Origin of the sequence: Burkholderia sp. Ac-20345, from assembly GCF_017104825.1 — a bacterium.
Lineage (GTDB): Bacteria > Pseudomonadota > Gammaproteobacteria > Burkholderiales > Burkholderiaceae > Burkholderia > Burkholderia lata_B.
Genome location: NZ_JAAGPO010000065.1, coordinates 1 through 51858, shown reverse-complemented (window position 1 = coordinate 51858; position 51858 = coordinate 1). Strand labels below are relative to the sequence as shown.

The window sequence follows — 51858 nt, the reverse complement described above, 5'->3', positions numbered from 1 at the left end:
CGTGCCGCGTCGGCTACCAAACGCAGGATCTCGGCGAAACGGGCGCACGCTTCGCGTATTCACATCGCTTTGGCCCTCGACCGGACTGCGACGCGTGGCACGGAATGCGCGTGAGCGCCGGTGAGGCACTCGGCTACGCGCCTGAGGGCATCGCCACATACGGCATCGTCCCGCCGCGGGACGTGAACCTGCCGGCGGCCGTAACCGACGACGCACCGTTCATGCTGCTGTTCCATGCAACGTCCAACCCCGACAAGAAATGGCCGGCCAACCATTGGGCCGCGCTCGCCACGCAAATGATGGCGCGTGGCATGCGCGTGCTGGTGCCGTGGGGCTCGGCGGCCGAACATGACGATGCACTGGACATTGCCGCGCGCGCGCCGGGCGCGATCGTGCTGCCGGCGATGACTGTGCGCGAGCTTGGCGCGGCGATCGGCCGGGCCGCGCTCGTGGTGGGGGTCGACACCGGATTCGTGCACATGGCGCACGCGCTGCAGCGGCCGACCGTGATGATTTTCGTCGCGACGTCGCGCCACCATTGCGGCATCGGCGGCGCACCGAATGCACTGTCGATCGGCGAACCGGGTGCGCCGCCGTCTGTTACAGAAACAATGGCCGCGCTTACCAACGTCGAAAGCGCCTACAAAGAATGCGAACCATTGAGTTCGTGGTAAGCGCACCGCCGCCACCTCACATCGGACAAAGCGAGCTTCGTGAACGGCGTCGAGGCATTCGTCGACGACGGCCAACTGCAAATTTGTCCATGGCACGGCAGAGGTAGTCTTCGACGTTCATCCAGGACCACTCAACCGTCACGCAGGGACAGTAGCTGGACGGCCTGACCATCAAGATGTCGATGGAACACACTGCAGTGGTGACGTGATTTACGGCTGGCGCTAACGTGACTGCCCAGAGATGAAGCGGAACGCTGGCAAGACACACACCGTAAAGTCCTAGCTTTGGTCTGCATAACCTGCAAACCATCAACACGGCGATACGCTTCCAACTTTTGCTTGTTTACGCATCGTCGACACCATGCGCCTCTCAGCACCTTGAGCCGACGGTCTCCCATTCCAGATCACTGACTGGGCGACGGCCGGAACTCGGCGTACTGGGTGACGGCCCCGTCGTCACTTCAGCATTGCCCTTGCGTTGGTTGCGGCACCACTTCCCCAACGTCGCCACCAGCACACCCAGCCCGCGAACAGCCTCATGCTGACCGCCGTGGAATCGAGACAGGGTCAGTCGATCGTTCGTCCCGCTTGATCCGCTGCCGCAGTACCTAGCTCGTGCCACCGCTCTTGGCAGAGATGCATTCGATTGCCGCCCACCGTGACTGATGTTCGTCGTAATGCTCGCGCACCAAGCGGACTTCACGCCCCCAGACTTCGACAGAAAACATGTTCCACTTGTTCGTGGCTGTATTCTCCATTCGGTTGGGCCCCAACAAACCCGGGGCGATTCAGCACTGGTCAGTCGCACTTTCAGCATCCTCCAGTTACCTTGAACACGCTAACGGCTTTCTGCAACCTGCCGCTCAACTCGTGCAGCGATTGCGAGGACGCCGCAGCCTCCTCGACCTGCGCGGCATTTTGCTGCGTTGTTGCGTCCATCTGCAAAACCGCCTGATTGACCTGCTCAATTCCCCGGCTTTGTTCCTCTGATGCAGCCGCGATGTCACCCACAATATCCGACACCCGTCTAATCGCTTGCTGCACCTGGCTCATCATCACGCCTGCGCCTTCGGCCTGGGCCGAGCCCTTTTCAACTAGTGCGACTGACGAGTCGATTAACTCCTTAATCTCCTTGGCCGCGCCCGCCGACCGCTGCGCGAGCGAACGCACCTCACCTGCCACAACGGCGAAGCCTCGGCCCTGCTCGCCAGCGCGCGCAGCTTCAACTGCCGCGTTCAGCGCGAGGATATTCGTCTGGAAAGCAATACCTTCGATTAGCCCGTTGATCTCCGAAATCTTGTACGAGCTATCACGAATCTTGCCGATAGTCTGCACCATTGACTGCACCGCGTCGTTGCCAGCACCAGCTTGCGCGTTGGCATTGGTAGCCAGTTGATTCGCCTGACTTGCGTTGTGGGCGTTCTGTTTAACGGTTTCAGTCAGCTCCGACATGCTAGAAGCAGTCCGTGCGAGTGATGCGGCCTGCTGCTCGGTGCGTGACGACAAATCAATGTTACCCGCCGCAATTTCCGATGCGCCACTAGCCACGTTTTCGGTACTGTTACGCACCTCGGAAACCACACTGCTCAGACTGTCGCGCATCGCCCGAAGCGCGGCCAACAACTCACCGGTTTCGTCTGTCGCCGCCGAGTTGACCTCCACGGTCAGATCGCCGGTCGATACTGCCTGCGCGATTTCCGATGCCCGCTGGATTGGTCGTACAATGCTGCGGGTGACGACCCAAGCAATCACCGCGCCAACGACGATCGCCAACGCACACAGCACCAGCATCAGCACCGTGAACGATCCGGCAACTGAGCGGGCATTCAGCGATTGCTCCTGGCTCATTTTCTCCTCGAGGTCGATGAATGCGTTGATACTGTCGAGCCAGTCAACGAAGGATGGCCGAGCTTCGTTCAGCAGAACAGTTGTCGCCTCCTGCACATTTCCTGCCTGCTTCAGATCAATCACTCTTTTCATCAGCGGTAACGTGCGTGCCTCGACCTCCTTGATTCTGCCAAGATCCTTCCGCTCTTCGTCAGAAATGCCAATACCAGCTGAAAACATCTGATCGAGCGGCTTAGCCGACTCAGTATAAGCTTCGGTCAGTTGGCTAATCAATGCCAGTTGGGCATTGACTCGATCGACCGTTGGTTCGAACACCACATCGCGCAACGCAATTGCCCGATTATGTACGCTACCCCGGAAGTTGATGGCGTAACGTTGCTTGACACCATTCATGTCGCTGATGGTTATCAGACTCCTGTTGATCTTACCAACCTGGATGACACCGACCGCCGTGAGTGCGACCAGAAAAAGCAGAACTAATGCGAACCCTGCGGCAAGTCTCGCACCAATCTTAATATTGGCAAACATGATTTCCCTTTGCGTAGGCGGTAAAATTAGCTCGACGCCCCTCGATTTACAGAACAATTTACGACCAATCGGCTTCCAATCCTATTTCCTTAACCGAAGTGCGACAAACTCTGCTGATCGCGTTCCTCTGAACGGTTTTTTGACCTTACTCTCACGACTGAATACCATCCACCAACGGGATCCAAAACGAATACCAATATGTGTTGCCGATCTGATAGGTCGGCTTTTCACGACTAAAACAAGAGTGAGGAATTGACAATCGAGTGACGACAGTTATTGCAGGCGCGGCACGGCGCCTGCGCACTAGTTACTGCAAGCACATTCCGGTCACCATAGAATCTGACCGACAAGGCTCTGCCACATATAAGCGAACAGGGCTCAATGTCGAGAACCCCCAAAGGCCGCTCTCAAATAATCTACAAGCAAACGCCATCAGTTCTATCATCGTCAGTGTTATCTGTTTTCCTATACGGTTGCAGCCACGAAGGCGAGGCCAATCTGCAAGCGCAACGAGAAAATCACACAGTACCTTGTTTCGCCATCAATATCCGATGATAGAAAATCGTTCACCTTATTTCCTGCAGCCTACCGGTGCATGCGAGAATGGTAACGGCGTTCTGTGAACCCGCCAAGACAAACAAACTTGGCGCAAGCCATCCTGAGGTTGTGAGACGAAGTTGCTTAAGAAAGTGCCGGCGCGGAAAGGGATATGACTGGATCGCACGGCCGAGGGATCCAAATCGTTATTAACCTGCGTAACACGGTAATCATTTCACGCAAGAATCAATACACTTGCAGTTTTCTTGAAAAATTACACATTAAATTCACAAATCAATCAATAACAAACTTATCGATATTCTCCGCTCCAGCCAACCACCTGGGTCGCCTGCCTCGACCGCACCAAGTGGCCCCCGTCTCTGGGTTCCGATATTTTGGAGGCAATTCTGTCTTGCCGCTTGGCGACCTCCCTCCATTTCGACGACGGCCCGGCCTCGGAAATATGTCCGCACTGGTGATTCCGTACAGCACAACTTTCTCACGTATATCCTCAACAACGACCTGGAGTTCGGCTAAACGCGCCACCTCAGCCTGAATTGCCACAACCTCAAGCTCAGACAATAGAGTTCTATATGAAGCCATCAACTTTACCAACCTCAAATCTATGTTTGCAATCAACCAAATCGATCGACACGCATTGACCAGACATTCGCCACCATACCACCCGATCCGCCTTAATGAAATCGACAGGCATCGATCTCTACTTCTTTTATACTCAAAATAAAAAATGGATCATTTTTTTTAGTTAATCCTTGCGAATCGGCAAGACGCATGCGGCGTGATTGAAAGAGCACTGTCGCTCAGTCGACACGCACTTTCCTCCGTGACTTCGAGGCTACCAGATCTGCTTACTCTCAAGTCGCCGGCAGTCCGAGTCAAGACGCTCCTTTCGCCTCTGTTTTTAGGCCCAAGCCAGAATCGCTAGGTGCAATCTCGGAGGGCGAACATCCTAAACAAAATAGTAAGCCAAGGCATGGAAATTTGACTCCGATGGCAGTAACAAAACCGCCCCACGGGTTGCTCGAAGCCACACACGAAAGCTCAGAGCAAGTCTTTGCTATTCGCATTCTGTTGTCCATTCGTATTTTTCAATTGTTACGATAGCCCAGACGCTCAATTCGTCAATGGTCGCATACCTCGAACCGACGAAAGCATATGCATCTTGCGCGCTAGGCAATGCACCTCGGAAGACTTCCGCGTCATGACCAGATAGCGTTGCCACTTCACTTGAAATTGCTGTGCAATCCATGCACTCCCTGAGCAAGGGTCTGCTGTCGCCACAGTGCTAAATGGGCCCGCAACCACGCAAATTTTTCGCACCGCGTCAGCGCTATTCATGCAATAAAGAAATACAATTTCCAAACATTAATTTGTTCGAGCTAACATCTTCTCGCGTTATTCAACGGCACATACAGCCGCAAGAAGAGACACCGCCCCATCCAAAACTATTTCCAATAAATTATCGATTTTCAGTCGATATAAATATACGCGCCCGGACAAAGAATTCTGGACATGGCACGCACAGCCATACTAAGCTCGAATTACTTTGCATATCAAAACTTTAAGTTTGAAGAGAATTTCGACTCCATGCGAGCCAATTATAGCTTCTTCGACAATCGAACCATGCCTCAGCGGTACAGCATCGGTCTTGTCATTTTATTTGATGACTTCGCCATTTTCCTTCGAACAGTTTTGAACATGACACATTTCCCGTCATGACCCAGCGCATCGCTGCATCGAGGAGTATTTCTTATTAGAAAGTCGGAACGTGCTCCCCTGACACCCTTTTCGCACAGAAAAGTTAATTCCGAATCACGATAACTCTGCACAACATCAAGTCAAATATCATTCCAGAAACAGATGACAGGTACGTGAATTTTCCGCCTACGTCATGCCCCCAAAAGAGGAAGCACATCACATGAGCGCATCTGAAGGCTTGATTCCCCCGCGAGGTTCGCGCAGCGATAACCACACATTACAGTTCATCGAGAGTATTCTTGCGAACGCCGACGTAAGAATCGGCGGCACCCGCCCTTGGGATATCCAATTGCATGACTCCAGTGTGCCTGCTCGCGTGCTCGCTCACGGCAGTCTCGGATTTGGCGAAGCCTATATGGATGGGCACTGGGATTGTGCCCGACTTGACCAACTTTTCGACCGCTTGTTGCGCTCACGTGTGGACCGTGAAGTACGCGGCACTCGGGCCGTCCTCCATCATTTGCGAGCTCGTTTTTTAATTTGCAAAATGTCCAGCGTGCGTGGCAAGTAGGCAAAAGCCACTACGATCTTGGGAATAGTTTCTACGCCACGATGCTCGATGAGCGTATGACCTATACTTGTGGGTTCTGGGAGAACTGCAGCACACTTGAGGCGGCCCAGGAACATAAGCTCGATCTCGTCTGCAACAAACTCGGATTGCGCCCCGGCATGCGAGTACTGGATATCGGATGTGGCTGAGGAAGTTTCATGCAATTCGCGTCAACTAAATATAGGGGCGAATGCACAGGCATTACCATTTCTGCAGAACAAGCAATCGCCGCGAAAGAACGTTGTTCGGGGCTTCCCGTTGAAGTGCTGCTTATGGATTACCGAGACCCGGAAGGTCAGTTTGACAGAGTTGTCAGTCTTGGCATGTTCGAGCATGTCGGCCGAAAGAATCATGCGGTGTATATGCGCGTTGTGAAACAATGCCTTCGCAGCGACGGACTTTTTCTCCTGCACACGATTGGGCGCAATGAGGGTGGTTATGGCGCTTGACCTTCCCCCTCTGAAGTATCCCACGGTAAAGTTAGTGGCAAGGCAGCAGGAGAAACCTTGTCATGAAGAAGTCGCGGTTCAGCGAAGAGCAGATTATCGGGGTGCTGAAGGAAGCCGATGCCGGCATGAAGGTCGCAGACTTGTGCCGCAAGCACGGCATATCGGATGCGACGTTCTATAACTGGCGTAGCCGCTACGGCGGCATGGATGTGTCGGAAGCACGGCGATTGCGGCAGTTGGGGGAGGAAAACCAGCGACTCAAGCGGTTGGTGGCGGACCAGGCGCTGGACATCCAGGTTCTGAAGGACGTTCTCGGAAAAAAGTGAGTTCGCCCGCGCAGCGCCGGGAAGTCGTGCAGCAGGTGATGGAGCAGCACGACTATTCGGAGCGCCGGGCGTGCGCGCTCGTTGGCCTGAATCGCCGGACGTTCCGACGGCCAGTGCCACCTGACGTCGACCACGAAGTGCGGCAGCGGCTGCGCGAGCTGGAGCAGCTACGTCAGCGGGGACGGCAGCCTAATCTGATTCAGGTCGACAACGGGCCAGAGTTCGTCAGCAAGGCGCTCGATGCATGGGCGCACGAACATGGCGTCAAGCTGCAGTTCATCCGTCCAGGTAAGCCGGTGGAAAACGCGCACATCGAGAGCTTCAACGGACGGTTGCGCGAAGAGTGTTTGAACCAGCATGCGTTCGTCAGTCTCGACGATGCACGCACGAGAATCGAAGCGTGGCGCACGGACTACAACTCGGTGCGCCCGCATAGTGCCTTGGGGCAACTGGCGCCGGACCAATTCCGGCAACTGCATCAACCTAAAAACGGCGAGCCCACTAACTTACGAATGGTGTACTCGGCGGGGTAAGGTCAAGTGTACGACAGATGATTTCGCGTCCACCTCTTGTACCCTCACGATGGAGAGGCAGGGACGTGCGGCCAAGGAGGCAGGCGGCACCGTGCGCTTGCGCCGATGCCCATGCGCGCGGATTGCTTATCGGGAATCATCGTTTCACGGCATCGGTTCGCAGCGCTAGCATCGCACGCTCGAATCCACCAGCCCGCGAGGCGGGCCTTCTTGCACGAGGGTATCGACGCATGCATCTGGCATTGTTTCTGGCACCGGCGGGCTGCCATCACGCGGGCTGGCGGGCGCTGGCCGAAAGCACTCCCGACCCGCTCGACGTCATGCAGCTCGTCGAGCTGACGCGCCGCGCGGAGGCGGCGAAATTCGACCTCGTGTTCATGGCCGACAAGCTGTCTATCGACGACATCTACGGCGGTAGCTTTGCCGATGCGCTCGCGGTGCGCGCACTCGAATGGCCGGACCCGTTCGCGGTTCTGTCGGCGCTGAGCGTGGTCACCACACATATCGGCCTGGCCGGCACGATTTCGAGCAGCTTTGCGCATCCGTTTCCGGTCGCGCGCACGCTCGCCACGCTCGACCACCTGAGCGCGGGCCGCGCCGGTTTTAATGTCGTGACCTCCACGAGCGGCGGCGAGGCGCGTAATTTTGGCGCAACGCTGCCCGCGCACGAGGAGCGCTACTGGCGCGCCGAGGCGTTCATCGATGCTTTGCGCACTCTCTGGGACACTTGGGGCGACGACGCGATTGTCGCCGATGCGGCCAGCGGCGTGTATGCGCGCGGCGAGCGCGTGCGCCGCGCCGATATCGACACGCCGTGGTTCGCCTCGCGCGGCCCGCTGACCGTGCGTCGGCCGCCGCAGGGCCACCCCGTGGCGATTCAGGCGGGCGGCTCGCGCGCGTTCTCCGACGCGGCCGCACGCCATGCTGACGTCATCTTCGCATCGGAGAAGCCGACGCTAGCCGCCGCCCTCGAACACGCGCACGATTTACGGCGACGCGTCACGGCCGAGGGCCGAGCACCCGGCAGCCTCAAAATCCTACCGGGGCTGCAACCGGTGATTGGCCGCACACGCGCCGACGCCGAGGAAAAGCTGCGGTTCCTGCAGGAGAGGCTCAATCCGCTCGCCACCCTCACGCATCTGTCGAATACGATGGATTACGACTGGTCGCAGCACGCGCTCGATGACCTCGTGCCCGACCTGCTGCCGAAAATCGAACGCAAAGAGCGCTTCGCTGACCTTATCGGCCACGCGCGCGCCGAGCGCATGACGGTGCGCGAATTCACGCAATGGATGGGGCGTGGCGGGTTCGGGCTCGTCGGCACGGCCGACGACGTCGCCACGCATATGGCCGACTGGTATCGTGCCGGCGCGGTGGATGGCTTCGTCGTGATGCCGCCAACCGTGCCCGGCGATTCGGGCCGCTTCTTCGACGAGGTCGTGCCGCGCCTGCAACGGCTCGGTGTGTTTCGCAGCGAATACCGCGAGCGCACGCTGCGCGAGCGACTCGGGCTGGCGCCGGTCGAACGTGTCTCAAGTTAAGGTTCGGTACGGCGTGCGCGCTCAAGGTGCATGACATTGCGCGCACTCCATGGTGTCAACGCTGGATTGAAACGTTGTCCGTGACGCCCGCCGCAAGCCAGATGCGGGTGCCGGCCGGCAATGTGATCATTTCAGGCATTCCTGAAGGAATGCTAGGGCGCGCTCGGCAGACAGCCCGCGAATCCGCACGAGCCGTTTGCCGACTTCCACTTCAATTTCGCACACGGGGATCGGTGCGGGAACACCGCTTGTCACTTTCGACGTCGTGTTTTCTGTCAGTTGCAGCGCCAGCAGCATCGACATAAAATCTATCACGCCTACGCTCAGCAACTCCGTGCCTGTCATGGCCGATGGCGCCAGTACTGGCAGTTCCAGCTTACCTTCCCGATATTGCTTGCGCCACCCGAACACGACGTTGGCGTTGATGTCGTGCCGACGCGCCACGACCGATACCAATGCTCCCGGCTCAAGTGTTTTCTGCACGATGGCGATTTTTTCCTGCACCGTGCACCGACGACGGCACGGTCGGAATTTCGATGCCTTCCACGTAATGGCTAGGCTTACTGATGGGCACAAGACTATTGCTTATTTTAAGAGAATCCTTGTGTCCTCAGATACATGGGGCCGCTCTAGGGCCAGCCCAACGACACCGTTCTCTTACGTAAAGCCCACTGCCGTTTCGTACTCTCGGTGCTCTCAAAGACCAGGCCGCAACCGGCACCGTACGTTCGACTATGAACTGCGTATCATCGAGCAAGGAGAAGACACGAACGCACGGCTCCACTCCCGGAACCCGGACGGTTCTTACTTGCCGATCCTGAGCGATGCGAAATTCGATTCGACGCCATTGTCGGGCGCGCGGAATGGTTTCGGAGACAACACGCCAAACTGCTGGCGCTGATCGCGGCAGGAAGGCTGGTGACGTAGGCACAGAAAAAAGAAAAGCCTCGTGGTTAGACGAGGCCCCTCCCGATGACATTGACAGTGAGTTCCCCAACCCCGCCAAGCCATCCTCTTCTCCCAAAGAGACTTTATTGTAGTGGAGAGGTGATGCATGTCAAGCGCCATCCGCTGTCACATTTTTGTCAAGTCATACAGATATTCGATTGAACCATTCGTACCGGATATTGCGCTGCAACTCGAGACAGCTGCCACGAGTAGCAGCGTTATGGGTGAGCTCCCGCGAAACGGTTGATGGGCTGCGCCCGATACGGCGAGCGATCTCGCGCCCCCAAAGCCTTTGGTCAAATGTAATGCTATCTCCTCTCGCGCTACAAACGACAAGTACCTACCAGATATCGGATTCGACATGAAGAGTGATATGCAGTCACAATGGCGGAACCAACGCGAGCCTACCGCTTGCGATACTTCGACCGCCCATGCTGCATTTTCGCATGTGATACCGGTGGCGATCCGCTTCCAAATTAGACGCTCGGGTTCATGCCGAAGCGACGGCCCCCCCGGCGAGTGCATCGATCCTCACCCTGCCAACTGATACACCTGTTTTACACTTCGACCCAAGCAACACCTCCTCGATTGAAGGTGTTGCGACGACCGGTTGAATCCGCCCAGATGGCGTCGGCCGGATCGCCGTTTCTCATCGCCGCACTCGCCTCCCGTAACGCTCTGCGTCGTTGCGTACTGATTCTGGCCGCGTTCAACGAGGTGTTGCAACTCGACGGTGCGGTATCGATCTACGTCTACATCCGCGACGTCGATCCTGACGAGTGCGATTTGCAGGCGCGTAGATCGTGCTACGGATCCCGAGGATCCGGCGACGAGCAGTGCAACGGTGACGATTGCTGCGTTGCTCACATCGATGCGAGGTTCGTCGCAAGCGTCTCCGTGAGTGCGACAGGGCGTGGGCATTGGGCGTCGAAGCTTGCTACTTACGCGTGTTGACCGTTCAACGGGCACGCCTGTAGTGGCGTCGGCGAACAATGCGTTGAGGTGTTATCCGGCGCGTTCGCTATCGATGGCGCATTATGACAATGGACTGGGCGAGAAGCCGACTGTCGCCGTGACATCTTGTAAAACATTGGGTGGCATCGGAGCTTTTCTCTCTCGGATCAGTTATGTTTTTCCAGCTGACGCATTTGCTTAGGCTATGCAGCAGCTTCCAAGACCAAATGGCGTACCCACTTCCAACCTACCAATCGGTAACTACTGGCGATCGGATATCACGTTTGCCGACCGCCAGGCGAGATAGATCAAATACCGGGCATAGACAGGAAGTGCGGCAGCGCTTTCACACGTGCAAGCCATTGGCAGATATGTGGGAAGTCCGACAGTGATACACCGCCTTCAGGCGCTAAGGCCACGTAGGGAAATACAGCGCAGTCGGCGATGGTAGGACGTTCCTGCGCCAGCCATTGGCGCTTAGCCAGGTAGGTGTCCAGCAATAGCAGAATGCGCGCAGAACGCTGCAGCGTGTCCTGTTTGTCGATCGGATAGCCGAACTTGTCTACCAGGCGTGCCGAAGCTGGACCGTTCTGCATCTCGTTGGCGGCTGTGGACAGCCATTGCATCACCTCCGCAAGTCCGGCGGCATCACGCGGCAGCCAGCGTTCATCTGCATATTTGGCGGCAAGATAGACCAAAATGGCCTGAGAGTCGCGGAGCACCATTTCATTGTCGACCAGGATAGGGATTTCGCTCCATGGGTTGAGGTCGATTAGCGGTGGGCGCTTGTGTGCGCCGCTGAGAAAATCGACCGCTTCGATCGTCAAATTGATCTGTGCCAAAGCGGCGAAGAGACGCACTTTGTAACAATTGCCGGATAGTTCTAGATCATACAGTTTCATGCTCGGTTCCTCTTGGCGTAATAGGCGGATTGGATTAAGTGTAAGCGTGGCAGCAACGACGTCTTGACTCGAAGTCGCGATCTCCAGACTGCGGCACTGAATTGCGATAAGCGTCTAAGCCTGGCGCGTCGGCAAGATCAGATGACTTGTCCTTGACGCGCTGATATTGCCAATTGGCGTCGGTAGATTTGCAAATTCGATGACGCAGTGCGTATTTCGATGAAAGTGACCGCCGACTTCGGGAGCGCGACCGATTCGGCCGGCTTGGGCGTTGCGCATGTCGGTTGTAGATTTCCTTGTCAGTTCTGGTCGAGTTCGGGCTCCAGGATGTTCGGGCTGAGGGATCCCCGCGGATGGTAGACAAGCCCGACGGGAAGGGGCCGTGCGAGTCTGCCACATTACGCTTTGTTGCGCATCCCACTCTGCAACCGCGCGTTCAGCTTCGCCTCGCTCATGGTTCCCTTCAGACCGAGCCGCAGGCGGTCGTTGACGTAAGCCACATCGTATGCGGAGTCTTCGTCAGAAATCAGCGTACGGGTCAGTGCCGCGAGTTCGATGAGCCGACGCCAATCAGCGTTGTTCCGCGCCAGATGAAGCACTCAAGTCCGAATACGACGCTGGCGTTGCCGATGGCGACTTCCGATACCAGTTGCTGAAACCCGTCCTGGTGTTCTGCGCTGGCGCCGGACAGGCCACGGTCAGTGTCGATACCTTGGGTGCGCTCTATGGGCCAGCCCAGCGACACCGCACGCTCACGTAAAGCGTACTGGCGCTTTGTACTCACGGTGTTCTCAAGGACCTGGTGTAGCAACGATTGCCGCACGTGAAGGACGGCGTCGCAGCCCCAGTGATCTGCGTATGCGGCGCACTGGCCTCCGTACGTCGCGATGACGGTTCTTCGGAGGGTAATGTAATCCCGACGTATCGTATCGGTCGTGTAGCGCGCGAAGCGCTATAAGGGCTCGTCTACTACCTGTCGAAGAGCGCGCAGCTGTCTGGCTTCGAGACGACGATCCTGAACAACAGTCGCTCGACACAAGGATTCGCGCTGCTGGACAACTTTGCGGCGACCGTGACGCGTGGGTTCGATCCATGGGCCGTGACGGCTGAGTGAGAACATCGTTCTGATCGATCGTGAACTCCATTGCCTCTGCATCATGTTTTAGAGACGGTTTCAAAAATGCCCTGAGGGGCTGCTAATTTTCGCGGCGAGCTGTTAACCTCAGGCATTGGAACAACCGAGGCCGAGGAGATGGTCAAGCCGATCATCGACGACAAATTGTGGATACTGATCGAGCCGTTACTGGCGCCACCCAAGCCGCGACGCGAGAAGAACCCGGGCTGTCAGCCGGTTTGGGATCGTGCCGCGCGGACCGGTATCTTGTTCGTGCTCAAGACTGGACTGCGCTGGCGCGACTTGCCCGCCGAGATGGTTTGCGGCTCGGGCGTGACACGTTGGCAACGGCTTGGCGAATGGCAATCTGGTGGCGTGTGGGACCGTCTGCACGAGTTGCTGCTCGCGAAGCTGCGTGCAGCAGACCAGATTGATTTCTCGCGAGCCGTTGTCGACTCTTCATCGATTCGTGCTGTTGGAGCGGGCCAAACCCCACTGATCGGGCACGCCCCGGTTCCAAGCACTATATCGTCACCGGTGCCAATGGCACGCCGCTCGCCGCAATCCTGACTGGCGCCAACGTCCATGACGTCACGCAATTGCTGCCGCTTATCGACGCGATTCCGTCGTTCGCGGATTGTATGGCCACCCACTGCAGAGACCGCGCGCTGTCTACCCCGATCGCGGTTACGACTCCGAGCGACATCGAAGAGCATTACGCAATCGCGGTATCAAGACAGTGATTGCCATGCGCCGTACCGGACACGGCAGCGGTCTTGGCAAACATTGCTGGGTCGTTGAACACACCCATGCCTGGTTGCATCACTTCCGGCGTCTCTGCGTTCGTTTCGAACGTCCTGCCGATATTCATCGCGCATTCCTCAAACTCGATTGCTGTCTGATCTGCTGGAATACCCTCCGGCGGGTCCAGCAGCCTTTATGAAATCGTCTCTTAGGTGATCAAGTGTGGCCTTCGCGATGCGCTTACGAATAATGGGCTACGCAGATCGCAGAGCCTTACATTGCGTAAGCCGATGAATAGTGTGACCACCGTCATCGAAGCAAGGCCGGCGCGTTTCCGCGCCGACTTTCACAACTCATCAACTGACTATCTGCTGGATGCCTGCCAACTGCCACGCCTGCTCGCTCCCCGTGCGCTTCACCAAGTGCCAGACTTCCTGGAACGGCTGGACGGTCAGTGCACCGTCCTCGCGCATTTCGCCGTGAAAGCGAACGCTGACTAGGATTTCATCCGCGTTGCGCTCGGTGCCGAGTATCTCGGCATCCAGTTGCGTTACATCCGTAAGGCTCGGCTCGGGCCTTCGTACTTCCAGATCCTTCTTGATTCGCATGAACATCTCCGACGTCGTGAGTTCATACAGATCGCCCTGATCGTTGCGGTCCCAAGCACCCTGGACGCGCATGAACATCGCCTTCGCAGAGACTAGAAATACTGCCTGATCCGGTCCCGATGAAAGTTCCGACACTGTCATCGGGCTCACTGTTGCAGTCGAACCCATCGCTGCGCGCGCCCAGCCGGGAAAGGTGGTTTGGGGCTGCGGCTGTCCGGTCTGATTCAGAAATTGCGGACCGTCCGTTTTATGCCGGTTGGCTACGCCGTGTTCATATGCAAGGCCACGCAGCGACACAGCGGCGGCCTCGGGAATTTTCTCGTCGATCTGAATGTGAGCTGCAAGCGGATACGCATCGGCCGAGCGACAGAAGCCGCCGAGCCCGTCGACCACCATCAGGCCGAGGTCGAGCGGTTGCAGCTCGACCGGCTAGCCGCCAACCAGGCTCGACACGCGTAGCGGACCGAGCCCGAACCGATCGGCGAGCACGTACGGGGGCTCACTCTGGGCCCGCAGACGCTGACGCAATGTCGCAGGCGCCGCGACATACGCGCGCACGCACGGTATTCGACTGCACGTGCGAGGGGAAGCGGCGACGCGCATGGTCCGCGATGTCGCGATTGAACGCGAGATAGACACCGCGGCGGCCCACCAGGCGATCGGCCACCAGTTGCAGTGTCGAGGTTTTGCCGGCGCCGGCGTAGGCCTTGACCTTCAGATCCGTGCCTAACGCTGTGGCATCAAGAATGGCCAACTGCTCGGCGGTCAGTTTCGAAAGACGGGGCATCGGCGTTGGATTCACCTACTGTTGGAGCTCGAACTTTATGCTAACAGTGCCCACAGATACTGCTTACGCGTAACCCCTCTGCAGAGCCGCAAGAAACAGCCGAGAGCGATGTTCTCGTCGCGTCGGCTGTGATGCGTTCGCGCAAAAAAGACGAATGCATGTTTGCTAATTCGTCCATCCTGAACAATGCTACGAATGAGCACGGTGCCATAACTCCCGGCGCGGAGACTGCCAAATCAATCGCCCTCAAGACAGATGGCAATGGTGAACAAAATTCCAGCGACAACCGCATCCGGTGCAACCCAAAGATCTTCTTGCAGCGACACGGTTTGAAGGTACTTGAGCACCTTGTCTACGGTTGACGGCAAGACCGAAGCCGCTATAGCCGCCTTCGCCGAAACGGGCCCCATCGTGGTGGAAATCACCATCGCCGCTGAGCCCAAAATGGCTCCGGCTGATCGTATCGATTTTTTGAACATATCAGTGACGTACAGGCTTGGGACCTCAGGTGGTCGAGTCGTTTTCCGGAGTTGCCGCAGAGGTGGAATTCGTACACGGCTACCGTCTTGGATGAAGCAAAGTTGTTTCCTTCTGAGCCAAGCATGAGCTCCACCAAAAGTTCGTGTCGCTTCAGCCCGCCCGACGGAGACGGAAATCCTCCCCGCGATCTGTATCTATGTTGCAGCGTCCGCACGGGCCCACTCCGAATATTGCGCTTAGGTAGGTCCATCCGCTCGTGTACCCGAAACTCCATTCGCCACGGTCGCGTTCTTCATCGGCTTCATCGTCTTCTTCCTGCTCGAAGGATCAGTGAAGACTGAGTAAGCCCGCTGCGGCCGCGCACCGGTTACCACGTGTTCACACCCGTCGGATACGTATCGACAATGCGCGTGCCGTTGACGAGCGTCACGCCCTCGTCGCGTAGCGCCGTCCAAAAGTCGAGCATGTTCGCGCGACATGCGGCCGCCGTTGTCGAACAGTAGGTTCAGCGCGATCACTTCGTCGCGTGTCGTCAGTTGCAACTGCTCCTTCAGCTTGCGCGACTGATGCGACGCAGTGCGAACGTCGCCGAGCAGGATCAGCTTCTCCTCGACAGTCGACGCCACCCGCACCGGCCGGCACGGCCGCAAACTCGCAGCGCATCCGCTCGTTCGCACGCCGGCCGACATCATGTCACCGACACGTGCGACAGCGCACGCTCCGGCCAGCCGGCCGCCATCGCGGTCGTCGACATCAGGCACGCCGCGAGCACGATTCCTTTCGCGAAATTGCGCATGGCACTCTCCTCTTCATGTGGGGGGCGGCCGACAGGCACCGCGCCGGTCGGCCGCGAATAAACGATCAACGCACCGCAAAACGGTTGTCGTGCGCATCGAGCATCGGCGCCGTCTCACCGCGATGCACCGTCGCGCGATGGATTTCCTGATTGCGCGCGACGGTGGCCGTGCTCGCCGGGTAGTCGTGATTCGGGCTCGGGATCACGCCGTCGTGGCGCGCGCGCACCAGTTCCTGACGGACTTCCTGCCGGGTCTTCTGCTGCGCGACCACCGCTTGCGAGAAGGCCGCAATCGACGGTACGGCAGCGGCGATGACAATCATCGGTCGCGGAATGTTCATGCTGTTCGCTCCTTGCTGGTAATCCGTGACAGGAGCCTTCACTTTGATCCGGCGGCGGTGCGGATTCGTGATTGCAGCATGACGGTTTCGTCACCGCCTCGACATGCTCTGCATCGCACTACGAATGAAAATTCATCATGCGTTTCCGCGCTGATGACGCGGCGATGATATTTTTCTCATTTGTCCCTCACCTTCACGATCCGAACGCTTTCCAGAATCGGCAGCGCCATTGCGATATTCCGCGCCCGCCGGCACGACACGCGGCGCCGAATCGACCGATGCACGAAACGATCATCTTGAAATTCAGGGGCTCACCATGAAAACTCCAGTTCGGCTCGCCATGATGTCCGGTGCGATATTCGCAACCGCTCACGCGGCACACGCGTCGGAAGTCACGTTATACGGCTTGTTCGATACGTCGCTGACGTACGTATGGAACGCCAACGCAGACGGCAAGAATCACGTCGGCCTCGGCAACGGCAACCTGCTCCGCAACCGCTTCGGCGTGAAGGGTGCCGAAGATCTGGGCGGCGGATTGAAAGCAATCTTCACGCTGGAAAACGGCTTCAATCCGAACACCGGCGCGCTCGGGCAAAGCACCGGATGTTCGGCCGGCAGGCCTTCGTCGGCCTCGAAAGCGCGCGCTGGGGCACGCTGACGCTCGGCCGCCAGTACGACGCGCTCGCGGATGTCGCCTGGCCGGTCACCGGCGACTTCTACTTCGGCAGCGTCTACGCGACACCCGGCGACGTTGACAACTACGACACGTCGTCGCGCACCGACAACGTGGTGAAATACACGTCGCCAACGATCAACGGATTCCAGTTCGTCGGCATGTACGCGCTCGGCGGCGTGGCCGGCAAGAGCGGCGCCAGGCAAACCTGGTCGGCCGGCCTGTCGTACAGCAACGGCCCGGTCGACGTGGCCGGCGGCTATTACTACGCGGCCAATCGTTCCTCGCTCGCCAACGGCATCCGGACCGGCTGGAACGGCACCTCCGACGGCACGTTCGACGGATCGCTGGTCAATGGCGGCTACATCTCCGCGAAATCGATCGGCATCGCACGCGGCGCGTTGCGCTACAACTTCGCGCCGTTCGCGGTCGGCATCGACTACAGCAACGCGCTGTACAAGGCCGATGCGTGAACTGAACCCCGAAGGTTGGACTCCGACCGGAAGGGACTATGGGAAAATATACGGACCGAGCCAAGCTGACGGCCGTCAAGGACTACTGCTCCGGCGAGTCCGGCCTAAAAGCTGTTGCTCAACGGCATGGCGTCAATGTTTCATCGCTGCGGCAATGGATTGCCGGCTATCGGGTTCACGGTGAGGAAGGCGTGCGGACGAAGAAGCGGGCTCCCACGAATTTCAGCGCTGAATTCAAACTTTCAGTCCTGAAGCGGATGCACGAGGAAGGCTTGTCGCAGCGACAAACTGCAGCCCTGTTCAATATCCGCCGCTTCAACGTGATCGGCGAGTGGGAAGATAAATTCAATCAAGGCGGTCCGAAAGCACTCGGCCGCGTGTCCGGCGAGCGCCGCAAGACGATGTCAACGACGCCTTCTGACCAAGCGAAACAACAGAATTCCGATCACGATCGCAGCCGCCAGGACTTAATCGAGGAGCTGAACAGCCTACGGATGGAGAATGCGTACCTAAAAAAGCTCGATGCCTTGGTTCAGGCGAACGGTCGGCAACCGCAAAAGAGCGAACGCTGATCGTGCTCGAGCTGAGGCAGCATTACCCGCTTGCCAGCCTGCTGCAACTTGCCGGGCTTGCTCGCAGCACGTTCTACTATCAGCAAAGGACGCTGCAGCGAGGGGACAAATATGCGGACTTGAATTGAAGATTCGGGAGCTGTTCGAGCGACACAAAGGGCGTTATGGCTATCGTCGCATCACTGCCGCTATCCGTCGCAGCGGCGACCTCGTGAACCACAAGACGGTCCGTCGACTGATGGTTCAGCTCCAGTTGTGCTGCCGAGTACGAGTGAAGAAATATCGCTCCTACAAAGGTCAACTCGGACACGTTGCCCCTAACGACCTGGCGCGACAGTTTCACGCCGATCGGCCAAATGAAAAGTGGGTGACGGACGTTACCGAGTTCAACGTGGACGGTCGGAAACTGTACTTGTCTCCGGTGCTGGATCTCTTCAATGGCGAAATCGTGTCGTATGAAATGTCCCCACGGCCACTGCTCGGCATGGTCGGCGCGATGCTTAAGAAGGCCTTTAGCAGATTGAAAGCCGGTGACCGGCCGATGCTGCATTCGGATCAGGGCTGGCAATACAGGATGCCTGAATACCGGCGGCTGCTTGACGCACATGCTGCGAAGCAAAGCATGTCGCGTAAAGGCAATTGCCTCGACAACGCCGCGATGGAGAGCTTCTTCGGCACGCTGAAGTCCAAGTTCTACTACCTGGAGAAATTCCGAAGCGTAGAGGAGCTGCAAACAGGCATTGATAGCTACATCCGGTACTACAATCACGATCGGATCAAGCTGAAGCTCAAGGGCCTGAGCCCCGTCGAGTACCGGATTCGATTCGCATGAAATTCGCTCGACCACCGTCCAACATCTGGGGTTCAGCTCACCGTATTGCGCACCCCATGCTTTGGTCTCGTTAGACATTTTCAGAGATGGTCGCGCAACCAAACGCGAAGAATGATCAACGATTGTCAGGCGCCATAAAATTCAGATTTTCCGCCAATGAAAACGCAGACAATTTTTCTTCGAAGCATCATCTATTAAATACGCATCACGCTTTAATGCAGTTAACTTATTAAAAATATTAAATTAATTAAAAAATATTCAACCATTTTCTCACATCACCAAGACACATAATCACCACCGTCAAGCGATTGACGTAAATAAAAATTGTGCCCCGGCCCCCCCCCTCCCCAAAACGACCAGGGGACGCAAGGCTTCCGCTTCCAAACTGCCGAAGAATATTGCTGACATCCCCAAATACCGCGATCCGACAACCGGCGCGATCTGGACCGGCAAAGGTAAACCCCCTGCCTAGATCAAAGATGCAGCGAATCGCGACGGCTTCCTGACCCGAAGCTAACGAACTGGCGAGGAGGAGCGTCCCTCCTCGTTATCCATTCGGTGCTTGATACCGCCCATATTCCGTGCTGCTGGACAGCGTCACGACTGTCATTTCTTCGACCAATTGACCACTTTCGCAGCCCAGTCTCACCGCCTTGGCCGGTGTCCAACCCGCCCCTCGACGAATCCGTGAAAGTGAAGGTCACCAATCACACTCGCCCAGGCATTTACCCAACATGTCGCGAGAGCCTGTTCCGCTGCCGTGTCCGCATGCACAAGACGGCCCATTGCTACTTGCAGACGAGCGAACGCGTATTCCCTACGCACACGTCTCTGACGCTGAAGGGTGTGTTCACGCATAGCTAACAAGTGAAAGAAAACAAGGTTGATCGGTTCGGCAGCCTCATCGTGTCGCAAGACCTTATACCTGTCGAGATAGGGTCTTTGCGAGCGGGCGGTAACGGTCTGACTGCTGTTGTCCGATTTCTCAGACGGGTTATTGCCCTTCTCCGCGATTCTTTGCCCGCACCCGCACAGTCAAGATCCGCCTCGGTGCGTGGGTTACAATTGCACCCTCGTCGGCATCGCACGCGCGTGACCGATATGCTCCGCTTGGAGTACCCAGCTTAGTTGACTCGCTCCGCGGCCACTCCGCTCGTGGCCGGGTCACACGTCAGCAATATCAAATACACCGCGAACTCGACTGCTGAATGTACCTCCAAGCAGTGATTCGCTCGAAACAAGGCACTATGAACAACCGTTCCATTCGCGAGTTGCAGAAGCAGCTCGGCCAACTGAACCTGCTAGTTGAAGACGCAAAGAAGCAGGAGAAGCAAGCCAAACTCAAACAGATCGCCGAAGACGTCAAGGAATACGGCATCTCCGAAATTGAACTGCTGCGCGCTGGCGGCTTCATCCAGGCCAAGCGACAGAAAGCACCTGCGATGTACTACGACCCGAATTCCGGAAACTCATGGTCGGGCAAAGGCCCTCGGCCAAAGTGGCTTGTCGACAAGAACCTCGACGACTACCTGATTCGGGAGGCGCCGAAACCGTGGTGGCCTGAGCGGAACTAAACACGTGTGAGCAAAGAAAAGCGCCGAACCAGTTCCAAGCGTCGGACCGCTCTGACCAAAGCTACGTTGCTGCCTCTCTCCGCGGCAGTTGTTCAACGAAAGTCGCTGGAGCATCACCATGCATTTACCACCCTGAAATCCGGACATGGCAATCTCGATGTCATCAGCCCTCTGTTCCTGGCGATCTATCTCGCGTATTTCGTGCGGGACATGACCTCGCGAACTGGCGACCTGATCGACTTCCGTACGGAGGCCGGATTCGAATCAAGCGGCATGAGCCTTTACCAGCAATCCATTGAGTTTTCGTCGCCGAACAGTGGCCCCTATAGTTGCCCCCAATGCACGATGCTGCGGCTGTTGAAGTCCTGTTCGTATACTTGGCAACACCCAACACTAGGCAGTTAAACTACCGCATCAAAGCAGAGCAATCTTGACGGATGCCCCCGACAGCGTTGTTAGCGTACAAGCCCTGAGCCGGGTGCCTTCGGCGCCCCGCCATGGGGTCCTCCCCGGCATCAAGCCAGGTCAGCCGTACAAGCTTTTCGCCGTAGCGCAATTTGCGCTCGAACAGCACACAATCTCGCCCCTCTCAGAATTGCTGCCCCGCGTCGTCCAGCTCGATAATCTGCAGGTGGGGATGCGGACAAAATCTTGGACTACCTGGAGGTAGTCCATGTACTCGTACGAAGACCGCGTTCAAGCGGTTCGGCTCTATCTGAAGTTGGGAAAGCGCATCAGGGCGACCATCAGGCAGTTGGGTTACCCGACAAAGAATTCCCTGAAGGCCTGGCATCGTGAATACGAACAGTGTCATGATTTACGAACTGGCTATGTTCGTGCCACGCCGAGGTATTCGGCCGAACAGAAGCAGGCTGCCGTCGATCATTATCTGAGCCATGACCGTTGTGCTGCTGTAACCTCGAGGGCTTTGGGCTATCCGAGTCGCGGGACGCTTGCAGCCTGGATTGAAGAACTGTGCCCCGAAATTGGGAAACGCCTTATCGGCAGAGTAACTGGCAGCGCTCCGAAATCGCTGGCAGTGAAACGGGCGGCAGTCATCGAATTGTGCGCCAGAGAAGAAAGCGCACGCGTGGTCGCCCAGAAAACAGGCGTGAGCATGCCGATGCTGTACAACTGGAAGAATCAGCTACTCGGTCGAGAGGTTCCAGCATCCATGAAACGCCAGAAGAAGCCAGCACCGGGCCATGAGCGTGCGGAACTGGAACGACAGATCGAATCGCTTCGACGCGACGTCCGGAAGTTGCAGCTCGAGCACGATATCCTCAAGAAGGCGAACGAACCGGTAAAAAATGGAATGGGCATCGACCCGCAGCTCCTGAGCAACCGGGAGAAGACGATGCTGGTTGATGTCCTGAAATACACCTATCCGTTGCCGGAGTTGTTAGCCATCCTGAGGCTCGCCCGCAGCTCCTACTTTTATCACCGTGCACGTCTGCTTGTCGCTGACAGGCATGCTGGCGCGCGTCGCGTCATCGCAGACATCTTCGAATGCAATCACCGCTGCTACGGCTATCGTCGAATCCGCGCGGCATTGAGCAGGCTGCAGGTCTTCATCTCGGAGAAGGTCGTGCGACGTTTGATGCGACAGGAGGGTCTGGCCGCTGCCACGACCAGACGACGTCGCTACGGCTCCTATCGTGGGGAAATAAGCCCCGCGCCGGAGAATCTCATCAATCGTGATTTCCGCGCCGCCGCCCCGAATCAGAAATGGCTCACCGACATTACCGAATTCCAGATCCCGGCCGGCAAGGTGTATCTGTCGCCGGTAATCGACTGCTTCGACGGTCTCGTAATGAGCTGGTCAATCGGCACGCGACCAGATGCTGAACTCGTAAATACCATGCTGGATTCGGCCATCGAGTCGGTGGCTGATAGTGATGAGCGGCCAGTGGTCCACTCCGATCGCGGTGCGCACTATCGTTGGCCGGGATGGCTATCCCGGATGCGCGATGCCAGGCTCGTTCGCTCGATGTCACGCAAAGGATGCTCGCCCGATAACGCAGCCTGTGAAGGCTTCTTCGGGCGACTCAAGATGGAACTGTTCTATCCTCGTGACTGGCGGGCTACGACCGTTGATCAATTCATCGAGGTCCTTGACTCTTACATCCGGTACGCGGATCAAGGTCTCGCTCGGTTCTCTCAGCCCCCTCGAATACCGGAAGAGTCTTGGAATTGCGGCATAAACCAGTCCAAGATTTTAGCCGCACCCCCGGTGGGTCAGTTTCTAATCGACTTTGACATGTACTTCTACGCCGCCCTCATGAAACTCCCTCAACATGAACTCGAGAAATCGAAAAACCGATCCCGATTGACACCGGGAGTCTATCAGCGGCTGCATACGCTTCCGCCTCACTCTTCAAGCAATATTAATGTCAGATCACATCACAGCCTCTACATACAATCACCTGCGAAGCGCATCGATTGAATCACCCAAAACATGTACCCCGAAGGCATAACCTCAAAATCAGCCCTGACTTATTCAACAATCTTCGCCATACCCCAATCACTCCGTATTTCATATTGATGCCAGCTCTCTAATGAAGCCATAGCATCTTTCATCTTCAACCAAAACAAATAGCTGAATTATGCACTTAATTGGGACCAGCTTTCTTGCCACGCCGACCAGCAGGACGACCAGTTATCCGCAGAACTTCCTGCTTCCCTTGCTCATAGGTATCACGCTCCCATCGTGCAAGGCCACCATGTTCGGAATACTCGCGAAATTGCTGCTCATACTGAACCGCCTCCGCATCGCGATTCAAACCAAACAACGTATTGGCCAGCGTTGCAACAACCCACTTTTGGTCCGACCTCTCTCCAAACTGCGGCGACTGGATGACTCCAATTAAAATATCGACGATTTCCTCACGAGCCTTACGTGCACCAATTTCGTAATAATTCCTATCCGCTTTATCTCCCTCAATTTCAGCACGATAATTCATACATAGCGCGTAATTTTCACCATTATAATAGTCCCTCCTGAATTCAAATCCACGTCCATAATATTTTATAGCCAAATTCAGTTCCGCCGGGTCCTTCGTGATGCCCCACAGGCGCTTGTGGATAGCTCCTGCTATCCCCAATGTCTCGGGATCATTCGAATCATCCGGCCCCAGATCATTAATAACCTTCAGTGCATTGACGAGCGAAGCAATCTCCGATGGCTCTTTGCTCTTGTACGTCGCCAACGCAAGCTGTTGCTTTAGATACACCTCATCCGGCTTCATCTCGACTGCGCTCGAGAAAAATCGCATCGCATCAGCATAGCGGTCCTCTCGTAACGCGTGCAAGCCCTGGCTCATCATTTCCGAAAATCGCTCTTCACTCGCCTCTGATCGTTGAATCAACGCCTCAAATTGTTCATCCGACAAGTGCGGCTGAATCAGCCTCGGAATAAAGGTATACACGGGACTATCCGGCAGCGGATTCTCCAAGATTCTCTCGATTAGCAAAGACAATTCACCGACCGCCCGCCTCGCCTCCTTGGCGCCGATATCCTCACCCAAGTGTTCGTACGAGAACGTACTCGTATGATTCAAATCGAAATAAAATTTCCCCTTACTCTCCCTCATGATGATCGTCGAATACGGCCTCAAGGCATGGCGAACACCGAGTTCGTAAAGTGCGTTTGCATTACCTGTTGAGATATCGGCAATCACAAGATCAGCCCTCAGAAGCATCTCGTACATCTGCAAGTCGATATGGCCGGAATGTGAGATCTCGTCCGCTCGCACACACCGCAAACCGGCTTGCTCGGCAGCCGGTCGAATGATTTCCTGATAGGTCGCATTCAGATCAAGCGTGCGCCCTGATTCGTAGTCAGTCTTTCGTCCAAACCCCATCACCACGAAGCACAGTTTCGCGTCGCCATCCTTCACATCCCCACTCTTTGACATGGCTATTTTCCTATTATTCTTTAATCACCCATCCCGCACATCACAGCGCATGCTGTCGAATCGACGAAACGATGGAATCCGTATTCCATCGAACCATTTCAATTGCGGCCAACTGAACCACTTGCGGGGTTCGCTGCTGCCCCCAGGGAACGACACCGATTATCGGTTTACGATAAGCTGTGGCTATTTTAATTTCAGTCTCAATCCAGACACTATGCGCAGCGTACATTCCGCCAAGAATCAATACGATATTGGCAACACGGATTTGCTCATTCAGCGCACTAGTCAGTTGCTGCGTTGATCGCACATCAAGAATAGGGTTGGTGCGAGGGACGGAGGAGTTTTTGAACAAGAAGTTCGAGGCACCCCTCAACATCTGCTCCAATCGAGCATATTCGCCGTGATAGCTCCAAGCATGCGAAATAAATCCCACATAGGTTTTCAAAGCTGGCATCATGGTCTCCTTATTTAAAATAACCTACCATCAACAAATATTTTCCGTCAATAAAACATCTTTGCCTCACGTCGCGCAAAGAAAAATACTATTTTTCATCGATTGCCATCTGACATCAACCGTGGAGGACCGCGTGGCCAGACAACCGCACCTTTCATTCGGCATCGCTCTTGCTATTTTGCTTCGCGCTCATAGGCAGCCGCTCGACTGAGCACCACCTTCTTAGATTCCACCCGCTCCAGCCGGAACAAGCCTATGCCCGATCGGGCGGACTCGTCCTGCTCCTCCAACCACGCCGGTAATGCTTGCGACTCTTCAATCGTTCGCCCTGTTTGCTCTCTAAACCAATCCCTTTGACTGGCGACCACACGAACCAGATCTCCTTGACGGCCAGAAAACAGGGACGCAAACGGAAACAACAAGCGATTCGATTGCGAAAGCGTACCCTTCTCGAATAGACGCAGCGCTTCACGCGCTCGTTCTGTCGAGTGTTTCGCCGCGTGCTGCGATTCGGCAAGTTGCCGCCTTAATGCCATGCGTCGAGCGCCGAACCGGGACAGCTCCGCTTTGAGCCATTCGATCTTATCGCGTGTTGCCGTAAGGCGCACGCGGTACCTACGATGCGCGCGATAACCCAAATACATTATCCCAGTGCTCACGAGAAACACCAGGAAGCCATTGAGCTTGCTGCCATATGACCATGAGCGGATCGCGATCAAAAAACCAAGCAGTGCGCTGGCGGCTCCCCAATAGGTGCCCAGTCGAGCGCTCCATCCGGCGAGATGACCGTGATCGGCCTCCTGAGCCGCCAGGATGGCCGAGTTGACCCGAACCCTTTCATCCAGTGTCAGAATTTCGCTATCGAGCTCGAATCGCACCGATCCAACGGTTGGTGTCAGCTTGGTAACGTCCGCCTCTGCTTGCCCAATTAAACTGCGCACCCATTCCAGTTGTTTAGCCACCGACGCCTTCGCCACGTCGATCGCCCGCTTACGCGCGGTGTCGTCCGGCAAGTATCCCGTGGCCAACTGCCCAACCAAGGTAGCCAGTTGTCGCTCAGTGACCAATATCCGGATGGCTCCATCGATCAACTGACGACGCAGGCTCTCGATTAATTCATTCGTCTGGGTGCGCACCGGCGAGAATAGCGGGTCAACGAACACTTCACGCATGCTGGGAAAATACAAGTTCGCCGCGCGTTCGATTTCCTTCATCGCGTGGTCCTGCGCACCAGTAGCCAGCCAGTTCCGGGCCAGCTCGATTCTTGCCTTTGCGTAGCTCGGCGCCGCCTCCACCGCCTGCCGGGCATAGGTCAACGCCTCGTCAGGTTGGCCAGTGATATATCCCGCACGGGCAGCAAGCATGTATGAAGCGGCTGCTCGAAATGGCGCACCCTCACCCAATGCGATACGAGCAGCTCGCTCGCTGAGTTCTTTCGCACGCTCGCAGTCAGGCTTACGCCCCAGATTCACGTACAACGACGCCAGCCAGAAGTTACCCATCAAATCAAGCGGGCGGTGCTCCAATGCTCGCTGTAAATGACGTATCGCACAGCCGTAATCGGCCAGCTCAATCGCGCGATGCGCCTCGACTCGCTGTTCATACGCGGCCACGGCCGCAGGCTGCAGCAGCGCGGCAAGGGGCCCGGAACATTGCGGCTCATCGTCCAGCAATGAGGGGCCTGTTTGCTCAGCATCACGAGATTCAAGTGTCGCCACATCAGAGTCATCGAGCGCCTTCCCATCTGAAATTGCATCGAACAGATCGCGATGCTGATCTTCCGGCTCGAAGCGGATCTGGCCAAACTCCATTGCAAAATGCGCAGCTAGAAAGCTTTCAAAGATCCGATGCGCCATCTGATCTACTGGAATATCTGGCTCGACAAATCCGATCGTATGACGCTTCTCGATTTCTCGTTGCCATTGCCCGAAGGGTGTGTCGGGATCAACGAACTGAATCTGTCCCCCTCGATAACGCTTCCCAATGCAAAAAACCAGGACCCGCGTTCCAGCACCATCGCGAACTGCCTCCTCATACTCAAGATGAGTAAAAGACTTTGCGCTATCTGGTGCTAATCCACCGTACTCGTCACCAAGCAACAAGATCATGTAGTTGGATCGACGCACGTGTGCGAGGCACTCCACGAGCGGGGGATAGTGGTTCACTCGACCGTCGTCAAGATCAATCGCGGATAGATTGAGGTGCGGATAGTTGGTAATTTTTTGTTTTAATTGTGCACGAAGTTCACTGAAGGCCTCGAATCGCGAGGCAAGAAAAACAGTCTTCTTGATCAACATATATCCCCGGTTTCAATCTCAATTCATGCACGTCATCGATTTATTTTTCTACATTCGACATTGCCACCCATCTAGCCACCATGCCGTTGTGTATAGCGACAGATATCGAACTCTCGTCACATTGGTAAATAATAACCGCAAATTCGCTCACGTGGCATCTCATCCTCACACAAATGCCCTACGATAGCCGCTCTGACGAGTTGAACTATTTCACGTATTAATGTCAAATCTAGTGTATGTGCGTGCAAAGCACGATCAAGCGGCAAGCCATTGCTGAGCCGGCGCGGTTTCGATCGCCGAATGCCATTCTCGAAGGGAATGCCCGACTATGACCTCCCTGTCACCAGCATGTATGCACGTGGCATGAGCGCGCACGAATTTCAGGGCCGTCTGCGGAACCGTACGGGCTGCTGGTGCTACGGTCACCGACGAGGTGCTGGCCGACGTCGAGCAGTGGCAGCAGCGCCCACGCGAGACCGTGTATCCGATCGTGTACTTCGACGCGCTTCGGCTGAAGATCCGCGGCAAAGGCGTGGTCATGAACAAGGCCGTCTATCTGCGCTGAGCCTCCGTGCCGACGGCCGCAAGGAAGCGCTGGGTTTGCGGATCGAACAGACAAAAGGCGCAAAATTCTGGCTGAAGATCTTCAACGAGCTGGAGAACCGCAGCCCGCACGATATCCTGATCGCGGGGGCGACGGTTTGCGCCGATACCCCGAAGCGATTGAGGCGGCGGCAGCTACGCTCGACGCTATTTCGCAGAGCGAGTGGGGCCGCAAATTCTCTACCGTCGCAGCCATGTGGCAGCGCCAATGGGAACCGGCAATCCCCCTCTTCGCCTACCCGCCCGAGGTGCGTCGAATCGTCCATACGACAATTGCCATCGAGCACGCGCACATGCAACCGTGCAAGATCGTCGAGAACCGCAGCCACTTCCCGAACGACGAAGCCGCTAGCAAGCTGCTATATCTGGCCTTGCGCAACATCGAAAAGGACTGGAAGATACCGCCTATCACTTGGCGGCAAGCAGTCAATCAGTTCGCCATTCTGTTCGGCGAGCGACTCACCTCCGCCATCTGCTGAGATTCTTAACCGCCCCAGCACACGAAGTTTCTGACGCGTCCCTGACTTTGAAAGTCAGGCCGTTTTTTGTCCAGTCCAAAATTTCTCGAACATAGGCCCATACCACATCAGGCATGTTCCGAAAATCGGCCGTGTTCGCAGGCGCCAACCACTTGTCCAGCGTCTTGATCGGAACACTGATACGCTCTGCGAACTCCGTACGCGGCATGCCGAGTGACGCCATCGCATCGCGCAGAAACACCTGCTGCGTGATGCCGGGAGGCGCCTTATGTGTGACCACTCACTTCCTCGCAGGTCACTTGGACGTAAGCGCCGGTGAAAAGTGCATAACACGCTCAAACAAAATGAGTGTCAGGGACTGATAACCCGCCGCGCGTTTTGTCAACCTCTTCGTTGATTCACTGGCGAGGAGGCCATGGCCAAACCGATACTGGATGACGAACTGTGACCACTGATCCGACCACTGCGGCCTCAACGGAAGCCACGCCGTACGCGATACGCGGGCTGCAAACCGCTTGACGATCGCACCGTGCAGACCGGTACCCTATACGTAAGCGAGTCTCCAGCACCGTCTCGACGGCCTGACCAGAAATTGCCAGAGTGGTCCCCACCACTTCAAGTAGCGGGGAATACTTTGACAACAGAAGCACCAAAGAGGATTGGCCGCAAAGGCATCCCGAATCACCCGCTCGAATTTCGGCGCGAGATGGCCAGGCTGGCATGCGAGCCCGGCGTGTCAGTCGCGCGCCTGGCAATGGAGCACGGCCTGAATGCGAATCTGGTGTTCAAATGGCGCCGTTCGTTACGGGCCGGCGAATACGATTCGGCTGGACTGCTACCTGTGAAAGTGGAGACGCCGCTTGCCGAGACTACGCCGCTGGTGCCGGTGTCGGCGCCGACCACGATACCGACGGGCGCGATTGAGATCAACGTAGGCAACGCCCATGTCCGCATCGAAGGCGCTCCGGACGAGAGTACGTTGACGCTGGTGCTGCGCATGTTGCGCGGCATGCCGGGGATGGCAGCGTGATCGGTTTGCCGAGTCGAACTCGCGTCTGGTTGGCTGCAGGCGTGACCGACATGCGCTGCGGGTTCAACACCCTGGCGGCCAAGGTCCAGACCGTGCTGGAGCGAGATCCGTTCAGCGGGCACGTGTTCGTGTTTCGTGGCCGGCGGGGCGATCTGGTCAAAGTGCTGTGGTGGAGCGGCGACGGCATGTGTCTGCTGATGAAACGCCTGGAGCGTGGGCGCTTCATCTGGCCGCGCGCCGATGGCGGCGTGGTCTGCCTGAGCCAGGCCCAGTTATCGATGCTGCTCGAAGGCATCGACTGGCGGCAGCCGGTGCGTACGACCGAGCCGAGTTCGGCGTTGTAAACCTCCCGGCGCCCGCGTAAACTGCGGGCATGACCACGGCCAACGCCTATCCGGATGACATCGAAGCGCTCAAAGCCTTGTTGCTTGAGCGCGATGCGCGCATCGCATCTGGAAGATCTGGTCGAATCACACGAAGCCGTGGTGGCCACGGGCAAGGCCGAGATCGAGCACCTGAAGCTGTTGATCGCGAAGCTGCGCCGTATGGCATTCGGGCGCAGCTCCGAGAAACTGGATCGCCAGATCGAGCAGCTCGAACTGAAACTGGAAGATCTCGAAGCCGACGAAGGCGCTGCGCCCATCGAGATTCCCAAGGCACCGCGCACGGTACCGGAACAGATACAACGCAAGCCGCTGCCGGAGTATCTGCCGCGCGACATACGAACGTACCTGCCGGAGTCCGACGAAACCTGCACGGCGTGCGGTGGCGCGATGAAGCCGCTCGGCGAAGACGTGTCCGAGCAACTGGAATATGTGGCGGCCAGCTTCCGCGTGATTCGCCATGTTCGACCGAAACTGGCCTGCACCTGTTGCGATCAGATCGCACAGGCGGCAGCGCCAAGCCGCCCCATCGAACGGGGGCAGGCCGGCGCGAGACTACTTGCGCATGTGCTCGTGGCGAAGTTCAACGATCACCTGCCGTTGTACCGCCAGTCGGCGATCTACGCCCGAGAAGGCGTGGAACTGGATCGCTCGTTGCTGGCGAAATGGGTGGGGCACAGTGCCAAGCTACTGCATCCGCTGGTCGATGCGCTGCGCCTGCATGTGATGGCAGCCACGAAGCTGCGCGCCGACGATACGCCAGTTCCGGTGCTCGCGCCGGGCAATGGCAAGACGAAAACCGGGCGGCTGTGGGTCTATGTGCGCGATGACCGGAACTCGGGCGACGAGGCGCCACCGGCAGTCTGGTTCGCCTACACCCCCGATCGCAAAGGCGAGCATCCGCAACAGCATCTGGCCAAGTTCAAGGGGACGCTGCAGGCCGATGCCTATGGCGGCTATCAGAAGATCTACGAGACTGGCAAGGTACTTGAGGCGGCTTGCTGGGCGCATGCCCGGCGCAAGTTCTACGATCTGTACGCGGCGCGGCCCAACGCGCTGAACAAGGAGGCGCTGGAACGCATCGGCGCGCTCTACGAGGTCGAAGAAGCGATCCGGGGCAAACCGCCAGACGGGCGGCAAGCGCACCGGCAGACGAACGCCAAACCATTACTCGAACAGTTCCATGTGTGGCTGAACGCCGCGCTGGCAACGCTCTCGCGCAAATCGGACACGAGTCAGGCCATCCTCTATGCCCTGAACCGGTGGGAAGCATTGACGCGCTACTGTGACGACGGACAATTGGAAATCGACAATCTGCCGGTCGAGCAGGCACTGCGCGGCGTTGCCCTGGGCCGACGAAACTACCTGTTCGCCGGCGCGGATTCCGGCGGTGAACGTGCGGCCGCGATTTACAGCATAATCGGCACGGCCAAGCTCAATGGTCTCGATCCCCTGGCGTACCTGCGTCATGTCCTGGCGCGTATCGCGGATCACCCGATCAACCGAATCGACGAACTGCTGCCCTGGGCGGTGACCCTTCCCACGTCGTGAAGGGATAATGCCACTGATGCCCAGACCTCGGAGATCAGATGGCCAAGTCGTTCCAGCGCTATACCTTGCACGTGCAATTACTGTATATCCAACCGCCTATCTGGCGCCGGATCACAGTCGAAGGACCCGACTCGCTGCGCAAGTTACACCACATTCTGCAAGCAGCCTTCGGATGGGAAAGCACACACATGCACGACTTCCTGATCGACGGCAAAACCTACGCCATGTTCGATGTCGATGCGGCACTAGAGTTCATGGATCGATCGAAGACATTCGACGACCGGAAAACCAAACTGAACAAAGTCCTGCGACCTGACTCGCGCATCCTCTACCGCTATAACTTCGGCGACGGCTGGGATCACCAGGTCGTGGTCGAAAGCGTTGAGACGATTGAAGACGAGTCGTGGGGCGAGTCCAGGGTGATCGATGGTGCTCGCGCTTGCCCACCGGAAGACGTCGGCGGTGCACCAGGGTATGAAACGTTCCTGACCACGTTGCGCGACAGTCCTGACAGCGAAGAAGCGGATAACTATCGTCAATGGGTCGGTCCAGGATTCGACCCGGAGCTATTCGATCTGCGTGCTGCCAACGCCGCATTGATGCGACTCGCGACCAATCGATGGGGTAATCGATAACTCCGTCACGACGGTGCTGGTGACGCGCTTACCCCTATACGTGCGGCAACTCGGCATTCCCTGGGGAAATGCTTCCGCAAGAAATGGGCTGCGGCGCGCATCACGACCACCAGCGCCATTACCTGGCCAGCGAGACATGTCTCGCCCAGCCTGGTGGTCACGCGCGGCGAGCGTCAGCCGTTTTTGCCCTTCTCGGGCATCGCCGAGGAGTGATGGTGCGCGATCAACCAAGTGCCGTTCTGCCACTCATACACGTACGTATAGCGTGCGTGGACCTTCTGGCCATCTGCGAACTTGAACGTGTATGTGCCGACATCCTGCGCCACGTTGCAGCCGATCTTGATAATGCGTTGGTCGATCGTGCCCTGCGGGCCGCTCTTCAAGAATTTGACGAAGTAATCGCGGATCTCGGCCGGATTGGTGCGCGGCTGGTTCGAGACTGTGGGCAGGAGTACGCCGTCGGCGGCGTAATTGGCCACGACCTCGTCCGGGTCGCCAGTGCGCAGCGAGGCATTCCAGCGATCGAACAAGCCCGCGATCTGTTGCTGCGTGGCGGGGGCGCACGTCTGCGCGTTGGCGGACATCGACGTGACGAGGGTGATGGCCGCAGCCGCGATCAGGGGGGCGACGCGAAGGTGTTTCATCGAGAATTCCTCTAGTGGGTCAGTTCAAGTGCCGTTCTTTTGACGCTGCATCGCACAAGCGATACAGCCCCATTGTTGCGGCCCGACATGAACGGCAACCGGTGGATTCGATGAAGCGTTCCTTATCCGAAGATGAACACAAGATGAACGGCACTGGGGCGGGGCGCGGTACTCACCTGCGCCATTATGTTTCGCTATCGAGCCGATAACCCAGCCCGCGCACGGTCTTAAGCAGGGGTAGCGCTTGACCCTCGTCGATCTTGCTGCGCAGGCGGCGCACGTAGACGTCGACGATGTTGGTCATCGGATCTTCGTTCACGCCCCACACGTTCGAAAGGATGCGTTCGCGACTGTAGAGACGGCCCGGCGTGCTCATTAGCAACTCGAGAAAGGCGAGCTCCTTGGCGGTGAGCGTAATTGGCATGCCGGCCCGGGTAACCTGCATGCGTTCGCGGTCGAGCACGAGGTCGGCCACTTGCAACACGCTCGCTCTCGGCCGCTGCTCACGCCCCCTCCGCAGCAAAGCCTCGATGCGGGCTAGCAGTTCATCAAAAGCGAATGGTTTGGTCAGGTAATCGTCTGCGCCGAGACGCAAGCCGGTTACGCGATCGTCGATATCGCTCAACGCGGTTAGCATCAGGATGGGAACGTGGTTGCGTTCGGCGCGTAGGGTTTGGCAGAGCTCCAGTCCGTTCAGGCCAGGCAGCATGACGTCGAGCAGCAGCAGCGCCGGCTCCCAGTCACGCGCGGTTTGCAGTCCCTCGGGGCCGGTACGGGAAAGCTGGACGCGATACCCCTCGGCGCGCAGCCCGCGCGAGAGGAAGTCCGCAACGCGGGAGTCGTCTTCAATGATCAGGATGTTCATGGTTGGGCTCGGCGGCAAGGCCGATAATGGAGTTGTCATCCGGGTACCGTGGTAGTTCGATGCGTACGCGGGTGCCCTGCTCCGGCGCGCTCTCCAGGGTAATATGCCCACGGTGCGCCTGAACGATCGTCTGCGCGATCGACAGACCGATGCCAGTGCCATCGGCACGGTGGGCACGCGCACGTCGGCCGCGCACGAACCGCTCGAAGACCTGCGGTAGCTCGTCCGCATCGATGCCGATGCCATGGTCAATCACCTCGATCAGTATGAGGTCGGTATGCTGCCGGCAGCAGAGATGCACTGAGCTGTCGCGCCGAGAGTAACGAATCGCGTTATCCAGCACGATCACAAGGGCTTGACGCAGCCGATCGCCATCGGCGGGCAGAGTCAAGGAAGATGTGTCTACCGGCAGATCAAGGACGATGCGGACATCGTGCCCCGCACCCAGAGACTCGCCAAATTCGGCGGCATCCCGCAGCATCGCGGACAGGTCAACCGTCTGCGTTCGCATGACGAGTTGATCGGCCTCGGCCTTGGCGATTAGCAGCAGGTCGTTGATCCGTCCGGTGAGCTGCTTGGTATCGTCGACAATGCGTTGCAGGGCCTGGCGGTATTCCGTGGCGGATTTGTCGGCGCCACGCAGCGCGATCTCGGCTTCGCCGCGGATGGCGGTTGTGGGCGTGCGCAGTTCATGGCCTAGGTCGGCAAATAGTTGGCGGCGGCGCTGATCGATGCGCTGCAGCGTCTCGTGTGCGGCGCGCACCTCGCTGGTGCGCGCCTGCACTGTGTCTTCCAGCCGCCGGCGAGCGGCGTCAGCGTCATTGCGGTGCTGCTGGATCTCGTCCGCCATCGCGTTGAAGCCCTCAGCCACGCGGTCGAACTCGTCATTCGACACGAGCGGCACGCGATGTTCCAACGCGCCCGCCTGTAAAGCGCGGGCGCCTTCGAGCAGCCGATCCAGCGGGCGTTGCAAGCGGCGGTTCAAGTGCACGGCCAGAACGATGGCGGCCAATAGCGTCAGCCCGGCCATGCTGATCGCTTGCGTGCGCAGGCGGTCCAGGCCTCGCTCGGTGGCCGCTCGAGCAATCGGCACAGCCACGCGCTGGCGCTCTATCGCACCGTTGATGAGTTCGCGCAGGTCTCGCCCGCGCGCCATGTCGAATACATTGTTCAGTTCACGCCAGACGCCGGCGAATTCGGCATCGCGCTGCAACGGAACCAGCCCGACGAGGCGTGCTTGAACAGCCGAGATGTTGTCGGCCAGCAACTCCGTTGTTGCTGCAAGCTGCTCGACCTCGGGGGGCACTGGCACGTCATCGCGGATGGATATTTCGGCCCACAGGGCGACGTCGCGTCGAGCTAATTGCTGCAGCGTGGTGGCGCTTGCTTGCATGCGGGCAAGCAAGCGGTCGCGCAATGCAGGCGAAGCATCGACATTCATCAGCCGTTGCGAGGCCCACACGCGCAGGCGCTGCTTGTTTGCCGACAGATCCAGCAGTTCGGACAGAATGTCGCTGGCCAACCGACTGTGCTGGGCGTAATCGTTGACACGATTGGCGCCTAAGTAGACAAAGCCGGCTTGCACACAGACGAGCGAAAGGAGCAAGGCAAACGCGAGCGAGAGTCTCAGGCGAAACATAGGCGGTCAGTGGATATGGAGGCGAGCTCGTGCAGAGGCGGTCATTTGCCGAATACTACGGCATGAATCACTTCGAACGCACTGCCTTTGCCGAACGCCGCTGCGCACTCAGCGCACTCAGCGCACTCAGCGCACTCAGCGCACTCAGCGCACTCAGCGCATCATACGCGTGCGGGACTTCTGAACGGCGGCAGCTATGAATCTCATCCTTATGGAAGTCGACATTGGCAAGTACGTCTTTTAGATCCACCACCTTGCGCCCGGCAGCGGAAAGATCATCAACAAATCGCTGAAGCGAGCGAATTTCCTCGAATATTTTGCCAACCTTGAGCCGCGTATGATCGGCATGGAAGCATGTGGCGACTCGCAGCACCGCGCTCGATCACTCAGCACGCTCTGCCCCTGCCTCGGAGGTGTTCCCCTTCGCGGCCTGCGTGATCTTGCTGGTCGACCGCCTCGTGCATCGCGCCGAGGTGATCTCGATCAAGGGCGAGTCATACCGGCTGACGGAAGCGCTCGAGCGTAACGAAGCACGGGCCCGGCAGCGCAAAGCCCGCGGTCCTGCGGCGACGAAGGTGGCAACATCATGAGCTGTGCGATTCATGCGTGAAGCCCCCCTTCGTTACAAAGGGACAACGTCTGACCTCAAACCCAACCGGAACGTTTGAGTTTTCGAAACAGCCCTGCGCATCCGGCAATGGTCACGGCAAGCGTGGCCGGGTAACCCCACGCGAATTTCAGCTCGGGCATGTTCTCGAAGTTCATGCCATAGAGACTGAAGATCACCGTGGGGATCGCGAGAATCGCACCCCAGCCAGCAAGTCGTTTCACGACCTCATTTTGCCTGACCGTCACGAGCGCAAGATTGACGTGCATTGCATTCGTCAGCATCTCGCGCATCTCGTCAGAGGCGGAAACGATCCGCTGGGCATGGTCCTGGACATCACGCAGGTAGGCGCGCAAATCCTTGGGGATCACTTCCTCGTGGAGACGAATCAGTTGCGCGCAAATGTCGATCATCGGAACGGTGGCATTGCGAAGTTGCAAAAGATCACGTCGGAGTTCGTACAGATCTTCAATGACCATCTTGTCGAAGTCGGACTTGAAGATCTCCGTTTCAATACGGTTGAACTGTTCCTCGAACCGGTTGACGATGGGCTGGTAATTGTCCATGACGAAATCGAGTACCGAGTACAACGCGAACCCCGGCCCCTTGCCCAGGAGCGCCGCATTCTGTTCGGCGCGCGTGCGAATCGGAGCGTAGCTCGCGGAGGCGCCATGCCGTATCGTGACAAGAAAATTCTTGCCCACGAACAAGTGAGTTTCGCCATACTGCACTTCACCGTCGACCAGTTGCGCAGTCTTGATCACGATGAAGATCGATTCACCATACGTCTCGATTTTGGGCCGCTGATGGGCGACGAGTGCGTCTTCGATCGCAAGGTCGTGAAGCGCGAACTCCTCCTGCACTTTTCGCAGAAACGGTTCGTCGGGTTGCCAGATGCCCAGCCAGACAAATGCGTCGGGTTCCTTGACGACCTCACTGATGTCATCGACGGTGACTTCACCCAAGCGCTTGCCGGCTCGATAGGCGACACTATTGATAACCATGTTCATCCTGTTCCCCCGCATCTAGACGTGGCACGATAGTTCGGAGGATACCTCCTACTCCTCAGTGGTCGTTCGTATATCGTCCCACGAAGCAAAGTCGAGACATCGCACCCCAATGAAAGCCCTGTGATTCCGTGAGCCGGCCGGCCCTGTATCCAACTTTCCTTTCCGCGAAGGCGAACTAAACTTCGATCCTGTTGTTGAGAAGTAAAACCGTGACTTCGCGAGGAGGTGATGATCCGCTTTAGGAATCTCGGATCGATCTGAGCGCGAGTTTTGCGGCAAACTTGACCCTGAGCCAGGAGGTGGTTTGTCATGAAACGGAAACGCTTTTCGATCGAACAGATTGTGGCGGCGGCGGCAATTCGAGCTGTTGGGGACGGTTGGCCATGTAATCGCGTGCGTCAGAGGTTCCCGACGCCCGGTGATGGCTGATCGTCGGGATACAAGATGGCGTCGGAGATGCGCCCCGCCACGCCTTCAAGGTCCGGGAAAAGCACGCCACGGTTGATGCCGGCCGTCTGCAACTGCGCGCGTATGGGGCCGAACACATCGGGCGGGGTCCGGACGAAGCTCAGGCGCATTTTGAAATCCGCATTGGTATCGAGCGAAACGTACTTCATGTCGAGGCCGTCCCCGATCCCGCGATACACACTGAACCAGCCATCTTGCGCGGCGATGCGCCGTGACACGTGACTCGGTTTCAGGAGCTTTGTACGGGTGATATTCAGCGGCTCCTCGCGCTCGTGGTTTTTGATTGTGTCCGCGTGGGTGGCCGCCAGCAGCCGGACAGCGGCCGCCTTGAGCTCCCCGTTGCTCCCCATGGCGGCCGGCCGCTGGATCGCAAACCACAGTGCCGCCAGCGCACTGCCCGTCCAGTCGAGCAAGCGCGTCGGCATCCGATGATGCTGCGCGATCGCCAGCCAGTCAGCCTCCGCGAGCTCGACCGTCGACTCCAGATGCGGGATACCGCGCTGCTTGAATTCGCTCAGCATGCGCTGTTCGGTGTCGGACCTTACCCGCTTCGCGTATTGCGGTCGCGCAATGCCGGGCTTGAGCGGCCAGGTTTCGTCCTCTTGACCGCGAAATAGCGAGATGCTGTAGCCCAAATCCGCAATCCCCCGGGCCCAGCGGTCTACTAAGTCCAGAAACGTGACAATATCTGTTGAAGCTCGTAGATTCTGCTAATTGTGTCCGTTCGTGTGCTAATCGTGTCCGACTATTCCGCTAATGCGGGGCGGCCCTGGTCAAGCCGCGGCACCGAGCAACCGCAAGCTGTTGGCAAGATATTTCGACGAGGTGCTCCGGATTCCAAAACGATAGTGTTGAAGTTCGACATAGTCGTACACCACGGCTCAATGTCGAAAGCCTTCCCCACCCTGTAAAACAAGCATTAAAGTCGCATCCACCGGTTTGCGATGACGTGTATATTGTTGTGCACGAATCCAATTTTTTGATAATCTGTTACGTGCACGCCGTGCTCCTGTCACGAGCAACTATCCTCATTACGCCGCTCGTGAGCCACGGCTGTCATTGCAAGGTCTTGAAGGCGCATTAGCAAAATATTCCCACATACACCGCCCCTTTGTTGCATGAGTGCAACGTGTGCGGACACGGAAAGAACATCGCTCTCAGCCTTTGCCGACGGCGCCACCACGAGTTTACCCATTAGCAGTATCTGTGGTCACTGTTAGCAGAAACTTCGAACGGCAACACCTGGTGCGCAACACACAGTACTACGTCGCAGCCCGCAAGTTCGCGTCGACCCAGCCGCAGGCACTCCGCGCGCTGCTCGACGAAGTCAACGACGTCGACACCTGGGCACGCGACAATGTCGAGCAAGTGGCGTCGCAGTTGTCGCCGCTCGTGGGACTCGATGCGTCGATACTCGAAGTCGCACTCAAGCGCACCGGCTGCGGCGTTCAACCGCTCACCGATGCAACCCTGGCCTATCAGCAGCAGATTGCGGATGCGTTCAGTCCGCTCAAGCTGATCCCCGGCACGCTGACCGTTGCGGATGCGCGCTAGAGAAGCTGAATACGTTCGGCGTTTAATCCTGTGAGACGCACGGGCGGACCGGCGGAAAAAAGCGAGACCTTATGTGCGAGCTCCCTCTATCGCCCTACCGCTTCGACCGCTCGATTCTCAACTGATACTGGAACGCGTCGCCGCGATAATTCAGCGTTTCGAACAGCACAGGCGCGCCGTCACAGCTATACACGACTCTGTCGATACCGAGCAACGAACTGCCCGGCTCTACTTCCAGTGCGATCGCCACCGCGTCGCTCGCGGGCATTGAACGGATCGACAGGTCCGCATGACCGATGCGCACGCCGCAATCCTGCTCAATTACATGGAAAATATCGCGGTTCGCAAGATCAGCGATAAGTAGTTGCTCGCCTATCTCATTCGCCGCATATGTCACTTCAAACGATACGGCCACGCCGTCCAGCATCCGCACGCGCTGGATCTCGGTCACTTGCGCTTGCGCATTCAGTCGCAGGCGGCTCGACAACTGGCTGTTGGCATCCACGACACGCACGCTCTCCACCCGGTTAGACACACGATGCCCGAGCGGCGTCATCGCTTCCGAAAAGCTCTGCAGCGCGCTGATGTTCTGCACGGCGCGCGATCTTCGCACGAAGGTACCCTGGCCGTGAATCTTCTCGACCCATCCTTCCTGACGTAGTCGCTCAAGCGACTGACGGATCGTGATGCGGCTGACGCCGTGCGATTCGCACAGCTCGTGCTCGGTCGGCAGGCGCGAACCGGGCGGATAGGTGCCGTCGAGAATGCGCGCATGCAGCGCGTCACGGACGCGGTCATAGAGCGTAGCGGCTGCTGGTCTGGCTTTTCCCATCGATAGTGAAACCTGTAGTGCGGCAAGGTATTGCCGGGTACGTAATTGTGCACGACGTGTAAATCGGGTGCCGACATAAGCATGTCAGAAATGATCGCTTTGAACGCGGACAGCATAAACCTATACTCGTTTCACAGTGTCGTTGTTATAACAATGACGAAATGATCAGATACGTTCACACCGCTCCTGGAGAGCTGAGACGCCATGTCTTCCATCGTGTTTCACCGCGCGCCCAACGCTGCTCCGCCGCCTCTATCGGCACGCTATAGCCACGCGGTTGAAGCAGGCGGCTGGCTGCATGTCACGGGACAACTTCCCATCGATCCCGACGCGCCCGATCAACCCTTGCCAGAGGGCATCGAAGCGCAGGCGCAGCTGTGTTTTCGCAACATCGAACGGATCGTCGAACACGCGGGTTTTGCGCTATCGAACACGGTTTTCGTGCGCATCTATCTGCGCGAGTTCGACCTCGATTACACGGGCTTCAACCGCGTCTACGACCGCTACTTCGACGATACCGCGCGGCTTCCCGCGCGCACCACGATCGGCGTTGCGCAACTAGGCCGCAACGCCCGTGTGGAAATCGACACGGTGCTGTATTCCACACGCTGAGCGCCATCCGGCGCCTTCATCTGCCTGTTTTATCCATTCAGGGTCCATGCAATGAATACTAGATTTTTTATCCGACTCCTTGCACCGCTATTCGCGAGCGCGATCCTCAGCGCGTCGCCCGCGCATGCGGCCGACAAGACCGTGACCATCGGCTATCAGACCGACATCGAGCCTTCGAAAATCGCACAAGCCAAAGGTCTTTACGAAAAAGTCAGCGGCTACCAGATCAACTGGCGCAAGTTCAACACGGGTGCCGACGTGATCGCCGCGATGGCATCGGGCGACGTGCAGGTCGGCTTCACGGGCAGCAGTCCGCTGGCTGCGGGCGTCACGCGCGGCCTGCCTATCGAGACATTTTTCGTCGCGGCGGAAATCGGTTCGGCGGAAGCCTTCGTGGTACGCAACGGCAGCAATATCAATACGCCGCAAGACCTGATCGGCAAGAAAATCGCCGTGCCGTTCGTGTCCACCACGCACTACAGCCTGCTCGCTGCGCTCAAGCACTGGAACGTGCCCGCCGATCGCGTGACGATTCTCAATCTCGCACCGCCCGGCATCGCCGCCGCCTGGCAGCGTGGCGACATCGACGGCGCGTATGTGTGGGAGCCCGCGCTCGGCAAGATCCAGAAGACGGGCAAGATCTTTACGACTTCAGCCGAGGTACGCAAATGGGGGGCGCCGACGTTCCTCGCGTGGGTGGCGCGCAAGGACTTCGCGCAATCGCATCCGGACTTTCTGGTGAACTTCGCGAAGGTAACGGGCCAGGTGAACGAGGACTATCGCAAGAACGGCGCGAACTGGACGGCAAGCTCGCCTGAAGTGGAGGCCATCGCGCGCGTCAGCGGCTCCGATCCTGCCGACGTGCCGCCGCTGCTGCACGGCACGACCTATCCGCTGCTGAATGAGCAGCCGGGCAACACGCTGCTGGGAGGAGGCACGGCCACCGCGCTCGCGGACACGTCGAAATTCCTCAAGGAGCAAAAGCGGCTCGACACGCTGCTGCCCGACTATCGGACGACGGTCACTGCCGCCTATGTGCAGCAGGCGATCAAGCAATAAATCGACAGAACAGGCCACACGATGATTCGCGTCGAATCCGTCAGCGTCGGCTTCGAAACAGGCGCAAGACGCCGTACCGTGCTGTCCGACATCGATCTCGATCTGCGCGACGGTAGCTTCACGGTGGTGCTCGGTCCATCGGGTTGCGGCAAGACCACGCTGCTCAACGTGATCGCGGGTTTCATCGCGCCCACTGCCGGCAAGGTCACGCTCGATGGTGTGCCGGTGACGGGGCCGGGTGCGGAACGCGGCGTCGTCTCGCAGGACGATGCCTTGCTGCCGTGGCAGAGCGTCGCCCAGAACATCGGGTTCGGGCTGAAGCTGCACAGCATGCCGCGCGACGCGTTGCGCGACAAGGTCGACTCGCTGCTCGCGCTAACGGGCCTGAGCCAGTATGCCGACTATCCGCTGTGGAAGATTTCGGGCGGCATGCGTCAGCGTGTGAACCTCGCACGCTCGCTGGCCGTCGATCCGCGTTTTCTGCTGCTCGACGAACCGCTCGGCGCGCTCGATGCATTCACGCGTCAACGCATGCAGGAATACCTGCTGCAACTCTGGACGCGCTACGACAAGGGCATGTTGATGATCACGCACGACATCACGGAAGCACTCTTCATGGCCACCGATCTCGTGCTGATGCGAGGCGGCCCCGGCCGTATCGAATCCGTGCGCGCGCTGGACTTCGGACAGCGTTTTGCAGCGGGCGAAAGCGCCCGCGCGATCCGCAACGATCCGGCGTTCACGCGGCTGCGCGACGAACTCGAAACGACGTTCTTCGCCGACGAAGGAGAAAAGATATGAGCGCCGCCGATCAAACCGTGCGTGCGGCGGTTGGCCCACCGGACGCGACGGCAGATTCCGGCTCGCAGGAGGCAGCGCGTACGCCGCGTGCTGCCTGGATCAGTTCGCGTCAGATCAGCGCCGCCACTGTGGTCGCACTGATCGCGGCGTGGGCCGTTGCAGCGCGTCTCCAGCTGGTCAGTCCGGTATTCCTGCCATCGCCCGCAGCCGTCGCGCAGAAGTTCGTCACCGTGGCCACCGACGGCTCCAGCAACGCAACCCTGCTCGAACATACGCTCGCCAGTCTGCATCGCATGCTCGCGGCGCTGTTGCTTGCAATCGTCACCGCGATTCCCGTGGGCATTCTGACGGGCATGAACCGCGTCGCGCAGGCCATCGTCGATCCGCTGATCGAGTTTTATCGGCCGATTCCGCCGCTCGCCTATTTGCCGCTCATCGTGATCTGGTGCGGGATCGGCGAGCCGTCGAAGGTGTTGCTCATCTGGCTCGCCATCTTTGCGCCCCTTGCCATCGCCACGCAGCAAGGCGCGAAGCGCGTGAAGCCGGGACGTGTCCGCGGCGCACGCGCGCTTGGCGCGACGAACTGGCAAATCGTGCGTTACGTGGTGGTTCCTTCTGCTGCGCCGGACGTGCTGACGGGCATTCGCATTGGCCTCGGCGTCGGCTGGTCGGTGCTGGTCGCAGCGGAACTGATCGCGGCCACGCGCGGGCTCGGCTTCATGATCCAGTCCGCCGGGCAGTTCCTGGAAACCGATGTGGTCATCATGGGCATCATCGTGATCGCGCTGATCGCCGCGACGATCGAATGGGGCCTGCGACGCGTGCAAAAGGCACTGGTGCCGTGGGACGGGCACGCATGAGCGCGCCTCACGACCAGAACGACATCGCCTTGCAGGCGGACGTGTTCGTGGCAGGCGGCGGCCCGGCGGGCACATGGGCCGCGCTGATGGCGGCACGCAGCGGCGCGAGCGTCGTGCTCGCCGACAAGGGCTACTGCGGCACGTCGGGCGCCGCCGCAGCCTCGAACAACAATGTCTGGTATGTGCCCGACCCGGACGATTACGTCCATCATTTCGAAGAACGTCATCGCAGCGGCGGCGAACTCAGCGAACTGTCCTGGACCGCGAGCGTGCTCGAAGCTGCAGCGCGCCAATTGCAATTGCTCGAGACGCTCGGCTATCCGTTTCCGCGCAAGGAAGACGGCACGCCGAATCGCGCCACGCTGCGCGGCCCCGACTACATGCGCTTCATGCGTCAGCAGATCCGGCGCGCGGGCGTGACGATTCTCGATCATGCGCCTCTGCTCGGCCTCGTGCGCGACGAACACGAAGGCCGCGTCACGGGCGCATTCGGCGAGCGCCGCGACGGCTCGCGCTGGCAGGTGAGCGCGAACGCGTGCGTGATCGCCACGGGCGGCTGCGCGTTTCTGGGCGGCGCGCTCGGCACCAACGTCTGCACGGGCGACGGGCATCTGGCGGCGGCAGAAGCGGGCGCCCTGTTCTCCGGGATGGAGTTCTCCAGCCAGTACGGCCTCGCGGCAGCGTTCTCGTCGGTCACCAAAGGCTTGCCGTTCATCTGGGCCAGTTATTCGACGCAGGACGGCAGGCCGCTTCATATCGACGAGGGCGATGCGTTTACCTCCGTGGCCAGAACGCTCATCCATGAACCCGTCCTGGCTGTGTTCGATCGCGCAACACCCGAGATCGAACGATGGCTGCGTTCGGGTCAGGCCAATGCTTTCCTGCCCTACGATCGTATGGGTATCGACCCGTTCCGTACGCGCTTCCCCGTCGGTTTGCGCCACGAAGGCACGGTGCGCGGCACAGGCGGCATCCGCCTCGCCGATACCGACGGCAGCACCGACGTGCCCGGCCTTTATGCGGCGGGCGACGCGGCCTCGCGTGAAGTGATCGTCGGTGCGCGCACGGGTGGCGGCTCGCCGAACGCAGCATGGGCCATCGCCACAGGAAGCCGGGCAGGTGCGGCGGCAAGCCGCTTCGCGAAAGTGCACAGCGGCGTGCACGCGGTCGACGTCGATGCACACCGTGGGCAGCTTGCCACGAGCGATCCACACGCCACCGCTGAAACGCTCGAACGCGAAGTCCGGCCGCCCGAGGTCCATCTGTTCCGCAGCGAACAGCGGCTCACGGCCGCACTGCGCGCCATCGACACTGCGCTCGCAACCCGCGCAGGCGCCGATGCGTCACTCGCTGCCAGCCGCAGCGCCCACGCGCTGATGTACGTCGCGAAACTGTCGTGCACGAGTGCGCTCGCGCGGCGCGAAACGCGCGGGATGCATCGACGTGACGACTTTCCGCTGCAAGACGGTCTTGCGTCGCGCCTGCTGATCGGCGGCGTGAAAGATGAACCCGCGCTGCGCTGGGAGGCCGTTGCCGCCCCCGCCATCGCCTGACAGGACACCCCGTTTTGATCGAACTTATCAGCGAGTCGCGCTGCACTGCCTGTGACCGTTGCGTCGACGTGTGCCCCACCAACGTGTTCGATGCCGTGAAGGGCAGTATTCCCGTCATCGCCCGCCCCAACGCGTGCCAGACCTGCTTCATGTGCGAGCTTTATTGTCCCGCCGACGCGCTGTACGTGCACCCGTTCGCGAACGAGCATGTGGCCGTCGACGAAGCGCAACTCGCGCAGGATGGTTCGCTCGGCGCCTATGGCCGTTCGCTCGGCTGGAAACGGGCACGCGCAGGCGGCACAGAGCGCGATGAAACGCATCGTCTGTTCGAACTTGGCGTGACGTAAGTCCCGCAAACGCGCGCATCAGCCAGCCGAAGATCGCCCGCCGCTCACCGCGGTGGAAAGCTTATGCCGCAAAGGCGTATGCATTCCACGATCGCTTGTTTTACGGCGCAACCGCACGACGCTACGCTCGAACTCCGCCATCGACATCCCAATGGCTTCACCAACTACGCCCATCATGCCGACCTCTGCCGAACAGGCCGCCGACTGGCTGCTCTCCGGACTCGAACTGCGCAGCACCCTGTTTCACGTGGGGCGCTACTGCGGGGCGTATCGCGCGTCGACGGCAGGCCATCAGCGCGCGAGTTTTCATCTGGTGCTGGAAAGCACCTGCTGGCTTCATCTCCCCGCCAAGAACGGCCGAGCCGCGCAAAGCACGCGGCTCGTCGCGGGCGATGCCGTGATCCTGATGCACGACATGCCACATTGCCTGACGCCTGACTCCAACGCGCCTTCCGATGACGAATACGCCGTGCGCATCGGCGCGATGACGCCGCTCGATGCGCTCGACGGCTCGCACGATGGCGTCGCGCTCGCGTGCGGCTTCTTCGAATTCCGTTCCGATCTCGGCGAAGCAATCACCGGTCTGCTGCCCGATCACATCCTCGCGCGCCACGACGACGCGAAGTTGCACGGCGCGCGCACGCTATTCGATCTGATCCGCGTGGAAGCCGCCCGGGCGCAGGACACGCCCTCGCCGCTCATCAATCGTCTGACGGATGCACTGTTCTTCTATGCACTGCGCGCCGTCGCGAGCGCCGACGATTTTGTGCCGGGCCTGTGGTCGGTGATGCGGCGCTCCGAATTTACCCCGCTTGTCAGCGCGATCATCGAGAAACCCGGGGACGACTGGACCACGCACACAATGGCGGCGTTTTGCCACATGTCGCGTGCGCGTTTCTGCAAGCAGTTTGCGCAAGCGTGCGGACAACCTCCCGCGCAGTTTCTCGCGCTGCTGCGCATGAAGGTCGCGGCGGAAATGTTGCGGCATGGGGCATCGACGCTCAGCACGGCCGAGCACGTCGGCTATCAATCGGAATCCGCCTTCGCACAGGCCTTCAAACGCGTCACGGGCCTGCCGCCGGGTACATGTCGCCGCGAGCCTGCAAGCGCCGCACAGACGCCCGTCCATTGACTTGAGACAAACGCGCATGAAAGCGAGACGGCGGCGCATTGCCGGCTCGACTGGCGGAGTCAACAATGAGGCTTTCCGATCGAGGGTGTCATGAGTCGTCTGCCTCTCCAAACCATCGAAAGCGCGCCCGAAGCCACCCGCCCGTTTCTTCAGAAGTCGCAAGCCGCGAATGGCTTTCTGCCGAATCTGGTCGCCGCACTAGCCAATGCACCCACCGCACTGGAAACCTATCTGACCGTCGGCGAAATCAACTCGCGCAGCGGTCTCACGCTGGCCGAACGCGAAGTCGTGCAGATCACGGCCGCCGCGATTCACGGCTGCGGTTTCTGCGTTGCCGGTCATACGGCTGTCGCACTGAAAAAAGCGCAACTTCCTGAAGCGGTTGTCGATGAAATCCGTGCGCAAGGTACCGTGTCCGACGTGCGTTTGAACGCTGTCGCGGCGTTCGCACGTGAGGTGATCGCCACGCGCGGCGCCGTGTCAGACGAAGCCTTCGCTGCGTTCAAATCCGCTGGCTACAGCGACGCTAACGCACTCGAAGTGATTCTCGGCGTAAGCCTCGCAACGCTATGCAACTTCGCGAACAACCTGGCGCGCAACGAGTTGAATCCGCAACTCGATGCGTATCGCTGGGAGCCGAAGGCGCAGGCCGCATGAATGCGCCCCTGAGCTGCAAGGCGTTCGACGCGTGGCTCGACGCGAACGCGGAGGCACTCGACGTCGACGCATCCCGTGTGTCAGAGGTTCTGCCGCAACTGGTGCGCTCGCGTGCCGTTGCGGCTGGCGTGCCCGAAGCGCTGGGCGGCACGGGCGGCAGCATCGCGGACGCAATCGATACGGTCGCCGCCGTCGCTCAACGCTCGCTGACGGCGGCCTTCGTGCTGTGGGGGCATCGCACCTTCATCGAATACGTGTTGCAAAGCGAGAACGAAGCGCTACGCACACGCTGGCTGGCGCCGCTTCTTGCGGGCGAGACCGCAGGCGCTACAGGGCTGTCGAATGCGATGAAGTATCTGTCCGATATCGAGCCTTTGCAGATGCACGCGGCACGCAGCGGCAACACGTTCGCAATGAACGGCAGCCTGCCGTGGATCACGAACCTGCGGCGTGAAGGCTTCATCGCCGCCGCAGCCTTCGATCACGACGACGGCTCGCCGCCCTCCATCTTTGCAATCCCGCACGATGCACCCGGCGTTGAGCGTAGCGACGATCTCGACCTGATCGCCCTGCGTGCAAGCAATACGGCTGCGCTGCGCGTCAACGGCACCGTGCTCGACGACACGTATCGGCTCGCCGCCAATGCACCCGTCTGGCTCGCCCGTGTGCGCCCGGCCTTTCTCGGCCTGCAATGCGGGATGTCGGTCGGACTCGCGCGGCGTGCGTTGCTCGCCACGCTGGAAGCGAGCGAAGCGTCGCGCGGATCAATCCGCGACGAAATTCACGCACTCGAAGCGACGCTCGCCAATCAGTCGTCGCAACTGAAACAGGGCGTGCTCGACGGCACCTTCTTCAACGCACCCGCGACGATGTTCGAACTGCGCATCGCACTCGTCGATACCGTCACGCAAGCCGTCTCGCTCGAAGTGCAGGCGACGGGTGGGCGCGGTTATCTGCGAGGCCAGAGCGGCGGCGCGCGGCGTGTGCGCGAGGCCTCGTTCATTCCCATCGTCACGCCGAGCCTCGTGCAACTGAAGTCGCAACTCGCGCGGCATCGACGGGCGGCAGCGGCATGACGCAAGGCGCGCATATTGTCGCGAGCGGCGTCACGCTGCGCTATGCCACGCGCGGCGTGCTGAATGGCGTGGATCTGGCGGTCGCGCCGGGCGAACTCGTTGCGTTGCTCGGACCGAGCGGTTGCGGCAAGTCGTCGTTGTTGCGCGCAATCGCGGGGCTGACGCACACCACGTCCGGCACGATTCGCGTCGACGGCGAAAGGGTCGAAGGACCGCGTCCGGAGGTCGCGCTCGCGTTTCAGGACCCATGTTTGCTGCCATGGCTCACGGTCGAGCGCAACGTCGCGTTCGGGCTGACGTTTGCGCGTCAACGACAACTCACGCGCGCGGTCCGCAAGGAACGCGTGACGAACGCGCTGGCCGCTGTCGGGCTCGAACATGCGCGCCACTGGCTGCCCTCGCAGCTTTCTGGCGGCATGGCGCAGCGCGCGGCGCTGGCTCGCTGTCTCGCCCGCGAGCCGCGCGCACTGCTGCTCGACGAGCCGTTCGGCGCGCTCGACGAAGTGACCCGCGCCGACATGCAGCAGCTTCTGATCGGCGCTGTGCGAATCACTGGCGCATCCGCACTGTTCGTCACGCACGACATCGACGAAGCGCTGCTCGTTGCCGACCAGATCGTGCTGCTCGGCAATCGCGGCAAGGTCGTCGGACGCTGGGCCGTCGATCTGCCGCAACCACGGCATACGCAGGTGCGCTCGCTCGGCGAGCTGCGCATATCCATCCTTCAGGCGCTGCAAAACTCGATCTCAGAGGCAGCCTGAATCCGACAGACACAGGCGGGAAATCTTCATGTGCAACGTACCGATGTCACGACGCGAATGGCTCAAGCTCGCGTCGCTCTTTACCGTCGCGGGCGCGGCGCCGCTGCTGAGATCGCTGAATGCGCGCGCCGCCGCCGATCCGGACGCGCCCGTGCGCATCGGCTATCTGCCGATCACCGATGCGACGCCGCTGCTCGTCGCCCACAACAACGGCTATTTCGATGCGGCGGGCATCCAGGCGGAAAAGCCGACGTTGTTGCGAAGCTGGGCGCAACTGGTCGAGGCGTTCCTGTCAGGACAGGTCAACGTGGTGCATCTGCTCTCCCCAATGACGGTGTGGGCGCGTTACGGCAGCAAGGCGCCCGCGAAAGTCGTCGCATGGAATCACGTGAACGGATCGGCATTGACGGTTTCGCCCGATGTGAACGCCGTGGCCGACCTCGTCGGCAAGACGGTTGCCGTGCCGTTCTGGTATTCGGTTCATAACGTCGTGCTGCAGGACATGCTGCGCGCGCAGGGTCTCACGCCCGTGCTCAAGCATTCGGGTACGCCAAGACAGAAGGAAGTCAACCTGATCGTGATGGCACCGTCCGATATGCCGCCCGCGCTGGCCTCGAAGCAGATCGCGGGGTATATCGTCGCCGAGCCGTTCAATGCGGCGGCCGAGCAGTTGAATGTCGGCAAGATTCTGCGCTTTACGGGCGACGTGTGGCGCAACCACGCGTGCTGCGTAATCTTCATGCACGAGCAGGATCTGACGCAGCGCACGGCGTGGTCGCAGAAGGTGGTCGATGCGATCGTCAAGGCTCAACTGTGGACGCGCGCCAATCCGCAAGAGGCGGCAAAGCTGTTATCCAAGGAAGGCCCGAATCACTACACGCCCCACGCGTCGCAATTGCTGGCGCGCGTGCTGGCGCCGCAAGCCGCCGATCAGGGGCGCTATCTCGGCGACCGTGCCATCCAGCACGCGGACTGGGGCTCGAAGCGCATCGATTTCCAGCCGTATCCGTATCCGAGCTACACGGAAGAACTCGTGCGCCGGCTGAAAGCGACCCAGGTGGAAGGCGCGAGCCAGTTCCTCGCGTCGCTCGATCCGAAACAGGTCGCGAGCGATCTCGTCGACGACCGCTTCGTGAAGAAAAGCATCGAAGCATCGGGTGGCCTGTCGGCGTTCGGTCAGGAGGCGGGCTATACGCGCAAGGAGACGATCCGTGTCTAGCGTGCTCGTCCGTGAGGCTTCGTCTACCGCGCGGCGCCGAGCACCGGCGTCCGCGCATTGGCGCAGTGTCGCGCTCGGCGTCGCGGGCCTGGCCGCGACGTTGGCGCTCTGGTGGCTGGCCGTCACGCTGCTCGCGGGCCACAATGCGATGGCCGCGCAGTTCGCCCCGCAGCGCGCACTGGAAGTCCTGCCCGCCCTCATCACCAGCGATCAGTTGCTTGTGCACGTGACGACCAGCCTCAAGCGAATCGCCGTCGGACTTGCATGGGCGGTCGTGGTCGGCGTGCCCTTGGGCTTCGCGATCGGCCGTCTGCGTTGGCTCGAACAGACGCTCTCGCCCACGTTGCAGTTTCTGCGCATGATTTCGCCGCTTTCGTGGATGCCGCTCGCCGTGATGTCGCTCGGCGTCGGTGATCGTGCGGTGTATTTTCTGCTCGCGTTCGCCGCTGTCTGGCCGCTCGTGATGAGCACAGTTTCGGGCGTCGCGCATCTCGACCGGCGCTGGCTCCAGCTTGGCGAAAGTCTAGCCGCCACGCGTGCGGAAATGCTCTGGCATATCTACGTGCCTGGCATTGCCGCGCATGTGTTCACTGGCGTGAGACTCGCCATCGGCATCTTGTGGATCGTGCTGGTGCCTGCGGAAATGCTCGGCGTGAGTGCGGGACTCGGCTATCTGATTCTCGATACACGCGACCGGCTCGCGTATTCCGAACTGACAGCCGCCATTCTCGTGATCGGAGTTCTGGGTTTTTTGCTGGATCTCGCAGCGCGCGCCATTGCCGCACGCCTGTCGAGTGACGTGGCGGTGCGGGATCAGTAGGTCCCTGTACCACACCGATGCATTGTTGACACGAGGTGTCGAAGTTTGAAGTGGACCTATCCGTGATTTCGTGGGCGAGGCATATCATGAGGTGTAAAAGTCATGGATATGCCGATGAAGAAGAAAAGGCAAACTGTAGCGCGTCAGGCAGCGGCCCGAGGGCCGCTGCCTGAACTGCCCAAGGAACTGCTGGACCAACTGATCAAGGGGCCGATGACGCCGGCCGAAGTGCAGGACCTGATGTTGGCGTTCAACAAGGCAGTCATCGAGCGTGCGATGGGCGCCGAGATGAATCTGCATCTGGGCTACCCGCCGGGCCAGGCCAAGCCCGTAGGGCAGGCCAACGAGCGCAACGGCGCCAGCGGCAAGACGGTCATCACGGATCGCGGCCCGGTTCGTGTCGAAGTCCCCCGTGACCGTGACGGCAGCTTCGAGCCGATCCTGATTCCCAAGCACGAGCGTCGTTTCACCGGCTTCGACGAACGCATCATTGCGATGTACGCGCGCGGCATTGTACGCGCGCGGCATGAGTGTGCGCGAGATTCAGGCGTTTCTGGCCGAGAGCTATGGCACCGAGGTGTCTCCCGACTTCATCAGCTCAGTCACCGACGAGGTGATGGCCGAGGCGCTGAGCTGGCAGAGCCGCCCACTCGAGGCGATGTATCCGGTGGTGTTCTTCGACGCGCTGCGGGTCAAGATCCGCGATGACGGCGTGGTCAGCAACAAGGCCGTGTATCTGGCCTTGGGCATCCAGGCCGATGGCCAGCGCGACGTGCTGGGCCTCTGGATCGAGCAGACCGAGGGGGCCAAGTTCTGGCTCAAGGTGTTCAACGAACTCAAGACTCGCGGCTGCCAGGACATCCTGATCGCCGTGGTCGATGGCCTGAAAGGATTGACCGAGGCGATCGGCGCTGCCTATCCCAAGACGACTGTCCAGACCTGCATCGTGCATCTGATCCGCAACAGTCTTGAGTACGCCAGCTACAAGGACCGTAAGGTGCTCGCCGCAGCGCTGCGCCCGATCTACGCGGCTGCCAGCGAAGATGCGGCACGGCAGGCGCTGCAAGACTTCGCCGACGGACCTTGGGGCGCGAAGTACCCGACGATCGTGCAGTCGTGGCAACGCGCGTGGGAGCACGTCGTGCCGTTCTATGTGTTTCCGCCGGAGATTCGACGGGTGGTGTACACCACGAACGCCATAGAAAGTCTGAACATGCAGTTGCGCAAGATCATCAAGACGCGCGGCCACTTCCCGAATGACGAGGCGGCGATCAAGCTGCTCTGGCTGGCGCTGCGCAACGTGCTGGCCAAGACCGTGCGGTCCGCCTTCGACTGGAAAAATGATATGAACGCCTCCCACCCGTGAGTGGCGTAGCTTGCAGGAAGGCTGAGCCTTACGGGCCAATGGCATCAAAGTGCCCAGATGGAAG

Annotated in this window: 40 protein-coding genes and 14 pseudogenes; 33 read left to right on the top strand and 21 right to left on the bottom strand. The window is 59.1% G+C overall.

The features are described from left to right. The coding region (locus tag G3O06_RS23285) for a glycosyltransferase family 9 protein (RefSeq protein ID WP_277403745.1) at positions 1-674 on the top strand (674 nt) is incomplete at its 5' end. A 391-nt stretch (positions 675-1065) separates the two neighbouring features. On the opposite strand, the pseudogene G3O06_RS49190 reads toward G3O06_RS23285, so the two are convergent. The 3 genes and pseudogenes from G3O06_RS49190 to G3O06_RS23275 form a co-directional block, all read right to left on the bottom strand. Next, positions 1066-1221, bottom strand: a pseudogene (locus G3O06_RS49190) (IS3 family transposase); the annotation flags it as partial. Between the two features lie 263 nt (positions 1222-1484). Beyond that, positions 1485-3050, bottom strand: coding sequence for a methyl-accepting chemotaxis protein (locus G3O06_RS49785; RefSeq protein WP_205817630.1), 1566 nt, complete (start codon positions 3048-3050; stop codon positions 1485-1487). Between the two features lie 831 nt (positions 3051-3881). Further along, a complete protein-coding gene (locus G3O06_RS23275) occupies positions 3882-4190 on the bottom strand; it encodes an H-NS histone family protein (RefSeq protein ID WP_205817636.1) in 309 nt (102 codons plus the stop codon). 1336 nt (positions 4191-5526) lie between these two features. Between G3O06_RS23275 and G3O06_RS49175 the strand changes: the two genes are divergently transcribed. The 4 genes and pseudogenes from G3O06_RS49175 to G3O06_RS23260 all read left to right on the top strand — a co-directional run bounded on the left by G3O06_RS49175 (position 5527) and on the right by G3O06_RS23260 (position 8765). Continuing rightward, positions 5527-5877 (top strand): hypothetical protein, encoded by a 351-nt coding sequence (locus G3O06_RS49175; protein WP_241020204.1) that lies wholly within the window; start codon positions 5527-5529, stop codon positions 5875-5877. Continuing rightward, positions 5847-6365, top strand: a pseudogene (locus G3O06_RS49170) (class I SAM-dependent methyltransferase). The gene G3O06_RS49175 and the pseudogene G3O06_RS49170 overlap by 31 nt, the downstream one beginning before the upstream one ends. A 62-nt stretch (positions 6366-6427) precedes the next feature. After that, positions 6428-7224 (top strand): annotated as a pseudogene (locus G3O06_RS23265) (integrase core domain-containing protein). 17 nt (positions 7225-7241) lie between these two features. Beyond that, on the top strand, positions 7242-8765 hold the full coding sequence (locus G3O06_RS23260) for an NtaA/DmoA family FMN-dependent monooxygenase (RefSeq protein ID WP_205817629.1): 1524 nt from the start codon (positions 7242-7244) through the stop codon (positions 8763-8765). A gap of 372 nt (positions 8766-9137) precedes the next feature. Here the strand turns inward: G3O06_RS23260 and G3O06_RS23255 are convergent. The 4 genes and pseudogenes from G3O06_RS23255 to G3O06_RS23240 form a co-directional block, all read right to left on the bottom strand. Beyond that, positions 9138-9339, bottom strand: a pseudogene (locus G3O06_RS23255) (transposase); the annotation flags it as partial. Between the two features lie 537 nt (positions 9340-9876). Then, a pseudogene (locus G3O06_RS49165) lies at positions 9877-10238 on the bottom strand (helix-turn-helix domain-containing protein); the annotation flags it as partial. Between the two features lie 737 nt (positions 10239-10975). After that, on the bottom strand, positions 10976-11569 hold the full coding sequence (locus G3O06_RS23245; RefSeq protein WP_205817628.1) for a glutathione S-transferase: 594 nt from the start codon (positions 11567-11569) through the stop codon (positions 10976-10978). Between the two features lie 538 nt (positions 11570-12107). After that, entirely contained in the window at positions 12108-12353 is a 246-nt protein-coding gene (locus tag G3O06_RS23240; RefSeq protein WP_205817627.1) for a hypothetical protein, read from the bottom strand. 468 nt (positions 12354-12821) lie between these two features. Here G3O06_RS23240 and G3O06_RS23235 point away from each other — a divergent pair. After that, a pseudogene (locus G3O06_RS23235) lies at positions 12822-13626 on the top strand (IS5 family transposase). Positions 13627-13783: 157 nt separating this feature from the next. Here the strand turns inward: G3O06_RS23235 and G3O06_RS23230 are convergent. The 4 genes from G3O06_RS23230 to G3O06_RS23210 form a co-directional block, all read right to left on the bottom strand. After that, the gene (locus G3O06_RS23230; protein ID WP_205817626.1) at positions 13784-14431 is read right to left on the bottom strand and encodes a Tim44-like domain-containing protein; all 648 of its coding nucleotides are present in this window, start codon (positions 14429-14431) and stop codon (positions 13784-13786) included. 103 nt (positions 14432-14534) lie between these two features. Further along, complete coding sequence (locus tag G3O06_RS23225) at positions 14535-14822, bottom strand: hypothetical protein (protein WP_205817625.1); 288 nt, start codon at positions 14820-14822, stop codon at positions 14535-14537. Between the two features lie 236 nt (positions 14823-15058). After that, positions 15059-15301, bottom strand: a complete 243-nt coding sequence (locus G3O06_RS23220; protein ID WP_205817624.1) for a hypothetical protein — start codon at positions 15299-15301, stop codon at positions 15059-15061. A gap of 862 nt (positions 15302-16163) precedes the next feature. Next, positions 16164-16439 carry a DUF4148 domain-containing protein gene (locus tag G3O06_RS23210; RefSeq protein ID WP_205817623.1) on the bottom strand — a complete coding sequence of 92 codons (276 nt, stop codon included), beginning with the start codon at positions 16437-16439 and terminating at the stop codon, positions 16164-16166. Between the two features lie 316 nt (positions 16440-16755). On the opposite strand from G3O06_RS23210, the pseudogene G3O06_RS23205 reads away from it, so the two are divergent. The 6 genes and pseudogenes from G3O06_RS23205 to G3O06_RS23180 form a co-directional block, all read left to right on the top strand. Beyond that, a pseudogene (locus G3O06_RS23205) lies at positions 16756-17582 on the top strand (porin); the annotation flags it as partial. 41 nt (positions 17583-17623) lie between these two features. Continuing rightward, positions 17624-18989, top strand: a pseudogene (locus tag G3O06_RS23200) (IS3 family transposase). A 256-nt stretch (positions 18990-19245) separates the two neighbouring features. Continuing rightward, the gene (locus tag G3O06_RS50015) at positions 19246-19461 is read left to right on the top strand and encodes an H-NS family nucleoid-associated regulatory protein (protein ID WP_205817634.1); all 216 of its coding nucleotides are present in this window, start codon (positions 19246-19248) and stop codon (positions 19459-19461) included. 775 nt (positions 19462-20236) lie between these two features. Then, positions 20237-20563 carry an H-NS histone family protein gene (locus G3O06_RS23190; protein WP_205817622.1) on the top strand — a complete coding sequence of 109 codons (327 nt, stop codon included), beginning with the start codon at positions 20237-20239 and terminating at the stop codon, positions 20561-20563. 6 nt (positions 20564-20569) lie between these two features. After that, positions 20570-20968 (top strand): hypothetical protein, encoded by a 399-nt coding sequence (locus G3O06_RS23185; protein WP_205817621.1) that lies wholly within the window; start codon positions 20570-20572, stop codon positions 20966-20968. Between the two features lie 268 nt (positions 20969-21236). Beyond that, positions 21237-22767: pseudogene (locus tag G3O06_RS23180) on the top strand (IS3 family transposase). Positions 22768-23175: 408 nt separating this feature from the next. Here G3O06_RS23180 and G3O06_RS23175 read toward each other — a convergent pair. From G3O06_RS23175 to G3O06_RS23165, 3 genes are all read right to left on the bottom strand, one after another. Further along, complete coding sequence (locus tag G3O06_RS23175; protein WP_205817620.1) at positions 23176-24480, bottom strand: tetratricopeptide repeat-containing protein; 1305 nt, start codon at positions 24478-24480, stop codon at positions 23176-23178. A 40-nt stretch (positions 24481-24520) separates the two neighbouring features. Then, positions 24521-24934, bottom strand: coding sequence for a TIR domain-containing protein (locus G3O06_RS23170; RefSeq protein WP_205817619.1), 414 nt, complete (start codon positions 24932-24934; stop codon positions 24521-24523). Between the two features lie 173 nt (positions 24935-25107). Further along, on the bottom strand, positions 25108-27231 hold the full coding sequence (locus G3O06_RS23165) for a DUF4062 domain-containing protein (protein WP_205817618.1): 2124 nt from the start codon (positions 27229-27231) through the stop codon (positions 25108-25110). 312 nt (positions 27232-27543) lie between these two features. On the opposite strand from G3O06_RS23165, the pseudogene G3O06_RS23160 reads away from it, so the two are divergent. The 6 genes and pseudogenes from G3O06_RS23160 to G3O06_RS23140 all read left to right on the top strand — a co-directional run. Then, positions 27544-28313, top strand: a pseudogene (locus G3O06_RS23160) (transposase); the annotation flags it as partial. A 451-nt stretch (positions 28314-28764) separates the two neighbouring features. Continuing rightward, positions 28765-28875 (top strand): annotated as a pseudogene (locus tag G3O06_RS49155) (IS5/IS1182 family transposase); the annotation flags it as partial. Positions 28876-28947: 72 nt separating this feature from the next. After that, entirely contained in the window at positions 28948-29343 is a 396-nt protein-coding gene (locus tag G3O06_RS23155; protein WP_241020203.1) for a transposase, read from the top strand. Further along, positions 29340-29687 carry an IS66 family insertion sequence element accessory protein TnpB gene (gene tnpB, locus G3O06_RS23150; RefSeq protein WP_006477753.1) on the top strand — a complete coding sequence of 116 codons (348 nt, stop codon included), beginning with the start codon at positions 29340-29342 and terminating at the stop codon, positions 29685-29687. Before G3O06_RS23155 ends, tnpB begins: the two co-directional genes overlap by 4 nt. 93 nt (positions 29688-29780) lie before the next feature. Next, entirely contained in the window at positions 29781-31277 is a 1497-nt protein-coding gene (locus tag G3O06_RS23145; RefSeq protein WP_205817617.1) for an IS66 family transposase, read from the top strand. 38 nt (positions 31278-31315) lie between these two features. Next, positions 31316-31912, top strand: a complete 597-nt coding sequence (locus tag G3O06_RS23140; protein ID WP_205817616.1) for a plasmid pRiA4b ORF-3 family protein — start codon at positions 31316-31318, stop codon at positions 31910-31912. A 173-nt stretch (positions 31913-32085) separates the two neighbouring features. Here G3O06_RS23140 and G3O06_RS23135 read toward each other — a convergent pair whose 3' ends face one another. The 4 genes from G3O06_RS23135 to G3O06_RS23120 form a co-directional block, all read right to left on the bottom strand. Then, entirely contained in the window at positions 32086-32556 is a 471-nt protein-coding gene (locus G3O06_RS23135; protein WP_205817615.1) for an SgcJ/EcaC family oxidoreductase, read from the bottom strand. Between the two features lie 184 nt (positions 32557-32740). After that, positions 32741-33421: a response regulator transcription factor gene (locus tag G3O06_RS23130; RefSeq protein ID WP_205817614.1), complete on the bottom strand. Its 681-nt coding sequence runs from the start codon at positions 33419-33421 to the stop codon at positions 32741-32743. After that, positions 33402-35060: a HAMP domain-containing sensor histidine kinase gene (locus G3O06_RS23125; protein ID WP_205817613.1), complete on the bottom strand. Its 1659-nt coding sequence runs from the start codon at positions 35058-35060 to the stop codon at positions 33402-33404. The genes G3O06_RS23130 and G3O06_RS23125 overlap by 20 nt, the downstream gene beginning before the upstream one ends. 67 nt (positions 35061-35127) lie before the next feature. Next, positions 35128-35433, bottom strand: coding sequence for a hypothetical protein (locus tag G3O06_RS23120; protein ID WP_205817612.1), 306 nt, complete (start codon positions 35431-35433; stop codon positions 35128-35130). Positions 35434-35467: 34 nt separating this feature from the next. On the opposite strand from G3O06_RS23120, the pseudogene G3O06_RS23115 reads away from it, so the two are divergent. Beyond that, positions 35468-35650: pseudogene (locus G3O06_RS23115) on the top strand (ATP-binding protein); the annotation flags it as partial. Between the two features lie 55 nt (positions 35651-35705). Here the strand turns inward: G3O06_RS23115 and corA are convergent. Then, entirely contained in the window at positions 35706-36677 is a 972-nt protein-coding gene (gene corA, locus G3O06_RS23110; RefSeq protein WP_205817611.1) for a magnesium/cobalt transporter CorA, read from the bottom strand. Positions 36678-37075: 398 nt separating this feature from the next. Beyond that, positions 37076-37780: an FRG domain-containing protein gene (locus G3O06_RS23105; RefSeq protein ID WP_241020202.1), complete on the bottom strand. Its 705-nt coding sequence runs from the start codon at positions 37778-37780 to the stop codon at positions 37076-37078. A 601-nt stretch (positions 37781-38381) separates the two neighbouring features. On the opposite strand from G3O06_RS23105, the pseudogene G3O06_RS23100 reads away from it, so the two are divergent. Then, positions 38382-38699: pseudogene (locus tag G3O06_RS23100) on the top strand (sulfonate ABC transporter substrate-binding protein); the annotation flags it as partial. Between the two features lie 94 nt (positions 38700-38793). Here the strand turns inward: G3O06_RS23100 and G3O06_RS23095 are convergent. After that, on the bottom strand, positions 38794-39531 hold the full coding sequence (locus G3O06_RS23095) for a GntR family transcriptional regulator (RefSeq protein WP_205817610.1): 738 nt from the start codon (positions 39529-39531) through the stop codon (positions 38794-38796). A gap of 204 nt (positions 39532-39735) precedes the next feature. On the opposite strand from G3O06_RS23095, the gene G3O06_RS23090 reads away from it, so the two are divergent. From G3O06_RS23090 to G3O06_RS23030, 13 genes and pseudogenes are all read left to right on the top strand, one after another. Next, positions 39736-40143 carry a RidA family protein gene (locus G3O06_RS23090; protein ID WP_205817609.1) on the top strand — a complete coding sequence of 136 codons (408 nt, stop codon included), beginning with the start codon at positions 39736-39738 and terminating at the stop codon, positions 40141-40143. A gap of 51 nt (positions 40144-40194) precedes the next feature. Beyond that, the gene (gene tauA / locus G3O06_RS23085) at positions 40195-41202 is read left to right on the top strand and encodes a taurine ABC transporter substrate-binding protein (protein WP_205817608.1); all 1008 of its coding nucleotides are present in this window, start codon (positions 40195-40197) and stop codon (positions 41200-41202) included. Positions 41203-41223: 21 nt separating this feature from the next. After that, positions 41224-42003 (top strand): ATP-binding cassette domain-containing protein, encoded by a 780-nt coding sequence (locus G3O06_RS23080; protein ID WP_205817607.1) that lies wholly within the window; start codon positions 41224-41226, stop codon positions 42001-42003. Further along, positions 42000-42863, top strand: a complete 864-nt coding sequence (locus G3O06_RS23075) for an ABC transporter permease subunit (protein WP_205817606.1) — start codon at positions 42000-42002, stop codon at positions 42861-42863. Before G3O06_RS23080 ends, G3O06_RS23075 begins: the two co-directional genes overlap by 4 nt. Continuing rightward, the gene (locus tag G3O06_RS23070; protein ID WP_205817605.1) at positions 42860-44416 is read left to right on the top strand and encodes an FAD-binding protein; all 1557 of its coding nucleotides are present in this window, start codon (positions 42860-42862) and stop codon (positions 44414-44416) included. Before G3O06_RS23075 ends, G3O06_RS23070 begins: the two co-directional genes overlap by 4 nt. Positions 44417-44430: 14 nt before the next feature. Then, on the top strand, positions 44431-44763 hold the full coding sequence (locus tag G3O06_RS23065) for a 4Fe-4S binding protein (protein ID WP_205817604.1): 333 nt from the start codon (positions 44431-44433) through the stop codon (positions 44761-44763). Between the two features lie 151 nt (positions 44764-44914). Beyond that, entirely contained in the window at positions 44915-45895 is a 981-nt protein-coding gene (locus tag G3O06_RS23060; protein ID WP_346779548.1) for an AraC family transcriptional regulator, read from the top strand. Between the two features lie 90 nt (positions 45896-45985). Continuing rightward, complete coding sequence (locus G3O06_RS23055) at positions 45986-46552, top strand: carboxymuconolactone decarboxylase family protein (protein WP_205817603.1); 567 nt, start codon at positions 45986-45988, stop codon at positions 46550-46552. After that, entirely contained in the window at positions 46549-47628 is a 1080-nt protein-coding gene (locus tag G3O06_RS23050; RefSeq protein ID WP_205817602.1) for an acyl-CoA dehydrogenase family protein, read from the top strand. Before G3O06_RS23055 ends, G3O06_RS23050 begins: the two co-directional genes overlap by 4 nt. Then, positions 47625-48389 (top strand): ABC transporter ATP-binding protein, encoded by a 765-nt coding sequence (locus G3O06_RS23045; RefSeq protein WP_205817601.1) that lies wholly within the window; start codon positions 47625-47627, stop codon positions 48387-48389. The genes G3O06_RS23050 and G3O06_RS23045 overlap by 4 nt, the downstream gene beginning before the upstream one ends. 28 nt (positions 48390-48417) lie before the next feature. After that, the gene (locus G3O06_RS23040; RefSeq protein ID WP_205817600.1) at positions 48418-49608 is read left to right on the top strand and encodes an ABC transporter substrate-binding protein; all 1191 of its coding nucleotides are present in this window, start codon (positions 48418-48420) and stop codon (positions 49606-49608) included. Continuing rightward, entirely contained in the window at positions 49601-50428 is an 828-nt protein-coding gene (locus tag G3O06_RS23035; protein WP_205817599.1) for an ABC transporter permease, read from the top strand. The genes G3O06_RS23040 and G3O06_RS23035 overlap by 8 nt, the downstream gene beginning before the upstream one ends. Before the next feature lie 114 nt (positions 50429-50542). Next, positions 50543-51794, top strand: a pseudogene (locus G3O06_RS23030) (IS256 family transposase). The last annotated feature ends 64 nt before the right edge of the window (positions 51795-51858 follow it).

Excerpts from the sequence above, each read along its gene's own strand:
- G3O06_RS49785 (WP_205817630.1), bottom strand. The coding sequence starts at position 3,050 with ATGTTTGCCAATATTAAGATTGGTGCGAGACTTGCCGCAGGGTTCGCA.
- G3O06_RS23275 (WP_205817636.1), bottom strand. The coding sequence starts at position 4,190 with ATGGCTTCATATAGAACTCTATTGTCTGAGCTTGAGGTTGTGGCAATT.
- G3O06_RS49175 (WP_241020204.1), top strand. The coding sequence starts at position 5,527 with ATGAGCGCATCTGAAGGCTTGATTCCCCCGCGAGGTTCGCGCAGCGAT.
- G3O06_RS23260 (WP_205817629.1), top strand. The coding sequence starts at position 7,242 with ATGATTTCGCGTCCACCTCTTGTACCCTCACGATGGAGAGGCAGGGAC.
- G3O06_RS23245 (WP_205817628.1), bottom strand. The coding sequence starts at position 11,569 with ATGAAACTGTATGATCTAGAACTATCCGGCAATTGTTACAAAGTGCGT.
- G3O06_RS23230 (WP_205817626.1), bottom strand. The coding sequence starts at position 14,431 with ATGGTGGTCGACGGGCTCGGCGGCTTCTGTCGCTCGGCCGATGCGTAT.
- G3O06_RS23225 (WP_205817625.1), bottom strand. The coding sequence starts at position 14,822 with ATGCCCCGTCTTTCGAAACTGACCGCCGAGCAGTTGGCCATTCTTGAT.
- G3O06_RS23220 (WP_205817624.1), bottom strand. The coding sequence starts at position 15,301 with ATGTTCAAAAAATCGATACGATCAGCCGGAGCCATTTTGGGCTCAGCG.
- G3O06_RS23210 (WP_205817623.1), bottom strand. The coding sequence starts at position 16,439 with ATGAACATTCCGCGACCGATGATTGTCATCGCCGCTGCCGTACCGTCG.
- G3O06_RS23190 (WP_205817622.1), top strand. The coding sequence starts at position 20,237 with ATGAACAACCGTTCCATTCGCGAGTTGCAGAAGCAGCTCGGCCAACTG.
- G3O06_RS23175 (WP_205817620.1), bottom strand. The coding sequence starts at position 24,480 with ATGTCAAAGAGTGGGGATGTGAAGGATGGCGACGCGAAACTGTGCTTC.
- G3O06_RS23170 (WP_205817619.1), bottom strand. The coding sequence starts at position 24,934 with ATGCCAGCTTTGAAAACCTATGTGGGATTTATTTCGCATGCTTGGAGC.
- G3O06_RS23165 (WP_205817618.1), bottom strand. The coding sequence starts at position 27,231 with ATGTTGATCAAGAAGACTGTTTTTCTTGCCTCGCGATTCGAGGCCTTC.
- G3O06_RS23145 (WP_205817617.1), top strand. The coding sequence starts at position 29,781 with ATGCGCGCATCGCATCTGGAAGATCTGGTCGAATCACACGAAGCCGTG.
- G3O06_RS23140 (WP_205817616.1), top strand. The coding sequence starts at position 31,316 with ATGGCCAAGTCGTTCCAGCGCTATACCTTGCACGTGCAATTACTGTAT.
- G3O06_RS23135 (WP_205817615.1), bottom strand. The coding sequence starts at position 32,556 with ATGAAACACCTTCGCGTCGCCCCCCTGATCGCGGCTGCGGCCATCACC.
- G3O06_RS23130 (WP_205817614.1), bottom strand. The coding sequence starts at position 33,421 with ATGAACATCCTGATCATTGAAGACGACTCCCGCGTTGCGGACTTCCTC.
- G3O06_RS23125 (WP_205817613.1), bottom strand. The coding sequence starts at position 35,060 with ATGTTTCGCCTGAGACTCTCGCTCGCGTTTGCCTTGCTCCTTTCGCTC.
- corA (WP_205817611.1), bottom strand. The coding sequence starts at position 36,677 with ATGAACATGGTTATCAATAGTGTCGCCTATCGAGCCGGCAAGCGCTTG.
- G3O06_RS23095 (WP_205817610.1), bottom strand. The coding sequence starts at position 39,531 with ATGGGAAAAGCCAGACCAGCAGCCGCTACGCTCTATGACCGCGTCCGT.
- G3O06_RS23090 (WP_205817609.1), top strand. The coding sequence starts at position 39,736 with ATGTCTTCCATCGTGTTTCACCGCGCGCCCAACGCTGCTCCGCCGCCT.
- tauA (WP_205817608.1), top strand. The coding sequence starts at position 40,195 with ATGAATACTAGATTTTTTATCCGACTCCTTGCACCGCTATTCGCGAGC.
- G3O06_RS23080 (WP_205817607.1), top strand. The coding sequence starts at position 41,224 with ATGATTCGCGTCGAATCCGTCAGCGTCGGCTTCGAAACAGGCGCAAGA.
- G3O06_RS23075 (WP_205817606.1), top strand. The coding sequence starts at position 42,000 with ATGAGCGCCGCCGATCAAACCGTGCGTGCGGCGGTTGGCCCACCGGAC.
- G3O06_RS23070 (WP_205817605.1), top strand. The coding sequence starts at position 42,860 with ATGAGCGCGCCTCACGACCAGAACGACATCGCCTTGCAGGCGGACGTG.
- G3O06_RS23060 (WP_346779548.1), top strand. The coding sequence starts at position 44,915 with ATGGCTTCACCAACTACGCCCATCATGCCGACCTCTGCCGAACAGGCC.
- G3O06_RS23055 (WP_205817603.1), top strand. The coding sequence starts at position 45,986 with ATGAGTCGTCTGCCTCTCCAAACCATCGAAAGCGCGCCCGAAGCCACC.
- G3O06_RS23050 (WP_205817602.1), top strand. The coding sequence starts at position 46,549 with ATGAATGCGCCCCTGAGCTGCAAGGCGTTCGACGCGTGGCTCGACGCG.
- G3O06_RS23045 (WP_205817601.1), top strand. The coding sequence starts at position 47,625 with ATGACGCAAGGCGCGCATATTGTCGCGAGCGGCGTCACGCTGCGCTAT.
- G3O06_RS23040 (WP_205817600.1), top strand. The coding sequence starts at position 48,418 with ATGTGCAACGTACCGATGTCACGACGCGAATGGCTCAAGCTCGCGTCG.